The organism is Chryseobacterium sp. Marseille-Q8038 (genome assembly GCF_965111995.1).
In genome coordinates, this window is the sequence record NZ_CBCOPN010000002.1 from 631653 (window position 1) to 689323 (window position 57671).

The window sequence follows — 57671 nt, forward strand, 5'->3', positions numbered from 1 at the left end:
TCTCCGAATACTGTAGAGTGAATAACTTAACAGATGTATCAATCTTCGGACATAGTATGGGAGGCTATGTTGCCCTTTGCTACGCAATGGAAAATCCTGAAAATATAAATTCTATTATAACACTGGGGACAAAGTTCGACTGGACTGAGGAACAGTCTTTGAAAGAAAGTAAGATGCTTAATCCGGATGTTATTCTTGAAAAAATTCCGCAGTATGCCCAACTTTTAGAATCACAGCACGGAGCAAAATGGAAACAACTTCTTCCTGCTATTGCTGGTTTAATGATTGATTTAGGTAAAAATCCTCCTTTGGAAAACAATCTTGCTACGATTACTACTCCAACTCAAATTATGGTGGGAGATAAAGATAATATGGTCACTATTGAAGAGAGTATGAGAGTTTACAGAAGCCTTCCCAACGGAAAATTGGCCGTACTTCCGGACACAAAGCATCCTATGGATAAAGTACGACCTAATTTATTATTGAATTTAATAAAAGATTTCTGGAATCTTTCTTAAGTTATCTCTGAAGTTTTTCTCCGTAGCTCAAGTCTCCGGCATCTCCTAATCCTGGAGTGATATACCCTTTTGAAGTCAAGTGTTCATCAATGGCTCCTACCCAGATGTGCGCTTCAGGATATGCATTCTGAATGGTCTCTACCCCTTGTTTTGATGCAATTGCTGCAATAATATGAAGCTGGGTCGGATTTCCGTTGGTTAATAAGTCTTTGATTGCTTCAATTAAAGAGGCTCCTGTTGCCAACATGGGATCTGCCACAATCAGAGGTCTTCCCTCGATGCTCGGACAAGTCAGATAATCCTGTTTGATAGAGAAATAATCATTGGCATCGTGTTTTCTGTAGGCTGCTACAAAACCACAGTCTGCTCTGTCAAGATAGTTCAGGATTCCTTCGAATAATGGAACTCCGGCTCTCAAGATAGTTGTAATAACGGGTTGCACAGCAATTTCTCTGCTTTTTATTGTATCTAAAGGAGTTTGAATTTCAACTTCTCTGTACTCCAGTCCTTTACTGATTTCAAAAGCGGCAATCTCCCCGATTCTTTCCATATTTCTTCTGAATCTCATTCGGTCATGCTGGATGTCAACGTTTCTAAGTTCGTTGATCCATTCATTGACAAGAGAAAAGTGTTGCGATAAAATAGTAAGCATGAAAATTTATTTTTTTAATTTCAGTTAATTGATATTAATTGCTGCAAAATTACAACTAAAAAACGAATTGAAAGTTTGGGCTTGAGGAGAAAATCTGCTCTTATTCAATAAAAAACTCCGGCAAGCTTTGCTTGCCGGAGTTTCTGATGAACACTTGTTCTCATTATTTTTGTCTGAAATACACTTCAATAGGAACTCCGGTAAACCCGAATTGTTTTCTCAACTGGTTTTCAGTAAATCTTTTATAAGGTTCTTTCACATATTGTGGAAGGTTACAGAAGAATACAAACTGTGGTGACGGCGTAGGAAGCTGTACACAATATTTGATTTTAATGTATTTTCCTTTTAATGCCGGTGGTGGTGTCTGTTCGAAGATCGGAAGCATTACTTCATTTAGTTTTGAAGTTTTAATTTTCTTCTTACGGTCTTCGTAAACCTCCATGGCTAATTCTACCGCTTTTAAGATTCTCTGCTTCGTTAATGCTGAAACGAATAAGATTGGAATATCCTGGAACTGACCAATTTTATCTTTGATTGATCTTTCGAAATCACGCATCGTATTGGTCTGCTTGTCTTCGATCAAATCCCATTTATTCACAAGGATCACAATTCCTTTTCTGTTTTTCTGAGCTAAACCGAAGATATTCATATCCTGAGATTCCCATCCCTGGGTAGCATCTACCATAATGATTACCACGTCAGAATATTCAATAGAACGGATAGATCTCATTACAGAATAGAACTCAAGGTCTTCGTTTACCTTAGACTTTCTTCTCATCCCTGCAGTATCTACCAATACAAACTCATGTCCGAATTTATTATATAAAGTCTGGATACTGTCTCTGGTAGTTCCCGCAATATCAGTAACGATATTTCTTTCAACATCCAATAAAGCATTGGTCATTGTAGATTTCCCTACGTTTGGACGGCCTGCAATAGTGATTTTTGGAAGCCCTTCAAAAGGATCTTTATATTCTGTAGTGGGAAAATCTTTAATGATATCATCTAACAAATCTCCTGTCCCGGAACCTGTAGCTGAAGAAAGTGTGTAATATTTATCAATTCCTAACTGATAGAATTCAGTTGCAGGAAGCTCTTCTTTTGCAGAATCTACCTTGTTGATAACGATATAAATCGGCTTGTTGGATCTTCTAAGAAGTCTGTAGATTTCGTAGTCTGTATCAGTAAGTCCTTCTTCCACATTCATCATGAAGATGATAGAAGTTGCTTCATCCACTGCCAATTGTACCTGCTTACGGATTTCCTCTTCAAAGATATCATCTGTACCTACATCATAACCTCCGGTATCAATTACTGTAAAGTCTACTCCATTCCAGTCGGATTTTCCGTAATGACGGTCTCTGGTAACACCAGCTGTAGAATCTACAATAGCTTCTCTTCTTTCTAATAAACGATTAAAAAGCGTAGATTTTCCTACGTTGGGACGTCCAACGATTGCGACAATATTTGACATAAAAAATGTTTAATAATCCTTTTGCTTTGCTCAGGATATGTTATTAATGGGTTACTCCAACTTTTGGAGCCCAATTTTTTGCAAAGATAAGGTTTTATTATTTAACGTCACTTTAAGTATGGAAGCGGGAAGAAGGAGGCTGAGAGGCTCTATTCATCGGAGAATTCATAAGAGTCATTCACTTTAAAACTGAACAGAAAATATCTGGAATGCAGCTATTCTCCTTATAAAAGCAGATTATTTTTAAATTTTTATTGAAAAATAATTATTTGTATATCAATAAGTAAAGGGATTCGCCCTCTCATTATGTTAACTAATCTTTAATTTAGATTTTCATATTTCAAATAAATTCTATAATTTCGCAGCATAGAAACAGACCTATAGTGTAACGGTAGCACTCCGGTTTTTGGTACCGTCAGTCGGGGTTCGAATCCCTGTGGGTCTACAACCAAGCAAATGCAACTAACTAATTTTCAGCAAGTTGCATTTTTATTTTGGTCACTTTCGGTCACTTGGTCACGATTTTGGTCACTGTTTTTATAAAAAACGCATTGAGTGAACTTGATTAAACCTATTTGAATCTGATTGTATTTTAGCTACGGAAATAATGCCCGCTACTCTCAAAATAATCAAACATAAGATTTCTTGCAGTGGCTTCCCAATCAATATAAATATAGTTTGGCAGACTTTCAGGAATATCCATTTCTAATAAATATTGAGCAAATACTTCATTATCTGAAAACTCACCCATATAATAGCTTACTACACCGTCATAAATACTTGAAAAATCCATTTTCCCAATACAGTCTACATAAGCCTCGAAAATTTCAAGATTATAGCTAGAATCGTTTATTTGCTCTGCTATTTCAAATATTTCATTTGATAAATAACTTTCTCCGATTAATCCTAGTTTTTCAAATAGTTCACAGTGTTCGTAGTCCTGAAACATAAATTCAGGATCATGTTCGTCTTTATGCAGATCGTTCATTGTTTCAAGTAGTTCGTCATAATCGGAATAATCCGAAAGGTTTAACCATTTGCCATATAAGCTCCCGTTGTTGTACTTTGAATACGTTCCTACATAGATACTGCAAGAATCAAGACAATTTTGTAAATTTGTCATGTCGATAAGTTTTAGATGAGTTAAAATTTATTGATACAGCCTAGTTGTGTTCGTAGCACTTCTAGGCATTTTTTATATGTTTTTGTAAAAATCTATATAGAAAAAAGAACTTGAAACAGCTGTTTGATACATTAATAAAGTCAATATTCATGCCAATTGACAGAGATTTCAACTAAAAAATTAAAGTTTTTAAAATATTTTTAAACATAAACCGCCACCAACAAAAAACTGTCAGAAAAATATTAATAAAACACATAGTTTGAAGAGTATAAGCAGAAAAAATGTAAGTGGAAATAAAAACAGATCCACAAAAACCAAATAAAAGAAAACTTACTTTTGAGAAAAGGTATGACAGTTGGTGGGGGGAGGTAAAAAAGTTCATTTGACACCCGTCGTTCTATTCTTAGTCCCATTCATCCCTGCACTCAAAATATTTTTTTGGTGCTAAATTGCTGTAAATTCTACTATAAAGGATTGTTTGATTTTTTGAGAGAAATTCAGAGGGGGTGCTTTTGTGGGTGGGGATTTACCATTGTCTTTTTCCATGCAAATAATAATGCATTATAGCTTTCTGACAGTTGTTTTAGTGGAGAGTTTTGGTGGGGTGGGTGGAGTTTTAATATTATTTATTATAAATTTCTAATAGTTTATGAAATTCACTTACCCTACCTACCCTCAATTATAATAATTTGAGAATCTAAAAAAATCTGACAGTTTGTTTGAGTATCACAATGGGTAAAAAATCCCCCACCCACCGCAATAAAATAAAACTGTCAAAAAAATCACTGAAATATTATTTTAAAGAATTTGTAATAGAGATATTAATATTTAGAATAGCAGTCAAATTGTGAGTGTGGAAATTTTCAAAAATGAGTCATAGTTGGTGAATTTCATCGATAATAATATTAGTAGTGTCAATTTTACAAGCTTCTATACCTTGTTAGAAAGTCAAAACCCATCACAATTGCGATAGGTTCATTTTTATCTGATTAAAGGAAACCAACCTTATTTATAAACAACCCTTGCCATATTTGCAAGGGTTGTTATTTATCCTACCTTGGAAACCAGAGGGTAAGTTTATTTAATAAGCTCAATGTGTGGAGACTTTGCGCAGCGGGGGTTATTAGTTATTCTAATGTGACACAAGCGAAGAAGCTTGCACCAGTGGGGGGATTATTTTACAATTTTCTTATAACAATTTTCTCCTGTGTGATATCCAAAGCACATTATAATATCTTTATCTTTTTTTTCAAAGCTTGTAGTCATAGACATATCTATATCTTTAACGTCTTCAGGCATGTTAATCAAGTCTCTATCAAGATTTAAATAAAAATCATCAAATTTAATTAAATCCGATTTGTCTAATTGATATGTTGATTTATAATTTAATAATAATTTCTTATTCTTATCATACACCCTCCTTTCATACTCATTATTTTTGTAAATGACCAAAGTATCAAAATTATTTTTATAAGAAATTGGAACATATTTTCCATATATTTCATCTTTCCTTATGGTATTACAAGAAATAAATAGGAAAATTATTAGATATATAAATATTTTCATGAACTAAAATTTTGGTTGTATTATATCAATCGAATTTTCTCTCTGTTGTTGTAGCTTCTGGTTATTATTTTCTCGTCTTGTATTCAATTCTATTGTTTTACTCTTTATTTCACTAGTTGTTTCTGTCCAAATATAAGTTTGGTATGTATTGCCATGAGGATAACTACCATATCCTTCTCCTCTTTCATGACTATTTGCTACCCTATAGTATAAAGACTCATCAGATTTAGAATCTGTCATAAGAAAGAGAGTTGTATTCCCTAATTTATACCATGATATATTTGATCTCCCCCACATTTGTTCCCAACCATCAAGCCCTGCCGCTATTGGGTTAGCACCTCCATAATTCATTTTTACTCTCCCTCTAGAATTCTTTGAATTTAACACATCTTTTCTTGCTAATGATGAATATGCAGAACTCATTTTATCTAAAGATGCAAACGGACCATAATTAGAATTATTAAAATCACTAAACATACTATAGGTTGGACCATTACCTGATAAAAACTCAGTAGTTATACCAAAATACCATCCTATTTCTTTTGATCTTTGTTCATAATCTCTAATAATAGATTCTCCCCCTCTAATAGTATTTGAGGAACCATCTTGTCTATTAACAATTTTAGTATCCCCATTTTCTTGATGAAAGAAATCAATTTTATTACCTCCCAAACTACTAATCTTTCTTCCATTTTTATCAAACTCATCCATTGGAGCTCTTCCATCAGGATCAACAAATCTCATTGGATTATCAAATGCATAATTATATGGAGACCATCTTCTCATCTTTTCAGCTAACGGATCTACAACACCCCATCTACCCAAGTCACTAATATACATTCTGGCTCCAAAATCACTCCATCCTGTTTCCTGTAGTTCCTTTCCTCCGAATTTATAGTTATAATACCCTCCAAAGTTTGAACTAGAAGATCCTCCAATATGGTTTAATCCAAATGGATAATAATTATTGGTGTCTATAGTTTCCAGTACTCCAGCATTATTTTTAGCAAAAGTTATCCTTACATTTCCTAAATGATCCTTGTAGTTGTAAATATAGCGGTTTTCTACGAAACTGTAAAATCCTTCTGAGGTAGGTACAAATTCTAATTTCCACTGAGCTGTAGGAAGAATCGGTGGCTTTTTGGAGTAAGCCTGTACTTCAAATGCATTCTCTGTTTTACATGTCAAGCATATACCTCCGTTGTCTTCAAATGAGTAGTGGAAATCATCCAAATAGTCTGTCATACGATTAGTAGGAAGTCCCATATAAAACTGCTGTGAAACTGTTTTGCGAAGCTTTACTCCATCAGCTCGGTACAGATGTGATATTCCTGTATTGATAGGTCTGTCCATATAATCAAAACTCTGAATCGAAATAGCATTAGGCAGACTAAGGTGATTGTAAGCTATGGATTGAATCCCTTTATCTTTCATGTCAGTCATACTCCCATTAAGATCATAAGCAATGATGTTGTTTCCTCCCTCATATCCTGATGTATTAGAGGAATGTTCTATCACCTGGTTGAGACGGTTTCCTGTGTACTTGTATTCAAGATCATCTACCTGAGTGGCTGTAGTTCCCGATACAGGATAAGCATTCCTCTTCAATGTCATGATATTTCCATTCAAATCATAAGTCAGGTTTTCATTGAAATTATTATTATATGGGTTAGTAGCTCCAGGTTCTGTATAGATAGCATCCTTCAATCTGTTAAGAGGATCATAGGTATAAGAATATCTTTTCAAAGCACCCTCCGAAGCGTTTCTCCAATCTACTTCTGCAATATTTCCATTATACCTCCCTGATGCTAAATTAGTGTACCCAGGATTAGTATATTTAATCTCATATCCAAATAATTTACCATTCAAAGTTGCAGGATCATTGATCTTGGTAAGCCAGCCCCTGATATTATACTTATAATCTATAGACTGTAATGAATTCGCAAGATCCGTTCCTCCCACTTTCTTATTGGTAATCTGGGAAATTTCATTATATGTATTTTGGGTTAAAATCTCTATTGGGTTGCTGTCTATCTGATGTTTGTGTACTAATAACCTGTTCTGATTGTCATAATCAAAAGTTTCTGTAATGACTCTTTCAGTATCAGTAGTTAATCTTTTATGCTTGGTTACGGTCTGTTTCGTAACCCCTGCAAAATCAAGTTTCGATTCTTTGTGGGTGTATCCCCCCAAATGATTGATGGAATGACTTCCAATTACTCTTCCTTTCTTATCATAATAGCTATAATTTTTAGTCCAACTGTCATCCTCAATATTCTTCACTACACTGATCACAGGAAGTCCTTTAGTACTTCTCCCATCAGAGGTTAGCGTTTCAGAAAGGACAGGTTCTCCTTGAATAGCCGAAGGGAATGCAGGATTAAAGCTGTAGGCAGGATAAGAGTCGTAATAAGTTACAGATAATAAAGCCACCCATTTAGAGGCATGAGGATAGGTAACCCCAGGGTCATAATAAACATCCATTCCTTGTCTGTTAAAAACCACTGAACCAGTACGTGTCATATTACCTGAACCGTCGGCTAGTACCTGCTCTGTACTACGGTCTCCTCCCGTAGCAATTCCTGTAATAACAACCCTCCCAAACTGATCATACTGGGTATATAGCCATTGCCCTTTTGCACTTAATACGGCATCCTGAGATCCTACAAGCCTATCCTGTTTGTCATAGATCATAAATTCCCACCCTTTACCAGGTAGTTTCTTTCCCACCAATCTGCCTTTTGTATCATAACGATACTGATAAGCTAAAGCATCACGTTGTAGAGTTCCCCAACTTGCCAACCCAGATAAAAGTGGGGGGATAACAAATGCTAACTGATCATATTCGTTATAGACATAATACGTATCTGCATTTTCGGTAACACTGATTACCTTCCTTATCAATATAGTTTGCCCCTTACCATTTTTAAATTCAATGGTCTTGTTTTCGTCTTCATCAGTTACTATATTTTTATACAATTTGGTCCCATCATACATTCCACTATTACTAATTCCTGATTCTGTAGCATCATTTACCCAGGTGGAGGTAACGGTAAACTTTTTTACTTTGTCCTCTGTAGAATTTACTTCATACCCAAACTTTATGGATTTTCCATTCCAGTCATTACCCACTTGTTTTTGTTCCAGAATTCTGTCCAAAGGAGACTTTTCCAGCTCTTTTTCAGAATAAATCTTTTCATTGCCATAAGGGCTACTGGATAGATTACTTAAAGGGTTGAGAGTAATAGCTCCGTTTAAAGTCCCCCCTTGTGGAACAGGAAGATAGTCTTTTACCTGTCTTCCAAACGGATCATATTCAATAGGAGTAACCACATCTTTTCCTAATGGTGATGCTTTTACATTGACTATTTGCTTTGGTCTTCCCAGCCCATCAAAATACTGCACAGTTTCTGAGGATTTTGTAACTGAAGTGCCAGTATAGTCCAAATAAGTTTTGGTCTGAATATAATTTTCAGTATTAGGAAGCGTAGTAAGCTGTGCTTGCAGAGTACCTGTTATAAACAAAGCACTTATTGGTATTATTATTTTTTTCATCGTGTTTAGTTTTTATAGTTATACTTCATTTCCTTCACTGCCTGTCCATTTACATCTATTATTTTCTGAAGTCTGCCTGCCGAATCGTAGATGTAATTCTCTCTAAGTCCTGAAGGAGGGGTAATACTTGTTACTCCAATCAAGGGATCGTAAGTATAGGTAGTAATTGGATAACTCTTTAAAGAAGGATTATTTCTTATTGTATTTAATTCATCAACTAAACTCTGTTCAGAAGCTGTATCTACATCTGTATTAGATTTAGCCACAATACTAAGATTTAAATAATCAGTAGAAGACGTTGACTGCCCTAATGTTTGCATAAGCTGTCCATAAGTAAGACCTGTAATCTTTAAAATAGGCAGGCTTTGCTTATATCCGTAAATTGTTACTGTTGGAATACCTAATTTATCTGTTGTTTGAATATAATTACCTCTATTATCTATTACATCATAATTTATCTGATCTATAGTTTTGTCTAGGCTGATTTTATAGTTTGTAAAATCCAGATCAGCATTAAGTTTGGAACTCCTAATCTTTTTAGGTACAATTGGCCAGGTATGAAATAGATTTTCCTGAAGAGAATACTTGTTGTTCTCATTTTTTACAATTTCTATAACAGGAGTCCAGATATTGGAATTAATCATTGTCGAATAGCTGGCAAATTGCCCTCCTACAATGGTATTATCATCAGAACATCCTCTAGTACCTGAACATGAAGACTTCAATTCATATGGGTATATATATTTTTTGATGCTTGTTCCTGTGGATGTTGTAGATTGTACTTCTTCTGGGTAAGGATGCCAAAAAATATTAGACTCTTTATACTTTGTATCTGTTTCTACTGAAACCTGCTTACCATTAAGATAGTCAATTACTTTTTGTTTCTTCAGTAGATATGGAATAACAGGAGTATACATTGTATAACTTCTTGTAGGTGTACCATTCTGTACGTGGTTTTCATAAATTTCAGTATAAACATAATAATTTTGATCGGATATCTTACAAGTATTACAGTTAATCAATTCAAGATCTACCAACTCGTTTTCAGGTTTTAGAAAGCTTTGATATTCATATTGATACTCTTGGAGTGGTATGTTATTAGAATTATAAATCTTCTTTTTAAGTAATTTACCCCTTTCATATTCCCTGTTCCCCCCATAGTGCACATAATTAATTATATTATATCTTCTAACAGAGTTAACATCAGGATTGGTATTGAAGTCACTAAAAAAATAATCAGTATATCCATTGTTGCTAATTTTTTCAGTTACTTGGCTGAATTTTATTTTCCTTCCATACTCTATTCCAGAGCTTGCATTGTTGGCAAGTTTATATGTATAATTCGTGATATAAGTATTTTGCCCATCAAAATCAGATTTAGAAGCTATTCTACTTATAGTTGGATAAGCAGGATTAGGATTATAGTCAACTACTTGAGAATTAAATGGTGCTGTATCTGAAGTTCGATATTGCTTAGAATAATCACTGTTTTCATAATTAAAAATTGAATATCCCTTAGTAGGGTAGGTAATTTTTTTCAATAAGGTTGCATCAATATAATCTTTATTACTTCCAATTCCTGAATATTGAGTACCATTCCAAAATCCATAGCTATTGACTCCATTCCAATATTTACTAGGTAAGTTATCAGTTTTGTAATACTCAAAAGAGTATTTCTGGTCATTCTTTAACAACGATTCCATAAAATATCTGTAATTTGTTCCTCCTAACGGTAGTTGATTAAAGAAAATATTTTCTGTCTTTCCAAAATAATTAACATTTATATTGTTTAAGTGGATAAGATTGTTAGTGTCTTTTATATAGTTATAATTGATTTTAATTTCTTTTCCTGGAACTTCTACACTCTGAAGAATTGCCCTTTTGGTATAGTTCTGAATGTCTATTATTGTTTCTGTACTTCCCTGGATTAATTGTCTGGATTGAGTAACATCAATATTGGCTTGAGTTAGATCTGCCTGCGATGGAAAGGAAGTCGGAAAGGAATCACCAGGGTTTACTAATGTTTTCTGAAGAAACGGAGAAAGTATACTTGAATTTCCAGATTTATAATTAGCAACTATAGTTTCCCCATTAGCCAGCTTTACTTCCTTTAGATACCACGACACAATATAACCTGCTCTGGAAGATGTGCTGTACCCTCTAGCTCCTAAGGAAGAGTACCATGTACCAGTATTACGATATTGGGAATAATTAACATCTAAAGCATCAAATGTACCCCCAAAATAAAAAGTATTCCCTTTATCATCAATGATCCTTATTTGGTTAATATTTATATTGTCAAAAGGGATTGGACTTGTTACAGAGTAACATTTAGAAGCAAGAGAACCTGGCCCTAACACTTGTAATTTAGCATTCTCACAAAACACCATAGGGACACCTTTGTTATCAAATACAAAATATCCTTTATATCCGAAAAAGTCAAAATAAAATTTATCTGGTTTGAAATCAGCTTTAACATATGAGTTAGGATTTTCTAAAATTTGCTTTTTAGTAGGTGATCCACTAGTAAATTCCTGGCTTTGGATAATACAGTCTTGGGTTTCCCTATTTTTCAGTTCCTGACCTGCTATAATCCCTACAACTTCAGGATCATTCACAAAAAAGTTTGTTAAAAGAAAATCTTTATTTACCTCCCTTGTAATTTGTCCAAAGAGATTACCGTACCACCCCATTCCAAAAATACTTTCATCAGACTTGGGATCAAACCCTATAGGTGTGTTGGATATTTGACTGGATAATTCCAGATTTCCAATAGGCATTTTATAAAGGGGAATTCCAACAGTTAAGGTTCCATTATATAAATCATTATTTGTAGTTACTCCGTTTATTAAAGATAAACTTTCTGATGGTCTATCTTGTGCAATAACAGTTGTTCCCAAGCACACCCCTAGTAAAAGGATACTTAGCTTTATTTTTTTCATCGTGTTTATTTTTTTATAAGTTTTGCATTGGCAGTTTTACCCGTGTCTGTTTTGATGGTCACCAGATAAGCTCCCTGAATCAGTGCCTGGGTATTTAGCTTGGTGACTCTGTTTTTAGTCGTGATGTTTTGTAGCTGTCTTCCAGACATATCATACAGTAGAATAGTGGCTTCTTTGAATTCATAGCCGATTTCTACATAAGCATAATCAGATACTGGGTTCGGATAGATCTTAATATCCTGTCTTTCAATCAGATCATTAACCTGTTTATCTCCCAGCTTTACAATCTTCCAATTTTCTTTTCCAAGCTCTTCTGCGCTCGTTCCTGCCATCAGAATCGAACCGTCTTTGTCGAGCTTTAAGTCAGATAACCTTTCTTCTTTTTTTCTAGATTCTCCTTTTACATGTTTTCTCCATGATTCGTTCCCTTGCTGGTCAATGTATAATAGCCAAAATGTCTCGTCATCGGCTTGTATTCTGCCCTCAGCCTGCGTGTAGCCACCTAATAAAACGCCTTTTGTAGACTTATCATCCGAAGACTGAATCACGCTCATTCCCATCAGAATATCCCTGTTTCCAAAGCTGTAGGATTTTTGGAACTCTTCATTCCCGTTTTGATCTAAAGCAATAACCCATAAATCAGTGCCCTCCTGAATTCCAACAGTCTTATTTCCTGATCTTTCTGATCTGGATTCTCCTCCAATGATATAACCCGTTGCTGTTAAAGCCATTGTTCTTACATGATCATCGCCTTTTCCGCCAAAGTTTTTCTCCCATTCTACTTTTCCATCTTTTGAGAGCTTGACAATCCAATAATCACCTTCCCCATAGTTTTCTCTTTTCTTAGTACCACCGATACCGCTTCTGGAATATATTCCGAGTAATGCTCCACCATCCCGTGTTGGAATCATCTTCTCGACTTCGTCTAAACCTTTCGATCCAAAAACGAATTGGGAGAGTTCTTTTCCGTCTTTGTCTAACCTTATAACAATAACATCTTTAGAGCCGTAACCTTTAGAAGAATTTTGCACGTTGCCAGCTACAAAAAATCCCTGGTCTGTCGTTTGAATTACGGCTCTTGCTTCTTCATCAGAACTTGATCCAATAGTTTTCTGCCATAGCTCGTCTCCAAATTCATTAATTCTGATGAGCCAAATGTCTGATCCGCCTTTAGAATCCTCCTTTTTATCAAGACCTTTACCTGAATATGAGGTGCCAGAAATAAGGAACCCTCCGTCCTGAGTAGTGACTGTTGAAGATAGATAGTCGTGATTGCTTCCAGAGAAATATTTTTCAAAAACCTGCTCTCCCTGCTGATTCAGTTTTACAAGGTGAAAATCATAACCGTTGTTTTGTCTGCTGTTCTGTTGGAGTTTATCACTTTGAATAGAACTTCCTGTGACAAGATATTGTCCGTCAATTGTTGTTGTAATCTGGCTTAGAAAATCCTGCGAATTGGATTTAATATCTTTCTGCCAAAGTACCTCCTGGGCAAATATGCCCGTAATAGTGCATAGAGATAATGCACACATGTAGAGTTTTTTCATACTTGTGTTATTAATGTTAAGTAAATGTTGATGATTTGTTGTGTATATAGAAATACACAAATTATCGAGTCTAATTATTGTTTCATGGTTATGTTTTTTAATGCTTACAAAATTAAAACTTTTAAAATTTACCCCAAAGGAAATTTATTAACTTTCTTTAACAAAAGCAAAGATATACCTGCAAAGCGACAATACTTGTCGTATTATATTTTTATAAAAAACTTTAAAGTAATAATATCGAATTCGTAAACTTTTCATAAGTACTTTTCAATGATATTTCTTTAATTTTTTTTATCTCATTACAATCACGAAAGTAAAATAGTTTCAAATCAACTACAATTTTTTAATTGTGATTTTTTTTAAATCACTTAAACATCTTATTTACAATATTTAATACATTTAAATTATTCACAGATACGACAAATACCCTATAATATTTTTCTGTTAAATATTTTGTTCATCTTTTACTCTATCTCATTATGAATTGTTCAACAAGATATTTTGTAAAACAAAAAAGACAGCACTTCTGCTGTCTTTTTTTATTTTCATTTTTATTTATTAAACCAGATCAAACCTGTCCAGATTCATCACTTTTGTCCATGCTGCTACAAAGTCATTTACAAACTTTCCTTGTGCATCGGCACTTCCATATACTTCTGCGATTGCTCTCAATTCAGAATTGGAACCGAAAACAAGATCAGCACGGGTTGCTGTCCATTTTGGCTGTCCTGTTGAACGGTCTGTTCCCATATATAATTCTCTGTCATCCGACATTGCTTTCCACTGTGTTCCCATATCTAAAAGATTTACAAAGAAATCGTTGGTAAGAGCTCCCGGACGATTGGTAAACACGCCATGCTTTGAACCGTCAAAGTTAGTATCCAAAGCACGCATTCCTCCTATCAGTACTGTCAGTTCAGGGGCAGTAAGTGTTAACAACTGTGCTTTGTCAATCAATAAAGACTCTGTAGACACTGTAAATCTTCTTTTCAGATAGTTACGGAATCCGTCAGCAATGGGTTCAAGATAGCCCATAGATTCTACATCCGTCTGTTCCTGAGAAGCATCCATTCTTCCCGGAGCAAAAGGAACTTTTACGTCCTGACCAGCATTTCTGGCAGCAACTTCGACTGCGGCATTACCAGCCAGTACAATTAAATCGGCCAATGATATTTTTTTACCTCCGTTTTGAGAATCGTTGAATTCTTTTTGAATTCCTTCCAATACTCCTAGTACTTTATTTAATTGTGAAGGGTTATTCACTTCCCAGTTTCTTTGAGGCTCCAGTCTGATTCTTGATCCATTGGCACCACCACGCTTATCACTTCCTCTGAAAGTAGAAGCAGATGCCCATGCTGTAGATATCAGTTCAGCGTTGCTCAATCCTAAATTTAAAACTTCTGATTTTAATGCTTCCACATCATTTCCGTCCACCAATTCGTGGTTTACTTCAGGAATAGGATCCTGCCAGATCAGTTCTTCCTGTGGTACATCTGTTCCCAGATAACGGGCACGCGGTCCCATATCTCTGTGCGTAAGTTTAAACCATGCTCTTGCAAATGCATCGGCAAACGCATCAGGATTTTCATAAAAATGTCTTGAAATTTTTTCGTAAACAGGATCCAGTCTCAACGAAAGGTCTGTGGTAAGCATTGTTGGTTTATGCTTTTTGTCAGCATCAAATGCATCTGGGATAATATCTGCTCCATCCTTAGCTACCCATTGGTGAGCTCCGGCAGGGCTTTTTGTCAGTTCCCATTCATTTTCAAAAAGATTTTTAAAGAAATAATTACTCCATTGAGTCGGAGTTTCAGTCCATGTTACTTCAAGACCGCTGGAAATAGCATCTCTTCCGCTTCCTGATTTATAACTGCTAGACCATCCAAGCCCCTGTTGTTCAATTCCTGCTCCTTCTGGTTCTTTACCTACATGATCTGCAGGTCCGGCTCCATGGGTTTTACCGAAAGTATGTCCTCCGGCAATCAAAGCAACGGTTTCTTCATCATTCATCGCCATACGTCCGAAAGTATCACGGATATCTTTAGCGGCTGCAATCGGATCAGGATTTCCGTCCGGACCTTCAGGATTCACATAGATAAGCCCCATTTGTACGGCAGCCAATGGATTTTCAAGATTTCTTGAATGAATGTCTCCATCTGCATTATCATCGGTAGGAAGAACTGCTGAGTGACCTTCTACAACACCTTCCGAACCGTGGGCATAACGTAAATCGCCTCCCAGCCATGTTTTTTCTGATCCCCAATATACATCGGAATCCGGTTCCCAGACATCTGCACGTCCTCCCGCAAATCCGAATGTTTTAAAGCCCATGGATTCAAGAGCGATATTCCCTGTAAGGATCAAAAGGTCTGCCCATGATATATTTCTGCCGTATTTCTGTTTAATTGGCCACAGTAATCTTCTTGCTTTATCAAGACTCACGTTATCCGGCCAGCTGTTTAATGGGGCAAAACGTTGCTGCCCTGCTCCTGCTCCACCTCTTCCGTCACCTACACGATATGTTCCTGCACTGTGCCATGCCATACGGATAAACAAAGGACCATAATGACCGAAGTCTGCCGGCCACCAATCCTGGGAATCTGTCATTAATGCATGAAGGTCCTTTTTTACAGCCTCCAGATCAAGGTTTTCAAATGCTTTAGCATAATCGAAATCCTTATCCATAGGATCAGAAAGGGAAGAATGCTGGCGCAGAAGATCTACTCTAAGCTGATCAGGCCACCAATCAGAATTTTGGGTTCCACCACCTGCTACACTCTTCTTCATTGTTCCGTTATGAAACGGGCATTTACTGATGTCATTCAAATCTTTTTCCATTGTCGTTTATTTTATTTTTTATGTTGATTAATTTAAATTCTCTGTTGTAAGAACATGACAAACCTACAACGTTTGAGTGATATACACAATCTATTAATTTTTATTTCAACGATAGTTAAAAACTATAAATTAATATTTTCGACAGCTTTTGCGCTGAGACATAATTGTGGTATTAAGTTAGTCATTTTTCAGATTAACTTAAATAAAAACAGCGGGATACAAGCCAATTTAGAATTACTCAACGTAAGAAATTAAAGGGGAAAAGAAGCTGGATGCTGGAGGAAGGAAGTTCAATAACCTCATGAAAAAAAACACGCTACTTCAACAATTTCTAAAAGTACTTCCAGCTGCCATCGCCCAACTACCAGCTTTATCTCACTAAAAATAAATTATTTATCTTTATGTTACCAAACATGAACATCTGCTATGAAAAAAATAATTGTTGTCATTCTTGTTGCGTTTATTATTATTCAGTTTTTTCCCATTGATACAACAAATCCTCCACCTACCCCAGGCATGGATTTTTTGAAGATTAAAAATACTCCGGAGAAAATTGCGCGTACTCTCAGAACCTCTTGTTATGATTGTCATTCCAATGAAACAAAGTACCCTTGGTACAGCAAAATATCTCCCGTTTCATGGTGGGTAAAAAATCACATCAATGAAGGCAGAAAACATCTTAATTTTTCTACCTTTGCAGTATATGAACCTAAAAGACAACTTCATAAACTGGAAGAATGTATAGAAATGGTTGAGAAAAAGGAAATGCCGCTTGAATCCTATTATTTGGGACATCAAAGCGCTAAACTTTCGGATGAACAACGCACAGACCTTATTCAATATTTCAAAAAAGTAAAAGAAGACACTGAGAGAGGGATCATGTTTAATAAATAAAGTCATGGAAAATTGGGAAAATAAACATATTGTTTTTTTTGACGGAGATTGCGGAGTTTGTAATTTCTGGGTGCAATGGATTTTGGAGCGCGACAAGAGAGACCAATTCATGTTTGCTTCTCTTCAGTCTGATTTCGGACAGCAGTTTTTGTCTGAAAGAGGATTGGAAACCCGTATATTCAATACCATGTATCTGTGGAAACCTGGAAGGTATTATCAGATCAAATCAAGAGCTGTACTGGAAATCGCTAATTTGTTGGGAGGAGTTTATAAACTTTCCTTTGTCGGGAAAATTCTTCCTTCATCTTTAAGTGATAAAGTATATGATATCATTTCCCGAAACAGGATGAAACTGGCTAATCAGAAATGTTATCTGCCGGATCAGCATCAGAAGAAAAAATTTATTCAGGTATAATTTTCTTTGTCTGACAAAAAATTTCTTTCAACTTATTCTAAAATATCATTCCGTAAAAGTCTCCAACAGTATTAAATTAATGCATTGTAGAGATTCCTACGGAATGACAAATAAGACGCATAATTGCTTTTGTTTAATGTTTAATGTTTAATGTTTAATGTTTAATGGAAATTAAACTGAAAAACAGTCTTTTACCAGCTTAATCAATTATCAATTATCAATTATCATTCATTACTCATAAATTAAGCGACCACACAGAATAAGAATTTGGCGGGCACTGGATTTTCACCCACTTATCTCCTTGTGTTGTCGGATACCAGCTTGAACTTCCGGTGAAGTCTTTGATCTGCTGGCTGCTCCAGTTGGTTTCCACCCATCTTTCCTGCCAATTTGAGGAGGTGTTGAAATAAACAACAAGTCCTGGATTTCCATTATAACCGTTACGTCTCGCAATATATTCATCATTATCGGTATACAGGATAGAAGTAGTTCCGGTAGCTTTATTGTTATGGATCCAGATCAGGTTATTCAATCTTTCTTTATTTAACCATTCTTCATAGTCTCTGTAAAAAATAGTGGGATACCCTTCATGGGTTAAGATATAGGCATATGCCGGCATTTTATTGTAAATGATGTCTGTATCATGATTGGCTACAAAAGTAACTGCTTTGTAGGGATTTCTTTTCCACATCATATCATCATTCAGAACGTTTAAATTTCCGTTATCAAAAGCTTCATCCATTTTATAATACGCAGCAAAATCAAATACAGAGCTGTTGGCATTATTGGCCCACCACTCCAGTGTATTTACATTGGAATCCCATAGTTCTCCAACAGAAAATCCTCCTACATTGGAATTCCAGGTATTCACTACCCAAGGGCCGAATCCTTTAACGTAATCAAACCTCCAGCCATCGAACTTCATCACATTTTTATAATATTTACCTACAGAATCATCTCTTCCCCAAAGCCAGTCCTGTACATGGGGATTGGCGTGACATAAATCCGGAAAACCTCCAAAGGCTCCTTCATCATTATTTCCATAGGCATTTTTATAAAAATCATTATAATTTCTCTGAAATTTCCCTGATGCAACGCCTGAAAAATTAGTCCAGGTGTTAGTCCCTGTAAAAGGGTTGGCTTCAGATTGCCCGCCACTGTTGTGATTGATGACAATATCTGCATACACCTGCATATTTTCAGCATGTGCTTTGGTAATCAATGCTTCCAGTTCGGTTCTTGATCCGAAGCGGGTTTCTGTGCTTCCATTCTGGTTAAAATTTCCGAAATCATAATAATCTGTAGGATCATATCCCATAGAATAGGCTCCGTTCTGTGCTTTTGATGCAGGAGGTAACCATACAGCACCAATTCCGGCATCGGACCATGCCGTTAATTTATCTTTAACAGTATTCCACCAATTGCCTCCTTCCGGAACATCCCAGTAGAAGCCCTGCATCAGAACTCCACCGCCGGGACTTGCTACAAATTTACCCTGCATAGACCCGGACTCATTTCCAGTACTGAAAGGCCGACCGTCATGATTCGTTACATGTACTGTTTTGTCATGAACCTCTTGCTGCCTGGCTGGTTCCGTAATCATTTCATCTCTGTTCTGGCAAGAGCTCAATAGCGCTAAAGCTAGCAGAGAAAGGAAAAAGTTTGTTTTTTTCATCGTAATAATTAATTATCAATCTATTAAACAAGATACAATTTTATTAAAAACAAATTCAAATGAATGGGAAATATTTTCATTTTATATAATAAATCAAGAAGAAAGGCCATTTAATTTTTCATTAAAAAATCATAAATTTTTAAGATTCTGGAAACAATTTTTCTTTTAATCCATATATTTGCATACTATGGAATACAATACCCAAAAAACTCAGCTTCATATGCCAGAATATGGCAGAATTATACAACAGTTGGTTGAGCGCTGCAAAGAACTTCCTACCAAAGAGGAAAGGAACGAAATGGCTATGGCAATCATCGATTTTATGGGTCAGAGAAACCCACAACTTCGCGACGAGGAAAATTATAAACATAAACTTTGGGACCATCTTTTTATTCTTGCTAATCATGATCTGGATGTAGATTCTCCTTATCCGTTCCCAACGATGGAACAGCTAGCAGAAAAACCTAAAAGAATGGAATATCCAAAACTTCAAGGTGACTTTAAGTTCTACGGAAAAAGTATTCTTCAATTGATAGAAAAAGCAATCGAACTGGAAACGGGTGATGAAAAAGAAGCCCTTATCGAAGTGATTGCCAACAATATGAAGAAGTCTTATAATGTCTATAATAAAGAACATGTGACGGATGATGTTATTTTCCGCCACCTGAAAGAGCTGTCTGAAAACAGGTTGGATCTTACCGGAATAGATTCTCTTGAGAAAAGTAAGATTTATTATACCAATAATAATAACAACAACCGAAATAACAACAATAACAACAGGAATAACAGCAATAATAAAAATAATAACCAGCCTAACAAGAGAAGGCATAATAACAATCATAAAAACAGAAAATAATGAGTGGAACATTTCAGATAAGAGGAGGAAAAAGACTGCAGGGTGAAATAACTCCACAAGGAGCCAAAAATGAGGCTTTACAAATTTTATGTGCGGTTCTCCTAACGGACGAAGAAGTAAGAATCAAAAATATTCCTGATATCCATGATGTCAACAGACTGATTGAAATTCTTGGAGATTTTGGGGTAAAAATTACTAAAAACGGACAGGGAGATTATACTTTCAAAGCTGATCAGGTTAATTTTGATTATATTAAATCTAACGAGTTCAAAAAAGACGGAGCAAAATTACGTGGTTCCATTATGTTGATGGGTCCAATGCTTGCGCGTTATGGAGAGGCTTATATGCCGACTCCGGGAGGAGACAAAATCGGAAGGAGAAGATTAGACACTCACTTTCAAGGACTTGTAGAATTAGGTGCTGAATTCAATTATGATGAAGAGGAATATTTCTATTCTTTAAAAGCTAAAGAACTGAAAGGAAAATTCATCTTACTGGAAGAAGCTTCTGTAACCGGAACAGCTAATATTGTAATGGCAGCGGCTCTGGCAAAAGGAAAAACAAGAATCTATAACGCTGCGTGTGAACCTTACCTTCAGCAATTATGCAAAATGCTGAACAGAATGGGTGCTAATATCTCAGGAATCGGATCAAACCTTTTGACGATTGAAGGGGTTGAATACCTTAGAGGAACTGAGCACACGATGCTTCCGGATATGGTAGAAATTGGTTCCTGGATTGGTCTTGCAGCCATGACAAAATCTGAAATTACCATTAAAAATGTAAACTGGAACCAGCTTGGTGTTATCCCGAATACATTCAGAAAATTAGGAATCGAACTTGAGCAAAGTGGTGATGACATCTACATTCCAGCTCAGGAACATTATAAAATTCAGAAATTTATTGACGGATCTATCCTTACGATTTCGGATGCGCCATGGCCTGGATTTACGCCGGATTTATTATCTATTATTTTAGTGGTAGCTACACAGGCAAAAGGAAGTATCCTGGTTCATCAGAAAATGTTTGAATCCAGATTATTCTTTGTGGATAAGTTAATTGATATGGGTGCTCAGATCATTTTATGTGATCCGCACAGAGCTACGGTAATCGGATTAAATCAGGAAGCTCCGTTAAGAGGAACAACAATGGTTTCCCCGGATATCAGAGCTGGAAATGCACTTCTTATTGCAGCCCTTTCAGCAGAAGGAAAATCTATTATCCACAACATCGAACAAATCGACAGAGGATATGAAAATATTGATGGAAGACTAAGAGCCATTGGTGCTGACATCGAAAGAATTTAAAATTATTTTATTTGATAATACGAAAGCGTTCAGGGTATTCTGGGCGCTTTTTTTGTTTTACCACCCCGTCAAAAATTCTTTGAATTTTTGCCACCCCTCCGGAGGAGGGGAATTTTGTCCCGGTTAACGATTGATCTTTTTAATGTGTTTATCATCTGCTTTTGTAAAAAAAATAAAAAGTGCCCGGTAAAAAACCAGACACTTTGAGTAATTAAAACTATATGAATCTCACTTAAAAATAGGTTCTGCAGGTATATTCTACCGTCGTATTGATAAGTTTATTTTTATTCAGATAGAATTCAAGCTGCTGAAAATCTTCTGAATTGACATTAATATATAACTGTACGGAACCAAAACTATATCCGTTCACGTATTCTACATTAGCAGACAACACTCTATGGCAAATGCCTAATTGATTATAGATGGTATTCATTAAATGTTCAAATTTCATTTTCCCATTCAACTCTATTTCCAATAACAATTCTTTTTTAGGCAGGTTTATTTTATTTTGTAAAACCTGCAGGCCTGGATTAGGTGTAATCATCGCTAAACATTTTTTGGTTAAACACTCTTAGATCATATCGCGCTCTGCATTTAAATCTGTGACAAAAATATAAAAAAATATTAGTCCACCAAATTAGTAGACTAATATTTTTAAAAATTTAACATAAAAAAAAGAAGCCTTATAAGCTTCTCTCTCTATTTTACAGTGTATTTATCCTTTCTAATTTCTCTGAACCCGCAAGGCCATTAGGATTACAACCAGCCTCTCCTTCAGGGACTTTCAGATTTTTTTTGGTGTAAAATTCTTCCCAGAATACATTTGTTTTTCCGGTCTTAGGATCAATAAATGTCATGGGTTCCAGTTTAAAAATATGTTCTTCCCGAAAAGCTCTTTCCACAAAATCTGAACAGTAATATGAATTTTCATCCAGAATATAATTGAAATTGTAAGGCTTTCCAAGCATGGAATGTGCCTTTTTAATAGCTTCAGGAATTGCTTTCTGGTATTCGGGCTTTAGACGATAGACAATCACCTCCTGTCCTTCTTCTTTCTGATCTTTTATAAAATCATTGAAATCCTGTTTCTGAGAACCTCCTTTAGGCGCAGCATGCAGAACAAACATTCTGTTCCCTTCTTTTTCAAGAATTCCTATATGATCAAATGAAGCTGTTTTTTGTTTTTGAGTCACATTATTAATCGCCCCGGAAAGTCCGGATTCTTTTGCTGTGACAAAAAGAAGATCTCCATTTCTAAGCTGTACATTGCCAGTATGAGTATTTTTACACTGAACCAACAGGATCATTAAGCAGCACAAAAGTCCTGCAACCATAAGTTCTTTAATTTTTGGGCTAAAAAATTTTCTAAATTCAGACATGCTATTATACTTTCGCTGCCAAAATTACAAAATAGAATTCATTACATTTGTGGGAATATTGATCTATTCTTCACACCAAACATTTCCAAAAATCTTATGCCACATATTTTATTAGTTGAAGACGATGACAGGCTTTCAAAATTGATTGCAAAAGGATTTCAGGAAGCTGAATTTGAGGTAACAGTGGCTTACGACGGAGTTACAGGTCTGAAACTGGCAATGCAGACCCATTTTGATCTGGTGGTTACCGATATTGTATTACCCAAAAAAGATGGTCTTGAATTTTGCCATGAAATCAAAACATTAAAACCTCATCTTCCGGTCATTATGCTTACTGCATTGGGAACTACCGATGACAAGCTGGAAGGATTTGATGCCGGAGCAGATGATTATCTGACCAAACCTTTTGAAATGAGAGAACTGGTAGCAAGAATTAAAGTTCTCCTGAAACGTTTTTCGCAACAGCTTCAGCAAAAAGTTTTTATTCTTACATATGAAGGTATTGAAATGAATCTGGAGCAGAAAACAGTGAGCCGTGATCACACCCCGATAAAATTAACACCGAAAGAATTTAACCTCTTAAAATTCATGCTGGAAAATTCAGAAAGAGTTCTTTCCCGAAGTGAAATTGCAGAGAAAGTATGGGAAACCCATTTTGATACAGGAACCAATTTTATTGATGTATATATTAATTATCTCCGAAAGAAAATTGATAAAGATTTTGAGGCCAAACTTATCCACACCAAAGCCGGTATGGGATTTATTCTGAAAAAAGACTACGAGTCAGGCATTGTACAATAATCATGAAGATGAACTAAAAATATCCGGATGAAAATAAGAACCAGACTTACGCTGCTTTTCACCTTAATTACGGCAATGCTTTTAGGGATATACAGCTTTTCGATTTATTATTCATCCAAAGAAGCCAGGGAGAAATCTTTTTACAGCGAACTTCAGAATGAAGCCATTGCCAAGGCTGATTTATTTTTCAGAAGCTCACTTCCTGAACAGGAAATGCACAAGCTTTATAAGAACAATACCAGAACGCTTAATGAGGTTCAGGTAGCCATTTATGATATCAATAAGCAACTGATCTATCATGATGATGCCAAAGTAGACTATGTGAAAGAAACCCCGCAAATGCTTTCCCAGATATTCCAGAAAAAAAGAATCACTTTCTTTTTAGACAATTTGCAGGTAATCGGGATGGTGTATCATTATGAAGGAAAATCGTATGCTGTAACTGCTGCTGCTTATGATCAATACGGATATGAATATTTGACTCATCTTCTTACCATCAGTATTATTTCATTCTTCAGTATTTTGATTCTGATTTATCTGGCAGGAATATTTCTTTCCAAAAAAGCATTGAGCCCACTCAGTGAAATGGTCATTCAGATTAAAAAAATTACTGCAGGAAAGCTAGAGCTGCGCCTGAAAACAACAAAAGAAAAAGACGAACTCAATGAGCTTGCCCAAAACTTCAACGGAATGCTGGAAAGGCTTGAAAATTCTTTTGATTCCCAAAAACATTTTGTCTCCAATATTTCACACGAACTGAGAACACCTTTATCAGCCATTATTACTGAACTGGAACTGGCCTCCGAAAAAGATAAATCCAAAGAAGAATATCAGGAAACCATTCAATATGCACTGGAAGATGCCCGCAATATGGTAAAACTTTCCAATAGCTTAATGGATCTTGCAAAAGCCAGCTATGATCCCAACGAGATCAGCTTTTCAGAAATCCGCCTTGATGAAATTCTTCTGGAATCTTACACCAAAATAATAAAAGAAAATCCCGGCTATAAAGTTTCATTAAACATCGAAGATTCATTAGAAGAACATCAGCTTATCATTCAGGGAAATGAATATCTTCTGCAGGTTGCTTTTAATAATCTCATCGACAATGCGTGTAAATATTCACCGGAACATACTTGTTCAATAGATGTCAGAACCCATTCAGAAGTTCTTAAAATCCGCTTTACCAATACGGGAAATAGTATTCCTCAGGAAGATTTACCCCATATCTTTAAACCTTTTTACAGAAGTGAGATTCCAAGACAGGAAAAAGGCCACGGAATAGGACTTTTCCTTACTGAGAAAATTATTTTGCTCCACCATGCAAAAATTACGGTACTATCAAATCATCATGAAACTATTTTTACCGTGGAGTTTATGATCAGTTAATGAATCAAAAACTTCTTTCAAATTTATTTGAATCTTAACTTCCCTTAAAATCTTAATTAGCTTAATGGTTTAAAAGCTTCATACCTCTACTCGTGAGAAAGAGATTTCTTATTGAAAACTGTAGTTCCTATACTAGCTGCAATGACGCATGCAATAGAAATCCATTGTAAAAAAGATAATTCTTCAGCCAGGAAAACCAATCCGGAAAGTGCCGCAAATGCAGGTTCAAGGCTCATCAGAATACTAAAAGTTTTTGCAGGAAGCCTTTTCAATGCCATAATCTCCAGCGAAAAAGGTAAGGCACTCGAAAGGATGGCCACACCAAGCCCTTTTACAAAAATATTCGGAGTAAGATTGAAAACAGCGCCATCCCATATTGTAAATGGAATAATTACGAGGCTGGCGAATATCATTCCTGTCGTAACCGCGTCTTTTCCATCCATTATTTTGGAAACCTTCCCGCCCATTATGATATAAACTGCCCAGAACATTCCCGCAAGAAAAGCAAGCCCAAGTCCTATTAAATCTACATGATCATTCTGCCATGGAACAATCAGTAAAATCCCGACACATGCCAGCAACGCCCACACAACATCCAGCAGTTTTCGGGACAAGGCTAAAGCAAGAAATAACGGACCAGCAAATTCCACCGTGACAGCCAATCCTAGTGGAATTCTTTGAATGGCCATATAGAAGATAAGATTCATCGCAGCCAAACCTATTCCGTATATCGCACAGTATTTCCATTTCTGTCTGTCAAACTGTAAAAATTTCGGACGATTAATCAAAGTAAGCAATACAGCAGAAAGTACAATTCTTAAGGTAACCGTACCAATAGCTCCGATAGCAGGAAAAAGCTGTTTCGCGATGGAAGCTCCACCCTGTACACATATAATGGCTAACAATGTAGCAGGTATTGCTATGTTTGATTTTTTCATTTCTAATTCAAAGGTTTTGGAGGGAAATCTCAGGGATTAAACAAGCTTTTATTTTGTATGACCAATGGTGAAATTCATCATACAAAAACCAGCCTCCAAATGTATTGAAATTTTATCTCTTACCATGGGTACAGTTTACACATATTAATAGGATATAATAAATAATTATTCCTTGTAGAATCATCAAAAAAATACAAAGTAATTTTCTTCTAATGATTTTCTAATAACATTCTAAAGCTTTTCTAACGGTAAAAAAAAGCAGTCGTTTCTACTTTTGCACAGTAAAAAATAAAGCATATGGACCCAGATCCTTACCCTAATTATCAATCTTAAAAGCTTTAGTTGTATTCACTTTTCTATACAGCTGAAAAGCTTTGTAAAAACAGGAAAAGTTATGAATACATTTGAATTTACCCTTCGTTTACTAACCGCATTCACCCTGGGAGCAGGAATAGGCTTCGAAAGACAGTGGCGCAAAAAAAATGCGGGCCTCCGAACCAACACTTTGGTTTGCATTGGCTCAGCAGTATTCGTATTGATTGCCATCAGAATTGGTGGGGATGCAGCCGGAAGAATCACCTCTTATATCGTTAGCGGAATTGGCTTCCTTGGCGGTGGAGTGATCATGAAAGACGGCCTTACCGTGAGAGGATTAAATACGGCGGCCACTTTATGGTGCTCAGCAGCCATAGGCGCATTGTGTGCTCTCGGATACCCTATAGAAGCACTCATTACTGTAATCTTCATTGTCTCTACAAATATATTTCTGAGACCCTCATTATCCTCACAAAAGGAAGCCCGGACCAAAAAACTGGTCAGTACCAAGAAAAAGAACGAAACAAAAGCAACAATCAGCAATAGCACTCAATTTTATTAAGGTCATGAAAAAAGTAATCTTATTTCTTATCAGTCTCTTTGTAGTCTCCTGTAAAGACAATACACCTCAACAAAACAAAGAATCTGAAATAATAACCCGTGGCGAGCAGGTTATCATCCCGGAAAACAATCCTGTTTTCAAAAAAATCAAAACACAGGTTGTTACCGAACAGGAACACAGCGATGGTGTAGTCTCAGCCGGAACAATCCAGGCGATCCCTAATCATTACGCAGAAATTGCAAGTCCGTTTTCCGGAAGAATAACCCAATCATTTATTCGGCTGGGACAAAATGTTTCTGCCGGAAGCCCGCTCTTTGAAATTCTTTCTTCCGATTATTTTTCGGTTCAAAAGGATTATACAGATGCATTGAATGATGTACAGCTTGCAGAAAAAAATTACCGACGCCAGCAGGACCTTGTGAAACACGGCGTAGGTATTCAGAAAGAACTGGATGAAGCAGACACGGATTTTAAAAATAAAAAAACATCTCTTTCCAATGCCTCTTCTGCTTTGAAGGTCTATAACAGCAAAGGCGGAGGAATAGGAAGTCCTCTTATTGTAAGAGCGCCCATCAAAGGAGAAATCATTTCCAATAAAATTGTAAACGGCCAGTATCTGAAAGGAGATGCAGATCCTGTAATGATTATCGCAGAATTATCAAAAGTCTGGATTTCCGGTGATGTCAAGGAAAAAGACATCCGTTTTGTGAATACTGGAGATCAGGTTTCTGTAAAAGTAAGTGCCTATCCCGACAGAAATATTACAGGAAAAGTATATCACGTCAATGAAATTGTAGATGAAGATACCCGAAGCATAAAAGTCCTTATTGAATGTGATAATCCGGACAGAAAACTCAAACCGGGAATGTACGCTACCGTTAATTTTTCCACAACGCCTGAAAAAGCTGTGATGATTCCCGTAACCGCTTTAATGCAACAGGACAATTCCCAATATGTATGGGTAAAAACAGGAAAGCATCAATATGCGAAACGTTCAGTGACAACAGGAGAAACCGACCAGAAAACAGTAAGAATCATTTCAGGATTAAAACCCGGAGAAACCATCATGACGGAAGGAGGAATTTATATGCTTGATGCGAAATAATGTAAAATGATGCGAAATCAGAAACTATGAAAAAATTACTTACAATCTCTATACAGAAGAGATGGCTCATGCTTGCCCTCTTCCTTTTACTGGGGTTCTTTGGATATTATTCCTGGACCAGATTATCCATAGAAGCCTATCCTGATATTGCCGACGTAACTTCCCAGGTGGTAACACAGGTCCCTGGACTGGCCGCTGAAGAAGTAGAGCAGCAAATCACCATTCCCTTAGAAAGATCACTGAACGGTCTTCCGGGAATGCATGTAATGCGCAGCAAAAGTACCTTCGGACTTTCCATTATCACTATAGTTTTTGATGATGGCATAGATGATTACTGGGCACGCCAGCGTATTCAGGAAAGACTGACAGATGTGGATCTTCCTTATGGTGCACAACCGGGATTAGATCCCCTCACCTCTCCTATTGGCGAAGTATATCGTTATATTATCGAAAGTAACAACCACAGCCTTCGGGAATTGACGGATTTGCAAAAATTTGTCATCATTCCCAGGATCAAACAGGTTTCAGGAATTGCTGATGTAACGAATTTCGGGGGAATTACCACCCAGTTTCAGATTGAGCTGGATCCACATAAGCTTGAACAGTATAATCTTTCCCTGTCAGAAGTAACAGAAACGATTTCCAAAAACAATGTAAGTGCCGGAGGAAGTATGCTTCCCCGTGGAAATCTAGCCTATGTCATCCGTGGAATAGGATTGGTAAAAGATTTAAATGATCTTGGAAAAATTGTGGTAAAAACACAAAACGGGGTTCCTGTTTTTCTGAATGATGTGGGAACTCTGAAATACGGAAACCTGGAAAGAAAAGGAATTCTTGGCTACACAGACCGGAAACGTAATTATTCTGAAAGCGTGGAAGGAATTGTTCTTTTACTGAGAGGGCAAAACCCTTCACAAGTATTGGAAGGAGTGCATGAAGCAATCGAAGAACTGAATAACGAAACACTGCCTCCCGGTGTAAAGATCCATCCTTTCCTGGACAGAACAGACCTTGTCAAAACAACGCTTACAACAGTTTCCCATACGCTTACTGAAGGAATTGTATTGGTTATTATTGTACTGATTGTATTTCTCGGGAGCTGGCGCGGAGCATTGCTGGTAGCCATTACCATTCCGCTTTCTTTATTATTTGCTTTTATATTAATGCATTTCACCAATATTCCGGCCAACCTGCTTTCACTGGGAGCTATTGATTTTGGAATCATTGTAGACGGAGCTATTGTCATGCTGGAAACCATACTGAAGAAAAGGGAAGAAAATTCTGAAGAAACACTGGAAGAAAAAACGATAACCCAAAGAGTGATTGAAGTGGCAAAACCTATTTTCTTTTCAACCATTATTATCATTACAGCATACCTTCCATTATTCGCTTTTGAAAGAGTAGAAAAAAAATTATTTACCCCCATGGCCTTTACTGTAGGATATGCCCTATTGGGAGCACTCGCCGTAGCATTACTTCTGATTCCGGGATTAGCGTATGTAATCTATCGAAAACCCCAGAAAATCTATCACAATAAATGGCTGGAGAAAATAAGTACCGCCTATGGAAAGCGCATTGAAAAAATAATGCAGGCTCCCAAAAGAGTCATGATTCCTATTACAATAGTCTTAGTATCTGCCGGAATTCTGTCCTACAATGTCGGAAAAGACTTCCTTCCGGAGCTGGATGAAGGTTCTATCTGGCTTCAGGTACAGCTGCCACCCGGAATTTCTTTAGCTAAATCAAAAGAAATGAGTGATACCTTACGTGCCCGCACTTTAAAACATCCTGAAATTACTTATATGATGGTTCAGGCTGGTCGAAATGATGACGGTACCGACCCATGGACAGCTTCCCATTTTGAAGTTTCAGTCGGGATAAAACCTTACAGCGAATGGCCTGCAGGAAAAACAAAAGCAGACCTCATCAAAGAACTCGCAGCAGATTATAAAGATATGCCTGGATTCACCGTAGGATTTTCACAGCCTATGATTGACGGAGTAATGGACAAAATCTCAGGAGCTCACAGTGAACTGGTGGTAAAAGTATATGGAGAAGATTTTAAAGAAACCAGACGTATTGCCGAAAATGTGTTGTCTACTTTAAACCAAATTCCGGGTTCGGCAGACCTTGCCATAGATCAGGAACCTCCATTACCTCAGCTGCAGATTATCGCCAACAGAGACAAAATTGCTCAATATGGCTTGAATGTAGCTGATGTTGCCGACCTTATTGAAGTGGCATTGGGAGGAAAAGCCATTTCCCAGATTTTTATTGGCAATAAAGTCTATGATATTTCATGCCGTTATACGGAAGACAGCCGTGATACTCCGGATAAAATCGGAAATCTGATGCTTACCTCAGCTTCCGGAGCTAAAATTCCTTTATCTCAGGTATCAGAAGTGAAATTGAGTACTGGTGAAAGTACCATTACCCGGGAAATGAATAAACGACACCTTACCGTTAAGCTGAATTTAAGAGGAACGGATCTTTCTTCATTTTTGAAAAAAGCACAGGATAAAATTGAAAAAGACATCCAATATGACCATGAGAAATACCAGATCAAATGGGGCGGACAGTTTGAAAATCAAAACAGAGCTTATTCCAGATTGGCGTTTATTGTTCCGCTGGCATTGGCAATTATGTTCCTGTTATTGTATGGTGCATTTGGAGATTTCAGACAGGCTTTGGTGCTGATGTCTATTGTTCCACTGGCATTATTTGGCGGAATGCTGGCACTCAACATACGGGGAATGTCCCTGAATGTATCTTCGGCAGTAGGATTTATCGCATTGTTCGGGGTTGCCATTCAGAATGGAGTTATTATGATTTCTCATATCAACGATCTGCGCAAGAAAGGATATGAACTGAAACAGGCTGCCATCAAGGGAGCAAAAGACCGTTTCAGACCTGTATTGATGACCGCAACGGTAGCTGTAATTGGATTATTCCCGGCATCACTGGCTACAGGCATCGGTTCGGATGTACAGCGTCCACTGGCAACGGTAATTGTCTACGGGTTAATGTTCTCTACTATTTTAACACTTTTCGTGCTGCCGGCTATTTATTTTATGGCTGAACGCCGCCACGAAAAACAAAATTTGAAATCAGATGAAAATTAAAATTCATGTTATCATATTATCTGTAGTATGGTTTAGTATTACAGAGATAAAGGCACAGGAAAAAGAGCTTTTGCAATTTGAAGAATACCTGAGTCTTGTGGGAAATAAAAATCTTGGATATGCTTCTCAAAAATACAATGTAAGTATGGCTGAGGCTGCCATTCAGACCGCTAATATGTTTCCTGATCCCCAATTGGAAATGGAAACCACCAATAATGGAGTGAATCAAAATATGGGCTATGTCTATGGTACATCAATCGGCTGGACGCTTGAATTGGGTGGTAAAAGAAAAGCCCGGGTAAATCTGGCCAGAAACCAATCTGAACTGAGCAAAATACAACTGCAGGATTTCTTCAGGAATCTTCGTGCAGATGCCAGTTTAGGATACATTGATGCTTTAAAATCAAAAGCTTTGCTTGAAGTACAGCAGGATTCTTATAAAAATATGCAGCAGCTGGCAAAATCCGACAGTATCCGGTATCGTTTGGGAACCATATCATTAGTGACTTCCAAACAGAGTAAACTGGAAGCGGCTTCTTTACTCAATGAAGTATATCAGGCTGAGAGTGCAGAACAACAGGCTCTCACCAGTTTATCAGTATTTCTTGGCGACAGCAAAATAACAGGCAGAGAGGTTGCCGGAGATTTCAATACTTTCAACAGGGATTTCAGTATTGACGATCTAACCTTACAGGCTTTGAATGAAAGAGCCGATTTATTGGCAGCAAGACAAAATACAGAAGTAGCTAAAAGCCAGATCAATCTTGAAAAAGCCAACCGTATTATCGACTTAGGCATCAGTGCAGGAGCAGAACGCCATACAGAAGCAACCAACGAAATTGCCCCTTCTCCTACCGTAAATGCTGTAAAAATGGGTATCAGTATTCCTTTGAAATTTTCCAACAGAAGAAATGCAGGATTGAAGATTGCAGAAATGGCGCATTCTCAGGCAGAAGTTGAATACAAACAAATCGAACAAAGCATAAAAGCAGAAGTGATGCAGGCCTACCAGCAATATACAGCAACTCAGAAACAGCTCAGACAGTTCCAAAACGGAATGCTTTCAGAAGCACAAAGCATCTTAGAAGGAATTACCTACAGCTACAAAAGAGGAGAAAGCTCTATTCTGGAAGTGCTGAATGCCCAAAGAACTTACAATAATGTCCGGAAAGATTATTATCAGGCTCTTGCAGATAATGCCGCGGCTTTGATTGAGCTGGAACGGAAAGCAGGAATCTGGGATATTCATTTTTAGAAAGGGAGAGGGAAGCTGGAGGATGGAAGTTTCTGAAAGCCGATGAATAAATACATACCATTTAATTAACTTTTTAATGCAAAAAAAATATACCATCAAACGATAATCAATGATTTTAAAATACAAATACTACCTCCAGCTTCAGACTTCCAGCTTCCAGCATAAAAAAAGCTCTGAAATCAAGTAGATTTCAGAGCTTTTTTTATTTCTTATACTGAGATTCATAAATTTTGATCCAATCATCAGCAGTCATTTTTTTACTGAGTTCAGCAATCAGCTCAAAAGGAATATCATCTACTTTTTTAAAACGTATGCATGATTTACCCATATCCAGCTTTTTTTTGGAGTGTTTAGGATATTCTGCCACAAACCAGTCGAGAAGTTCCGGTGTGGAATACAGTCCCATATGATACAGCGCTATAAAATTCTTCTGAGAAGCAAGATTGATGAATGGCAGCGGTGTCCCGGGCGCACAGTGATATCCGGCAGGAAATGTTGCCAAAGGAACGACCCAACCAATCATCCCGTAATTTGTGGCTTCTTCGAAACCTTTAGGAAGGTTGTCATTCACGGTATCATAAAGCTTTTTGAAGGCTTCCTGTCTTTCTTCAGGAATTTTTGAGATATAATCCTCTATGGAAACTGACTGAATCTGCATATGGTAATTTTTTCTAAAATACGAATATTTTTAGATTATTATTCAAACAAATCATAAAAAAAGGCAGCCACACGAATGCAACTGCCTACAGAAATTATTAACTCAAAAAATTTTATTTCTTAATGGCTTTTACTGTTGATTTTGAGCCATCTTTAAAGTTCATTGTTACTAAATATAAACCAGCATTCAATTCAGCTAATTGAAGTTCTGTAGTTGGGTTATCAATAGTTTTCACTACTCTTCCCGCTACATCTGTAACAGTTACAGATTTAACATCTTTGATATCTGCAATATGAAGAACATCTTTGAAAGGATTAGGATATACATTCACTTCTTTTTTCTTCAGATGGGTTTCTGAAGTTGATAATGAAGTAGCTACTTCAAAGGTAAAATCAATGAATTCTCCTCTTGAGATCGCTGAACAAGGGTTTGATGGTGCTGTACTGTTATAATCAGTTACTACTCTCATTCTATAACTTCCAAGAGGTGTTCCCGCAGGTACCGTAATAGTTCCGGAAGCATTTGTTATATAAGTGTTAGTAACAAACATTCTTTCTGAAGCTTCAAAAGTCAGATTATTATTCCAGTCTACCCAAACTGCTATTCCACATGTAGGGCCTCCTGCAGTGAAAGACACTGAAGTGTCAGATCCCGGAGCATTGATGATCTTGTTATTGCTTGCTATTAAGTTTTGATATCCACCTGCAACACTTGAACCGGATGAATACGTCATATTTACCAATCCTCCGGTAGAACTGAAGTCAGACAGCCATGAGTTCTGTGAAGTTGATGAAGGCAGACAGTAACCTGTTCTGAATGCTGTAACATCACTCCAGATACTTTTGTCACTGGCACTACATGCAGATCTTACCCATGCATAGTAATTCGTATCAGTAGATAGAGAGCTCAGCGGTGCTGAAGTCGTAGCAGAAGTTGCAGAGTTGGAAGCGTTCAAAACAGTAGATGCATCAGGTGCAGTATTCGTTGTACTGTAATATACTTCATATCCGTTGGCAGGAGCAGAAGCTGGTGCCGTCCAACCGATCGTTGCTGTATTCATTGTCACGTTTGATGATGTAACAGCAGTTGGCTCAAGACAAGAAGGAATATCCTGAACCGTAATATTATCAATATAAATAGAACGTGAAGAACCTCCCAATCCATGTTTAAATGCCAGTTGCAAATCAGAACCTGCAGGAATATTAACGGTATATTGTGTATGAGTAGTAGTTAAGGTCATAGGTGCTCCAATCTGTGTAAAAGAAGCAGGATCTGTAGGATTCGAAAGTGTTCCCACTAATAATGTATAATTACTTCCCCCCGCTTTTGCATAAAATCTTACGCGCTTCGTACCATCTGAAAGATTTATAGTAGGAGGAGCCACTAACATTTGGCTGCCTGTAGTCCCACTTGAATTATTCATATAATAAGAATTAGGAGCTGAATAGCTATTGGATGCTGCTACATATCCATATCCTGCAAATGAGGCACTCTCCAGATATGCCCAACAGCTTGGAGCATTCGTATTTGAAGTGGAACCTGTACTTGTTGTATCAAAGTTTTCAGTATATGGAACAGTGAAAGTAGAACAAGCTGTTTTAAATGTTCCCGCAAAAGACCATACACTTTGGCTGGTAGCAGTATTACAGTTGGATCTCACCCAATAATAATAGGTTGTATTGGAATTAAGACCTCCAATAGTTGTACTTGCACCTGTTACCCCCGGATAAGTAGGCGTTACTGAGCTTACCGGTATTGTACTGGAAGTACTGTGGTATACATCATAGCTGGCAGCACTGCCTGTCCATGAAACTAAAGCTGAGTTTGCTGTGATTCCGGAAACTGCCTGCAATACAGGAGGTGCACAATCAGAATAAGCATCTGCTGAAAAAGCAAAAATATTCGGTATCCCTGAACCACTAACTTTAGTTACGGTTACACTTTGTACTAGTTTTGCCTGATTTGCTGCATCTATTGCCAATTCAGCCTGATATAATCTCGGATTGGTTCCCCCTTCAGGAGAAGGCACATCATCACCACTGGCTGGAGTAGCCCCCGGCTTTTTAATCCTTCCTATTCCCTGTATCGCAAAATTAGATCCATTATACCAGTCTGAAAGACTTATACTTGAAAATGTCTGCGAACTGCCGTCGGTAAAATTAACCACTACACTTACCGTAGAAGTACCACTTCCACTTACAGCAAGCATATAGAGTTTGATCGCTGCCTTTGGTGTTGTAAATGCCAAAGTTCCGTTATCACTGGTTGCAGCCAATCTTAGAGAATTATTTGCATTTAAACTTGCCAGTTGAAAGCTTAATCCGGGAGTTGTTCCCACTACAGAATTAATGAGCCCATCTACAGGAATACCATACGTAATCGCTGCACTTGTAGAAGTCAGCTGAAAATCTTTCGCTACAAAAGCGTATGAAACTCCATCTACGTCATTATTTGTAGAAATTGTTGAAGAACCGATACCGTTTGCAATTACATCAGCGGTTAAGCCTGAAGCAATCGGCATGGTCTGATAATTTTGAGCCATAAGTACACTGGCTGAAAACAGAGCGACAGCAGGTACCACTCTAGAAAATAAATTTATTGCCATTTTAATCACATTTGTGGCGAAATTTAGTAAAAATAACAATACAAAAAAGTTTTTTTTGATTAAAAAATAAAATAATTTCGAAAAAGATCAAATATTAATATTTAACATACACAAAAATTAGCAGAAGTAAAAAAAAATTAAAGAACATTCTCCTATTTCTTAATTGACTCTTAATTTTATTATTGAGAAATTAAATCCTATTTTTGTCATACAAATTTTTTGAACAATGCCGAATATTTCAAACAGAGCACTGCATATGCCGCCATCGCCGGTAAGAAAACTGGTTCCCTTTGCGTTACAAGCAAAACAGAAAGGAATAAAAGTATATCACCTTAATATCGGACAGCCTGATATTGAAACTCCGGAAACAGCATTAAATGCTTTAAAAAACATCGATTTAAAAGTATTGGAATATGCGCTTTCTGAAGGAAATATTGAATACAGAAAAGCCCTTACAGAATACTACCATTCATTAGGTTTCTCAGATCTTACCCCTGACAACTTTATTGTTACCAATGGAGGTTCTGAAGCCCTGAACTTTGCTATCTCTACTCTATGTGATGAAGGGGATGAAGTGATTATTCCTGAGCCTTACTATGCCAACTACAATGGTTTCACCAGTACATTTGATGTGAATGTAGTAGCAGTACCTTCTACAATTGACACAGGTTTTGCTTTGCCTCCTGTTGAGGAATTTGAGAAAAAAATTACAGAAAAAACAAGAGCAATCATTATCTGTAACCCTGGAAACCCTACCGGATATCTTTATACGCGTGAGGAGCTTCAGAAACTTGCAGAAATTGCTCTGAAATACGATATTGTAATCATCTCTGATGAAGTATACAGAGAATATGTATATGACGGAAAGCAGCAGATCTCCATGCTTGATTTCCCTGAATTAGCGGAAAACTGTATCATCATTGATTCAGAATCCAAGCGTTACTCTATGTGTGGAGTAAGAATCGGATGTATGGTGACCCGCTCTAACAAAATCCGTAATGCAGCCATGCTTTTTGCACAGGCAAGATTAAGCCCGGTTCTTTTGGGACAGATTGCAGCCACAGCAGCACACCAGAACGATGGTCCTTATATCAGAGCAGTAAGAGAAGAATATACCCACAGAAGAAATGTATTGGTAGATCTTTTAAATGCTATTCCTGGAGTTATCTGCCCTAAACCAAGAGGTGCTTTCTACTGTGTTGCAGAGCTTCCGGTAGATGATACTGAAAAGTTTGCTCAGTGGCTGCTTGAAAAATATGCTCTTAATAACGAAACTATCATGGTTGCTCCTGCAGGAGGGTTCTACAGCAATCCTGAATTAGGTAAGAAACAGGTGAGAATTGCCTATGTTCTGAAAGAAGAAGATTTAAAAAGAAGTGCTGAAATTCTTAAAGAAGCTTTAAAGAAGTACAGAGAAGAATTCAGTCTGTAAAATATATCCTATGCCGACAACAAAAAAACTCCATCTGAAAATTCTGTTTTCGATTCTTTTGCTGTCGGCATTTTTTTCATGTGATTCCAAAAAGACTGACCAGTCGGCACCCCATAGAAATCCACACGAAATTACATTTATCAGTGTATCTGATATTGGGGGAAGCCTTGGAAATTACAGAATTATCAAAGTCACAAAAGATTCTGTTTTTGCAGAAAAAGGGATAACGGCCCAACAAAGCCATCAGGCATGGGCATCTGCTATCAATCCCGAAGTCTGGAAAAAGCTTGTATCATCAGTCCATATTGTAGATCTTGATCATATAAAAAGTTCTCCCAGCCAACAGTCTGTAGACGGAATAGATGAAACATTCCAGATCCGGACTCCGAAAAAATCCCATATTTATGTAAATGCCTACGCAGATACTTTACATTACAAACAGCTACAGCAACTTAAAGAACAACTAGACAAGATTCTTCCCAAAGAATACAAATAAAACATGCAGGAAAATTTTTCATTAAAACCTTATAACACATTCGGTGTTGAAGCCAAAGCCCATTATTTTACTGAAGTCAGTACTATTGATGAATTAAAAGAGGCACTCATTTTCTCGAAGACGAATTCCCTTCAGCTTCTCTTTTTGGGAGGCGGGAGCAATATTCTTCTTACCAAAGATTTTGACGGTCTTGCTATCCAACTGAATTTAAAAGGAATTTCCGAAGAACACATCAGTGAAAATGAAGTATTAGTAACTGCAAAAGCAGGTGAAAACTGGCATGAATTTGTGATGTACTGCCTGCAAAAAAATTATGGAGGACTTGAAAACCTGTCTTTAATTCCTGGAAATGTGGGAACTTCTCCTATGCAGAATATCGGGGCTTACGGAACAGAGATCAAAGACGTTTTTGTAAGCTGTGAGGCATTGGATCTGGAAAATCTTGAACTGAGAACCTTCAGTCTTGAACAATGCAGATTCGGATACAGGGATTCTATTTTCAAACAGGAAGAAAAAGGCAGATATGTTATTCTTGGAGTCACTTTTAAGCTTACCCAAAAAGAACATCGTATCAAAACCGAATATGGAGCCATCCAATCCGAACTGGAAAATCTTGGCATTAAAAATCCTACGATTCAGGATGTTTCCAAAGCGGTAATCCATATCAGACAAAGCAAACTGCCGGATCCTAAGAAAATCGGAAATGCCGGAAGTTTTTTCAAGAACCCGACAATTCCTCTGGCTCAGTTTGAAGCATTAAAACAGCAATTTGAAAATATTCAGGGTTATCCCAATGGAAACATGGTAAAAGTACCCGCAGGATGGTTAATTGAGCAATGTGGATGGAAAGGAAAGCAGATCGGAAATGCAGCTTCCCACCAACTTCAATCATTGGTGATCATCAACGCTACAGGAAAGGCTACCGGAAAGGAAATTTTTGATTTTTCTACAGAGATCATCAATTCTGTGAAAGAAAAGTTCGGAATAGAACTTGAACGGGAAGTGAATATTATTTAATCTAAAAAATATAAAGGCTGATTCATATGAATTCAGTCTTTTTTTATTTCTTATTATCTTTAAGTATTGGATAAACGCAAAGTCGCAAGGATCTTTTATTTTCTTTGTTATTATTTTAAGGCGCAAGGATTTAATCTTCGATAAAATTTAATACTATTCGATCTTTGGGCTACAAAAGGATTAACCTTATCTTATTTCATTCTCACCCTTGTTGAAAATCTCCGATTTCTCGCGTCTTAAAACAGCATATTATTCAAAATCTTTACGCCTTTGCGCTTACCCAACAAAAATTAATTCAGAACCAATTCATATCCAGTCTCCGGAAAATCATTATTTTAGCTTAAAAATTACAATTTGTGATGAAAATAGCTATTCTTGGAGCCGGAAATATGGGACTTTCTTTTTCAAAATCTTTTTTGAAATACGAACTGATCAAACCTGAACATCTTCATCTTATTATCAGAAGTCAGGAAAAAATCTCCAAAATAGCTGAAGAATTTCCCCAATCTAAAATTTCTACATTTGAAGAAATTCAGGAACTCGATGCTGATTTAATCATTATTGCCGTAAAGCCTCAGGATTTTCATGCCGTTGCTCAAAATATTCAATTTACCTTCAAAGAAAACCAGATGGTTCTCTCCATCATGGCAGGGATTAATATTGAAAAAATTCAGAAATCGCTGAATCATCCATTAGTGGTAAGAGCAATGCCGAACTCTCCTACCCTTTTGGGAATGGGAATTACAGGCTATACTGCGGCCAACGGAATCTCTTTCAGTCAATTAATCAGTATAGAAAGATTATTGAACAGTACCGGAAGATCGGTTTACCTTGAGGATGAGGAACTTCTGGATGGTGTTACAGCTCTTTCAGGAAGTGGTCCTGCCTATTTTTATTATATCATCGATGCCATGATTAAAGCAGGGGTTGAAATGGGAATTGAAGAAAACCTTTCCAAACTTTTTGTAAAACAAACCATGCTGGGAGCGTATCACCTGATTAATAATTCTGACAAAAATCTTGAAGAACTGATTAAAGACGTTGCTTCTAAAGGCGGAACTACTGAAGCTGCTTTAAAAACGTTTGAAGAAAACAGTTTCAAAGAAATTCTGAAACAGGGAATTCTGAATGCCGAAAAACGTGCGAAGGAACTTAATAATTAAACCTTATCAATAGCGCTGCACAATATCCATCCCAGATACACTCCAAAAGTATTCAGGATAATATCATCTACTTCAAATATTCCCATTCTTGTAAAGTACTGAAGAGCTTCTACAATTAAGATACATGAGATAAAACCAAACATCAATGGCTTTAATTTTTTCAGCTCGGGAATCATCCAGCCCAGAAATCCAAAAGGAATAAACATAATAATATTGCCCAAAACAATCGTCACAATATCTACCGTCTTGTGTGGACCCTGAATAAATTTTATCGTAGAAAAAACAGGTTCTACCGTGATAAGATTTTCCTCGTACTGAAATCTGCCCATTCCTAAAAACATCAGATAGAGCAAAAGCAGACTATAGGGAACAATAATGATTTTATATATTTTCTTTAACATTGAACTGCTAATATATTCATTTCAAAAACATTAAATTTGTGTATTAAAATAATTTAATGAAATACGTTCTACTTACACTTATTTCAGCAATGCTGCTGTCGGTTTCATGGCCAACTTATGGAGTTCCGTTTTTTATATTTTTTGCCCTTGTTCCTCTTCTGATGATGGAACATGGAATTTCAAAATTCTCAGATTACAAAAGGAAAAGCTGGGTCGTCTTCGGATTATCTTACTTATGCTTTGTGATCTGGAATGTAGTCACTACAGGATGGCTGTATGGCTCAAAAAACCCTGACGGAAGCCACTCTATGATGGCTGTATTATTCCCGGTACTGGTAAATTCTTTTTTATATTCTTTGGTATTCCAATGTTATCACTGGTACAAAAATGCTCAGGGAACCTATTGGGGATTAGGATTTTTAATTGCCATCTGGATGAGCTTTGAGAAGTTTCATTTGGGATGGGAACTGACATGGCCATGGCTGAACCTGGGGAATGTATTTTCAGACTACCCAAAGCTGATCCAATGGTATGACACATTAGGTGCTACAGGGGGAAGCTTCTGGATTCTTTTGGTTAATGTTTTAATATTCTATACGGTAAGAACCTGGGAAGCCGGAAGAAAAAGAAAAGATCTGATTAAAAACTCTGCTATCGTAGGGGCTTTAATTATCTTACCGATGATTATTTCAGTGATCAAATACAATAGTTTTGATGAAAAGCCTGTCGGGCAGGTAAGCGTTCTGATGCTCCAGCCGGATCTGGATCCTTATGCTGAAAAATATTCGAAAGACAGTCTGACGATAGAACAGGATTTATTGGCTCTTGCTGAAAAAAACTCAACAGGTAAGATTGATTACTATATTGCTCCCGAAACAGCGCTTCCTGGCAGAGGATCTATTTCTGAAACAGCGTTTGAAAAGAGTTTACTTTTAAATAATATAAAAGGATTTTTATCCAATCATCCGGGATCTGTTTTTGCTACAGGAATTTCTTCCCACCGTTTTTTTTATAATCCGGTTGATTTACCTAAAGAAGCCTATCAGATCAATAGCGGTGTTTGGGTAAGCAGCTATAATACGGCGATTCAACTGGTTCCTAACCAAAAAGTTCAGGTTTATCACAAGGGAAAACTGGTGCCGGGTGTAGAAATATTCCCTTATATGAATGTTTTAAAACCATTGCTGGGAGATGCCATGCTGAACCTTGGCGGTACCGTAGCCTCTTTGGGAACAGATAAAGAAAGAGTTGCCTTTTCAAACCCTTACAATAAAGGAAAACTGGCACCGATTATCTGCTATGAAAGTATTTACGGGGAGTTTGTAACAGACTATGTAAAAAAAGGAGCTAATTTCTTAGGAATTATGACCAACGATTCCTGGTGGGGCGTTACAGAGGGACACAAACAACTTCTATCTTACGCGAAATTAAGAGCTATTGAAACCAGAAGAGAAATTGCCCGTGCGGCCAACAGTGGGATTTCAGCACACATCAATGCTAAAGGAGAGATTACTGCTGATACTTTCTATGGTGACCAAACAGCCTTATTCGCAAAGGTAAATCTTTATGATACCATGACATTCTATACCAGAGCCGGAGATATTCTTTCAAGATTTTCCCTATTTGCATTAGGATTTTTATTGTTCTATTACCTGATTGAATGGTTCAAAAAGAAAACAAAGAAAGCGTAGTCTTTAAACACGAATTGCGCAAATCTTTCCACAAATAACACAAGATCTGTGTGATCTGCACGATGAGCGGGAAAATAGAATACTCGCAAATTCTGCAGATTTTTTACATAAAAAAAAAGAAAAGCCAGCTGGACGCCTGGCTTTTCTCATTGATAGAAGATAGAATTGATTCAATTACTTAATCGTAAGTTTTCTGGTGGTTATTTCGTTTTTTATCTTCAGTTTTAATAAATATACTCCTTTAGGTAAATGAGAAACATCAATAGACTGATCTCCGTTTACCTTAATATTCAGTTTTCTTCCGTCCATCGAATACATTTCAGCTTCTGAAACTTTTTCGCCTTTGATATACACTTTATCTGATACCGGATTAGGATAGATAACAAGTTGCTTTTCAGGTTTGATATCCGCTGTTCCCAGCACACTTTGAGCAGAAGCATCAGAATACACTTTTGAAGCATCAATAGATTTTACACTCCAGTATATATTCTGAATGGACGGATCAAGATCCAGAAACCATGATGGTGTGGTTACTACATACTTAGCAATATCATGAGCTCCCTGTGTAGATCCTACGGTAATTTCATAACGTAAGGCATTCACCGGAGTTTTATCATCCGATGCACCACTCCAGGCAAAATTGAACCTGTTTCCATTTTTCGTCATATTCAGCTGAGTAGGTGCAGCAGGTTTTGCATTGGCCGCTGTAGCATTATTTTTAAATACTTTCGTTAGTGAAGGCAGATCAGAAGCAGCCCAGTCGAATCCACCCAGTAATATATCCAGATGATGATCGTTATTAAAATCAAAAAGCTGAACCATCCCCGGACCTCCAAGTTCATGGATGCCCGTTACAATTCCTTCATTAAATGTATTATTGGATGCATTATAGATATACGTTTTCACAACGGCATTATAGTTTTCATTCCCGGAAATGATAAAGTCGTAATACCCATCATTATTAAGATCACCAACACTTAATGCCACATCTGAAATATCCCCTACCGTAATGGTCTGAGCATTCAGTGTACCAGTACCATCATTCATTAAAACGGCAAAATACCCATCATCATTGGCATCCCTTCCAATCACCACAATATCCTGGAAACCATCTGCATTAAAGTCTGCAAAATCTATTTTCCCTACTGCTACGGGAGCAAGATCCTGGGTATGGGTCAGAACCCCTGCCTGATTCATATATACTTTGGATACAGGATCCCCGTTGATATCCGATCCGATAATCACAAGATCCAGAAGATGATCATTATTAAGGTCTACCACTTTAAAACTTCCGCTCTGAGTTCCATCCACCCAGTTTTCCGTCAGAACAAAATCAGTCCCTGTATTTTTATAATAATCTAAACTATTTCCGAAACCTCCTCCATGGGCATATTGAGTTCCATTAATGGCATAATCAGGTTTCCCGTCATGATTAAAATCAAAAACTTCCAGAGAACCATATATTTTACCAGGTAACTCTGCTTCTTTTACAAATCCTGTTCCGGTATTTTTGAATCGGTATTGTTTATAATTAACAACATCCCAATAGCTGAGTCCTGTAGAAACAATATCCATCAGCCCGTCATTATTATAATCAATGAACTTAATATCTCCCAGATGCGTCACATCTGCTCCTAATCCTGCAAACGGTAATAAAGTAGTCCCGTTATTCTGATATACTTCATTGTAGGTACTGTCTACATTTCCATCACCGTCAGAATCAATCGCACCATTGAGTACAATATCCAGTGTACCATTGTTGTCTATATCAGCAATATCAGCTGCTGAATAATAAAAATTATTCATGTTGGTCTGCACCTCAGTAAAGTTCTGGGCCATCAGACTGACAGGCAACATAGACCATAAAATATAAATCCTCCTCATAGTTGTTTTTATTTAGATTAATTAAAAACAAAGATAGAATATTAAATTCTTTGCTTAAAAAAAAGCCTGTATGAAATATATCAGCACTGATTAACTGCTGTATCCCAAGGATTCTACTATTTTAAAAATTCATGATTATTAATCAGTCACTTATTTGCAAATATTTTCTAAAAGATTTGTCTATCTAAAAAATTCTTCGTTATTTTGCACTCTCAAATATTATACAAATAAGAACATCGAGATATGTCAAGAATTTGCCAAATAACAGGAAAGCGTGCAATGGTTGGTAACAACGTTTCTCACGCTAATAACAAAACGAAGCGTCGTTTTGAAATTAACTTATTAGAGAAGAAGTTTTACCTTCCGGAGCAAGATAAGCACGTTACACTGAAAGTATCAGCTCATGGATTGAGAGTGATTAACAAGATTGGAATCGAGGAAGCTATTGAAAGAGCTACTAGAAACGGATTGATTAAAAAGAATTAATAAATCATGGCAAAAAAAGGAAATAGAGTTCAAGTAATCCTTGAATGTACAGAGCACAAAGAAAGTGGTATGCCAGGAATGTCTAGATACATTTCTACAAAAAATAAAAAGAACACTACAGAGAGATTGGAATTGAAAAAATACAATCCTGTTCTTAAGAGATCTACCCTTCACAAAGAAATTAAGTAATTTATAAATAATAACTTACCATGGCAAAGAAAGTAGTAGCAACCCTACAAACTGGGTCTAAAAAAATGACTAAAGTGGTGAAAATGGTTAAGTCTTCTAAATCAGGAGCTTACGTTTTCGAAGAAAAAGTAATGAATGCTGACGAAGTAGATGGTTATTTAAAGAAATAATCTGTACTTTGTTTACAATATAAAAAACTACTCATATTTTGTGAGTAGTTTTTTTGTTATTTTTATGCTTAAAAACATACAAATGAAATCGTTGTTTACGCTGCTTTTGGGCACCATTATTTTCTGTCCCATTTGGGCTCAAAGTATTAAAACAAATACAAATAAAGGGGTCGTCTTAACGGTCCTTGGAAATGTACAGGATGCAGGTTCACCACAGGCAGGCTGTAAGAAAAGCTGTTGTGCTGATCTTTGGAAACATCCCAGACAAGATCGGAAAATTATATCAATGGGAGTCATTGATTACGATCTGCAAAAAAATTATATTTTCGATAGCAGTCCTGATTTCACTTCACAACTTCAATTATTACAGGAAAAATCCGGGACATTGGAAAAAACAGCTCCGGATGGAATTTTTATCACGCATGCCCACATCGGCCATTATACAGGTTTGATGTTTTTGGGAAGAGAAGGTATGAATTCTAAAAATATTCCGGTGTACGCTATGCCGATACTTAAGAAATATTTTGAGAATAACGGACCCTGGTCACAATTGGTTCATTTAAAAAACATTGAGATCCGGGAAATGAAGAATGAAGTGCCATTACAAATAAATCCTCATCTTCAGATCACTCCTATTTTAGTGCCTCATCGGGATGAATACTCCGAAACAGTAGGATACTTAATTCAGGGACCTCATAAGAAGGCTTTATTTATACCCGATATTGATAAGTGGAATACATGGAAGCACAGCATTACAGATTTCATCAAAAAGGTTGATTATGCATTTTTAGACGCCACGTTTTATGACGCTGAAGAAGTAGGCTTCAGAGATATCTCAGAAATTCCCCATCCATTTGTAACGGAAAGTATGGAGCTTTTTAAAAACCTGCCGGTTCAGGAAAAAAAGAAAATCTACTTTATTCACTTCAATCACACCAACAAACTTTTAATTCCGGATAGCCAACAGAGCAAAACGGTTCTGGCCAATGGATTTAATATTGCAAGACTTGGAGATACGGTAGAACTATAATTTTAAATAAGAAAAAGATACACAATATAACGGGCTTAACGTGGTGAGATAGTCTATATTTTATAGATAATGTAAAAAAAACACTCATTTTTTGGGTAGTTTTTTTGCTATCTTTGCTCACCAGATTATTAATCAGCAAAATATGAAAAAGATTCTTGTTCTGTTATGTACAGCAACTTTTCTATTTTCATTCAGTCAGAAAACAATGAACCCTGTAGAATATAAAAGTTCGCCGAAAGTTTTCAACATAAAAGGATTATCTCAGTCAGTAAGTATTGACTGTGGCAGTTCTAAAATGGTTTTATTATCCGGACAGGTGCCTCTGGATCTGGAAGGTAACCTAGTGGGAAATACTATTGAAGATCAGGCACAGCAGGTTTTCAAAAATATTGAAAACATCCTGAAAGAATATGGAGGCACAGGAAAAGATATTATCAAACTGGTAATCTACACCACAGATATCAAAAAAACAGCTGATTTCAGAAAAGTGAGGGATTTGTATGTCAATCTTCAAAATCCTCCTGTAAGCAGCCTTGTGGAAGTGAGCAGGCTTTTCAGAGATGATGTGCTTATAGAAGTAGAAGCCACAGCAGTGATTAAAAATAAATAAGAATAAACTAAAACTATGAGTTGGTTTAAAAATATTTTCAAAAAAGAAGAAAAAGAAACTTTAGACAAAGGGTTGGAAAAATCCAGTCAGGGATTCTTTGAAAAAATGACGAAAGCCGTAGTCGGCAAAAGTAAAGTAGATGATGAGGTACTTGATGATCTTGAAGAAGTACTGATTGCTTCCGATGTAGGCGCCTCTACTACCATCAAAATCATAGGAAGAATTGAAGAACGTGTTGCCAGAGACAAATATGTAAGCGTTAACGAGCTTGATAAAATTCTTCGTGATGAGATTTCAGGATTATTGCTTGAAAATCCTCATGCCGGTACAGGAAATATCGACACTTCCAAAAAACCTTATGTCATCATGGTTGTAGGAGTGAACGGAGTGGGCAAAACAACAACTATAGGAAAACTGGCTCATCAGTTCAAATCAGAAGGTAAAAAGGTGGTTCTTGGTGCTGCTGATACCTTCAGAGCGGCTGCTGTAGACCAGCTTGTCATCTGGAGCGAAAGAGTGGGTGTTCCTATTGTAAAACAGGAAATGGGCTCTGATCCTGCTTCCGTAGCATTTGACACTGTACAAAGTGCGGTTGCACAGAATGCGGATGTAGTAATCATCGATACAGCAGGAAGACTTCACAATAAAATCAACCTGATGAACGAACTTTCCAAGATCAAAAGAGTAATGCAGAAAGTAATTCCTGATGCCCCTCATGAGATCCTGCTGGTACTTGATGGTTCTACAGGACAGAATGCTTTCGAACAGGCAAAACAGTTTACCGCTGCTACAGAAGTAAATGCATTAGCAGTAACCAAACTGGACGGAACAGCCAAAGGAGGTGTTGTAATTGGTATCTCCGATCAATTCCAAATTCCGGTTAAATATATTGGTGTAGGCGAAAAAATGCAGGATTTACAGCTTTTTAATGGTACGGAATTTGTAGACTCATTCTTCAAGAAAAGATGATTTATATCATGTTTTCCCTTATATTAGTAAACAAATCATTTTTAAATATTAACAATAAAAAAATTTGCAACTATGGGAATATTAACATGGATCTTATTTGGTCTTATTGCAGGTGCTATCGCTAAAATGATCATGCCGGGAACTCAGGGAGGAGGATGGCTTATCACTATTATCCTGGGAATTCTGGGAGCGTTTATAGGAGGAGCTATAGGAGTTTACATTCTACACTGGGGAGATGTCACTTCATTCTGGAATCCTAGAAGCTGGATTCTCTCAATTGGAGGCGCTTTAATTATCCTCTGGATTTACGGAATGGCAACAAAGAAAAGCTGATATTAACGCTGATAAAAAATAAAATCCCGGATCTGAAATTTCAGGTCCGGGATTTTTGTATACAATATAAAATTTAGTTTAGTTGTTGATTCTAATCTGATAAGGCATTTCCATTTTCACCTCAGACTGTAGTTTTTTATCTGTGATCTGCTGCAATATTTCATAGTTGGACTTCCCTATTTTATTTTTAATGATTCTTGCAGAAACATCTTCCTCGTTCAGATCTTTGAAGATTTGCTCAAACGGTGACATTCTCTTAGGAAAAGCCTCTACATGGTAAGATTTTAATCCTGCTTTCTGCGCAGCAAACTTCACAGCATCTGTCAAAGTACCCAATTCGTCTACTAATCCTATTTCTTTAGCACGAACACCACTCCATACTCTACCGCCACCTACATTATCAATCTGTTCAAAAGTTTTCTTTCTGTTCTGAGTCACAAAATGTACAAATCTCTTATAGGTACCTTCTACGCTTCTTGTCATCATATTGACTCCGTAAGGGGTTACTCCGTTTAATCCTGAATAATACATAGAGTTGGCATTGGTAGAAACAATATCTGCACGGATTCCGTTTTTCGCCGCAATATCTTTATAATAAGGCATCACCCCGAACACTCCGATAGAACCGGTAAGTGTATTAGGCTCTGAATAAATTTTATCCGCTGCCATGGCTACATAATATCCTCCTGATGCTGCATAGTCACCAAAAGAAACAATCAGTGGCTTTTTCTTTTTCAGCTGCTGCAATTCAAATAAGATTTCGTCTGAAGCATTAGCACTTCCTCCCGGAGAGTTGATTCTGAAAACAACCGCTTTCACTTTATCATCTTCCTGAAGTTTTTTGATATACTTTACATATTTTTCAGAATGAATATCATTGTATTCATCACCATTATTGATAGATCCGGAAGCATAAAGCACAGCTATTTTTTCACCTGATTGATCATCATCTGCATAAGAACTGATATAGCTTGCCAAAGAAACTTTATTAAGCTTTTCTTTATCTTTTACATTTAACTTCGTTTTAAGAAGATCTTCATATTCTGATTTCTGGATAAGTTTATCCGCAAGTTTATATTTTACGCCTTGTTCAGGAATCATTCCGTATAAGCTATCTGTAATCGTTCTGAACTGAGCCGTATCAATCTTTCTTGAAGCAGCCATTTTATTGGAAGTATTTTTCCAAAGATCATTCAAAAGAGTGCTTAGCTGTTCTTTATTTTCAGGAGAAATATCATTTCTTAAAAAAGGTTCTACTGCAGACTTAAATTTACCGTGACGGATCACTTCAATTCCTATTCCATATTTGTCAGCAAAATCTTTGAAGAAAGTAACCTCCGTAGAAAGACCTTTTAATTCTATCATTCCTGCCGGGTGCAGATAATATTTATCAGCAACAGATCCTAAATAATAGGCCGACTGTGATACTCCGTTTCCATAAGCATATACAAACTTTCCGCTTTTCTTGAAATCTTCAATAGCATTTCTCAAATCATCAATTTGAGTAAGACCCGCAGATAAATAATCAGTTTCTATACTGATTCCTTTAATATTATCATCAGTTTTTGCTTTATTAATGGCCTCCAATGCATCATATATAAGGATACTTTTATTTTGGGCGCCTAATCCGAACAACCCCATCTCTTCTTCAGTGGGACTATCGATTATATTTGTTTTTAAATTAATCGTAAGAACCGAATTCTTTTTCACCGCCACCGACTTATCATTTCCCATCGAACTGAACACAATCATCATAATGAAAAAGATGAAAAATAGAGAGCAAAGTATGATAATTGCTACTATATTTGCCAAAACATTTTTGAAGAAACTTCTCATAAATCAATCAATTTTACAATATGTCGCAGCATAAGGTCGTTTTGTTACTAGGAAGTAACTTAGGAGAGCAAAAAAAAAATGTAGAGCTTGCATTAAAGAAGATAAATGATGCCGGAAATAACATTTCACAAATCAGCGAATATTTAATGTCTGACCCCGTAGAGTTTGCCAGTTCCAATATTTTTTGTAATATTGCAGCAATAATATTCACGCATCTTTCACCAATCCAACTGCTTGATTGTATTAAGAATATAGAAGTTGAGATGGGAAGAATTAATGATTCAAAAGTCTTCGGAGGGTATACTGACAGGATAATAGACATTGATATCATTAAGTATAATGAGTTAAATTTTAAATCAGAAAGGTTAGAAATCCCTCATAAAAAACATCTTTTTGAAAGGGATTTTTCCAGAATATTATTGAAAGATTTTATTTAAAACATAAAACATATTGTATGAAATTAGGTTTATTATTATTGGCTACATCATTGCCAATTGCAGCTTTCGCACAGAACAGCGGCACTACAGTAAACTCTTCCACAGAGTATCCTAATACATTCTCCTCAGGTTCCGCCAATGTACAAACTTTCGACAACAAAGCCAGACGTTTCAGAGACTGGTCTATTTCAGTCGGAGGAGGTCCTGCATTCATGGTACACTCTGATTTAAAATCTATCCGCAAGGATAAGACCAATTGGGGGTATAATGCTTATGTAAGCGTGGACAAACAAATCACCCATGCATTCGCATTAAGCGTTATGTATATGAGAGGAGAAACGAAACAGACAGCCCAACTTCCCGGTGCTGCAGGTGTAAAATCAGGAGTAGCTACTGCAACAACACAATTTGACAACATCTCTTTATTAGGAGATATCAACTTCTCAAATTTATTCAGAAGAGTAGACAATCATTCTCCATACAGATGGGCTTTCCACGGATATATGGGTATTGGAGTTCAGGGATTCAGAACATCATTACATGACAATGATGAATTCAGATGGAGTACTACCCCAAGAAGAACCCCTTTATTCATTAAGCAAGACATTGATATCAACTCTATCTTCTATCAGGGAGGTCTGGGAATAAAATACAATGTTTCGAAACTTATTGATGTTGAAGCAAGAACCATGTACATTATCAGTGGTGATGATGAATTCGATGGTGGCGGATGGGCTGATCCTAATGATTATGATCCTTCCACTCCGGGTTCAAAATATAATATGCTAAATTCCAGAAGATCTGATAATGCCTGGACGGTAAGTTTAGGATTATCTTTCAAATTAGGAAAGCAAGAATCTCACCTGGCATGGCATGATCCGCTTCAGGAAGCTTATTACAGAACCAGCGTTCTTGAAAATGCAAGTACCGACCTTGTTGTTTGCGAAAAAGGAGATGCAGACAATGATGGAGTATGTGATGATTGGGACAGACAGCTTGATACTCCTGCAGGAGCAAGAGTAGATGGTGCCGGAGTTGCTTTAGATATGGATCTGGATGGAGTTATCGACCTTTACGATAAGTGCGTGACGGTACCAGGACCTGTTGAAAATAACGGATGCCCAATTAAATAATTAAAAAAACTTAAACTTCTTTTTTCTAAAAGAAATCAAATAATAATACACGATGAAATTAAGTTTAGCAATTGTTGCATTAGCTTTGGCAATTCCCTCTGCTACTTATGCACAAGACTCAACTGTAGATTCAAGCGGAAAATATCCAAATACATTTTCTTCAGGATCTGCCAATGTTACCCCATTTACCAGCCAATCCAAGAGATTTAATGATTGGTCTATCTCAGTAGGAGCAGGGGTCCCGCTTCTTCAATCAGCGGATTTGACCTCTATCAAAAATGGTAATGGTAAAAACCTTTTTGGATATTCAGCTTATGTAAGTATTGATAAAGCGATTACCCATGCTTTTGGGATCAATTTACAGTATGACAGAGGTGAAACCAGACAAGGATGGTTCAATACTAAAAATGCAGCACCAGATGCATCAGCAGTAGGAGCAAGAACTCAGTATGATGCAATCTCTATTTTAGGAGACATTAATTTTTCTAACCTATTAAGAAGAGTTGATAACCACTCTACTTACAGATGGGCACTTCATGGATATGCAGGTATTGGTACTATTGCCTACAGAGCATACCAAAAAGATGGGAATAACAAACAGAGATTGATGACTGAAATTAAGCCTTTCGAATTAGGTTCTATGTTCTTCCAGGCTGGTACAGGTCTGAAGTTCAAAGTGAACAGAAGAATCGATATTGAAGGCAGATTAATGTATGTTGTAACCGGTGATGATGAATTTGATGGTGGTGGTGATGCATACAGCGCTATCAACAAGCGTTCTGAGCAGGTTTCTGACAACTTCTTCAATGCTACTTTAGGTCTTTCCTTCAAATTAGGTAAGCATGAATCCCATGTAATGTGGCATGACCCACTTCAGGAAATCTATTATAAACTTGATGTACTGGCTAATAAAAATCAGGATATCGAAGTTTGTAAAAAAGGAGATGCTGATAACGATGGGGTATGTGACGATTGGGACAGACAGCTTGATACTCCTGCAGGGGCAAGAGTGGATGGTGCCGGAGTTGCACTTGATACTGACCTAGACGGGGTTATTGACCTTTACGATAAGTGTGTAACTGTTCCTGGACCTGTTGAAAACAACGGATGTCCTATCGTTAAAGACAATAAACAAACTGCTGTAGAAGTAGAGAAAACCCTTAAGGATATTTATTTCAACTTTAATAAAGCAACGATCAGACCTGAATCTAACGAAAAATTGGATCTGGCTGCTTCCATTATTAAAGAAAACGGAGGTAACTATCTGTTAACAGGACATACAGATATCAAAGGAAGTGCAGCGTACAACCTAAGACTCTCTAAAGAAAGAGCAGCTGCTGTAGTAGGAGCTCTGGAAAACAGAGGCATTAATGAAAATGTCCTGAAATCAAGAGGAGTAGGCTCTGCTGAAGCAACAATTCCTGCATCAGCTTCAGATGCTGAAAGAATGGCAGACAGAAAAGTTACTGTAAGATTTATAGAAAGTTCAGAATGGGATTCTATTAAAAAGAAAGACTATGAAGATGCTCCTGTAAAAAAAGCAGTAAAAAAAGTTCCTGCTAAGAAAAAGAAGAAATAAATTTTCAAATACTTTATAAACCGAAAAGAATTACTCTTTTCGGTTTATTTTTTTTCTACTACGAATTTTTTTACATACCTTTAACATTATTTTCAGGACAACTGTATGAAACATATTAGAAATCAACGAGTTTCTCCTGAAAAAAATTAACGCAATATCACTTTTTAGCGTAAAAAATCATTTAAAATAACTTAACTTAAAAAAATAACACTATGAAATTAAGTTTAGCAATTGTTGCATTAGCTTTGGCAATTCCTTCTGCCACGTATGCACAAGACTCAACGGCAGTTTCAAAAGGAGAGTATCCTAATACATTTTCTTCGGGATCTGCTAATGTTTCCCCATTCACCAATCAATCTAAAAGATTTAACGATTGGTCCATTTCTGCCGGGGTGGGTGTTCCACTTCTTCAGTCAGCGGATTTGACCTCTATCAAAAATGGTAACGGTAAAAACCTTTTTGGATATTCAGCTTATGTAAGTATTGATAAAGCGATTACCCATGCTTTTGGGATCAATTTACAATATGACAAAGGTGAAACCAGACAAGGATGGTTCAATACTAAAAATGCAGCACCAGATGCATCAGCAGTAGGAGCTAGAACTCAGTATGACGCAATCTCTATTTTAGGAGACATTAATTTTTCTAACCTATTAAGAAGAGTTGATAACCACTCTCCTTACAGATGGGCGCTTCATGGATATGCAGGTATTGGTACTATTGCCTACAGAGCATACCAGAAAGACGGGAATAACAAACAGAGATTGATGACTGAGATTAAGCCTTTCCAATTAGGATCTTTATTCATGCAGGCTGGTACAGGTCTGAAGTTCAAAGTGAACAGAAGAATCGATATTGAAGGGAGATTAATGTATGTTGTAACCGGTGATGATGAGTTTGATGGTGGTGGTGATGCGTACAGCGCTATCAACAAGCGTTCTGAGCAGGTTTCTGACAACTTCTTTAATGCTACTTTAGGTCTTTCTGTAAAACTTGGAAAACACGAATCTCACTTAATGTGGCATGACCCACTTCAGGAAATCTATTATAAACTTGATGTACTGGCTAATAAAAACCAGGATATCGAAGTTTGTAAAAAAGGAGATGCTGATAACGATGGGGTATGTGACGATTGGGACAGACAGCTTGATACTCCTGCAGGAGCAAGAGTGGATGGTGCCGGAGTTGCCCTTGATACTGACTTAGACGGAGTTATTGACCTTTACGATAAGTGTGTAACGGTTCCTGGACCTGTTGAAAACAACGGATGTCCGGTAGCAACAACAGGACCTGTAGTAGAAACAGAAACTAAATTGGAAGGAATTGAATTTGACTTAAATTCTGACAGAATTTTACCATCAAATACTCCAATTTTAAATAATGCGGTAAACTATATTAATTCTTCAACTGGTTCTTACAATGTAATCGGAGCTACGGATACAAGAGGTACTGACGCTTACAACCAAAAACTATCTGAAAGAAGAGCAAACAACGTTAAGAACTATCTGATCAAAAACGGTGTTCAAAATGGTAAACTACAGGCAGTAGGAAAAGGTGAAAAAGACCTTAAATACCCTGAATGTGAACCAGCAACGAAGTGCCCTGAATGGAAAAACAGAGCCAATAGAAGAGTATACTTCGAAGCTAAATAATAAACATATTGATATATCATATGAAAGTCACGCCCTGCGTGACTTTTTTTGTCTAATTCTTTCCTTATTTTTACACCATGATTTCTCCGCAGGATTTTCAAAAGCTAAAATATGATACTCTTAAGTATTTCTGGGGCTATACAGACTTCAGAGATTCTCAGGAAGAAATTATCAATGCTGTCATCAACGAAAAGGACACGCTGGTTCTGTTGCCTACAGGAGCAGGGAAATCTTTATGTTATCAATTGCCCGCCCTATTAAAAGAAGGAACATGCCTCGTAATTTCTCCTTTGCTGGCATTGATGAAAGATCAGGTCAATCAGCTCAAATCCCGTGGTATAGAAGCAGAATACCTTTCATCTGAACTGGATGAATATGATGCTGAAACTATTTATGACCGCTGCAAAGAAGGTCTTACAAAACTACTCTATGTTTCTCCTGAAAGACTTACCAACACTCAGTTTATTCAAAACATGGGGGAAATTCAGTTATCCTTTATTGCCGTTGATGAAGCGCACTGTATTTCAGAATGGGGGCAGGATTTCAGACCCAGCTATCAGAATATAAAAGGATTCAGAAGTAATAACCCTGAGATTCCCTGTCTTGCTCTGACTGCAACTGCTACTCCCAAAGTACTGGAAGAAATTAAAAATAAACTGGAACTTAAAAAGCCTTTTGTTTTTCAAAAAAGTTTCAAAAGAGAGAATATCAAAATCTTTACAGATGAAGTATCTGATAAATTTCAGCGTGTTTTTGATATTTTAAAATACAGCAACGACTCCGGAATTGTCTATGTAAGAACCAGAAAAGAAGCTGAATTACTGGCAGAATTTCTGAAGAAAAATCAGCTGAAAAATGTGGATTATTTCCATGCAGGCTTAACTACTAAAGAAAAAAATGCAAGGCAGAATCTCTGGAACACCAGCGACAACCATGTCCTTATTTCTACCAATGCCTTTGGAATGGGTATTGACAAGGATAATGTACGATTTGTCATACACTACTCTCCTGCTGCCTCCATTGAAAATTATTATCAGGAAATCGGAAGGGCCGGAAGAGATGGAAAAGACAGTTTTGCCTTCATGCTCTGGAACAAACAGGAGCTCCTGAATTTTGATCAGGTTTTAAAAAATCAAACCCCCAACAAAGCTGAGTTTTTGAAGATTGTTAGTTACCTCTACTCTATTTTTCAGGTAGCAGAGTTTGAACTTCCCGAAAAAACTTTTCAGTTGAATAGCCTTAGTATACAGAATTTTACCAGGCTTTCGAAAGCGAAAATCAATAATGTACTCAACTTTTTGCACAATCAGGAAATTGTTTACTACAATGATAATAAAAGTCTGTCTTCGCTTGAGCTTTTTATCAAAGCCGACGAAATAGATCAGTTACCACAAAAAGATGCTCACTTTATAGAGCTTCTTTTCCGCACCATATCCGGAATTACGACCCATAAAGTAATGTTCAGTGAGCAACAGGTAAGCAATAAAATTAATGTCAGCGTCCCTTTGATCAAAGAACGATTGAAGGAAATGCAGCAAAAGAATTATCTTGAATATATCGATGGAGCGCTATCCAGTATCAAATTCCTGAAACCTCGCGATGAAAGAGCGGTAAACAGTGGTTACTGGAAGTTATTTGAGCATATTCAGAGAAACAAAATCCAGAAATGGGAAGAGATGAAATTTTACGTAGAAAACAACGACTACTGTAAAATAAAACTAATTTTAGCCTATTTTGGTGAAAAGAACTCAAAAAACTGTGGCCAGTGCTCTGTCTGTGAAAAGAACAAACAATCCATTTTTGGAAAAAATATTTCCCAGCAGATTATCAATGTATTGGCCAAAAAATCGGCAACCATTGAAGAACTTTCTATACAGCTGAGTTATCACTCTAAAGAAAATATATTAGAAAATCTGATTTTTCTTTTAGATTCCGGAAAGGTAAGAATGCTGAATTTCAGAACGTATGCGCTTAATCATGAGTAATGAGTAATGAGTAATGGTTAATGGGCAATGAATGGTAAATGTATTGTGGTAAAATCATGATGAACTCACTCTATCCCTGAAACTCTCCTACCCTCGAACTTAAACACTTTCCGACTCTCAGATCAAAAACTTATCTTTGCATTATGAAATCATTGAAAGTCGTTTTTTTAGGGACTCCTGAGTTTGCAAAAACTTCTTTGGAGGCAATCCATCAATCTCACCATCAGGTGGTAGGTGTAGTCACTGTAGCTGATAAAGCAAGTGGACGTGGGCAAAAAATTCACCAATCACCGGTAAAAATCTATGCAGAAGAAAATAATATTCCTGTTTTCCAGCCGGAAAAGTTAAGAAATCCGGAATTTTTAGAAGAACTTAGAAAACTGGATGCCGATGTTTTTGTAGTCGTTGCCTTCAGAATGATGCCTAAAGTACTTTTTGAAATGCCTAAAATGGGAACATTCAATCTTCATGCTTCACTACTTCCGGATTACAGAGGTGCTGCCCCTATCAATTATGCCGTTATCAATGGAGAGGAAAAATCCGGAGCTACGACTTTCTTTATCAATGAAAAAATTGACGAAGGTAATATTCTGCTTCAGCAGGAAATGGAAATTTTGCCTGATGAAAATGCAGGAAGCCTTCACGACAGACTGATGGAGATGGGCGCAGGACTTGTTGTAAAAACGCTGGATGCCCTTGCTGAAAATACGATTGAAGAAAAACCTCAGCCTCAGGTGGAACATCCTAAAAATGCTTATAAAATTTTCAAGGAAGATACCCGAATCAATTGGGTACAGCCTTCAAAAACTATTCATCAGTTTATTCTGGGAATGTCACCTTATCCTGCGGCTTTCACCACGTTGAAGATTGAAAACGAAGAAAAAGGATTAAAAATATTCGGAGGAAAGTTTGAACTTTCTGATCACGGAAAACCAGCAGGAACTCTTGATATTTCAAAAAATGAATTTAAAATCTATACCCAGGACGGAATCTACTATCCTCTGGAACTTCAGCTGGAAGGTAAAAAAAGAATGATGGTTAAAGATTTTCTGAACGGTTTCCGAAATTTTGATGGAATCACATTAATCTAAAGATTTATATCTTATCAAATATAAAGTCCCAAAAGTTTGTCTGTTGATACTTTTGGGACTTTTTCGATTTTTAACCATCAGCTTTTACTGACAATTTTCTGGCGTATTCTGCTTATAAACTCCGGGGTTACCCCCAGATAAGCTGCAATCTGAATATTGGTAAGACGATGTGCTGTTTTCGGGTAATCCCTTAAAAATTCTACGTACCTTTCCTCTGAAGGCTTGCTTAGATTATCAATAATTCTTCGTTGCAATGCTATAATTGACTGCTGAAATTTAAGCCTCATCAATCTTTCAATTTCCGGCATTTCAGCATACAGTTTTTCTTTATCTTTTTTCGGAATAAGAAGAATCTCACTATCCTCGAGTGCCTGAATATTAAGTTTTGAGGGAATGCGGTTGATAAAACTGTCAATATCAGAAACCCACCAGTTTTCAATTCCAAAATATAATATCTGTTCGGCAGCATTATGATGGGTATGAAAAACTTTAAAGCATCCACTCAGTATAAATCCTTCAAATTCGCAGATCTCCCCTTCTTTTAAAAGGAATTCTTTCTTCTTTATTTTCCGAAGGTTAAAAGCACTGCAGTATTT

General features: G+C 36.8%; 47 protein-coding genes and 1 tRNA gene (2 of these 48 cut by a window edge). 30 read left to right on the forward strand and 18 right to left on the reverse strand.

Translation table 11 applies throughout. From position 1 onward, the window contains the following. Window positions 1-518 carry the 3' portion of an alpha/beta fold hydrolase gene (locus ACWPWS_RS16840; RefSeq protein WP_454047294.1) on the forward strand. It extends 169 nt beyond the left edge of the window, so 518 of the gene's 687 nt are visible here — the last part of the coding sequence; its start codon lies beyond the left edge, outside the window; its stop codon occupies window positions 516-518. A gap of 1 nt (window position 519) precedes the next feature. On the opposite strand, the gene upp is transcribed toward ACWPWS_RS16840, so the two are convergent. Both upp and der read right to left on the reverse strand, forming a co-directional pair. Beyond that, a complete protein-coding gene (upp, locus tag ACWPWS_RS16845) occupies window positions 520-1170 on the reverse strand; it encodes a uracil phosphoribosyltransferase (protein ID WP_454047295.1) in 651 nt (216 codons plus the stop codon). Window positions 1171-1333: 163 nt separating this feature from the next. Beyond that, window positions 1334-2644, reverse strand: a complete 1311-nt coding sequence (gene der / locus ACWPWS_RS16850; protein ID WP_209787447.1) for a ribosome biogenesis GTPase Der — start codon at window positions 2642-2644, stop codon at window positions 1334-1336. A gap of 374 nt (window positions 2645-3018) precedes the next feature. On the opposite strand from der, the gene ACWPWS_RS16855 reads away from it, so the two are divergent. Continuing rightward, a tRNA-Gln gene (locus ACWPWS_RS16855) sits at window positions 3019-3089 on the forward strand. 147 nt (window positions 3090-3236) lie between these two features. On the opposite strand, the gene ACWPWS_RS16860 is transcribed toward ACWPWS_RS16855, so the two are convergent. The 6 genes from ACWPWS_RS16860 to katG form a co-directional block, all read right to left on the reverse strand. Beyond that, window positions 3237-3767: an antirestriction protein ArdA gene (locus ACWPWS_RS16860; protein ID WP_454047296.1), complete on the reverse strand. Its 531-nt coding sequence runs from the start codon at window positions 3765-3767 to the stop codon at window positions 3237-3239. Between the two features lie 1173 nt (window positions 3768-4940). Then, window positions 4941-5333 carry a hypothetical protein gene (locus tag ACWPWS_RS16865; RefSeq protein WP_454047297.1) on the reverse strand — a complete coding sequence of 131 codons (393 nt, stop codon included), beginning with the start codon at window positions 5331-5333 and terminating at the stop codon, window positions 4941-4943. A gap of 3 nt (window positions 5334-5336) precedes the next feature. Further along, complete coding sequence (locus ACWPWS_RS16870) at window positions 5337-8888, reverse strand: DUF6443 domain-containing protein (RefSeq protein ID WP_454047298.1); 3552 nt, start codon at window positions 8886-8888, stop codon at window positions 5337-5339. Window positions 8889-8893: 5 nt separating this feature from the next. Next, window positions 8894-11830 carry a hypothetical protein gene (locus ACWPWS_RS16875; protein WP_454047299.1) on the reverse strand — a complete coding sequence of 979 codons (2937 nt, stop codon included), beginning with the start codon at window positions 11828-11830 and terminating at the stop codon, window positions 8894-8896. Window positions 11831-11835: 5 nt separating this feature from the next. Next, window positions 11836-13377 (reverse strand): T9SS type A sorting domain-containing protein, encoded by a 1542-nt coding sequence (locus ACWPWS_RS16880; RefSeq protein ID WP_454047300.1) that lies wholly within the window; start codon window positions 13375-13377, stop codon window positions 11836-11838. A gap of 558 nt (window positions 13378-13935) precedes the next feature. After that, entirely contained in the window at window positions 13936-16215 is a 2280-nt protein-coding gene (katG, locus tag ACWPWS_RS16885; protein WP_454047301.1) for a catalase/peroxidase HPI, read from the reverse strand. Window positions 16216-16641: 426 nt separating this feature from the next. Between katG and ACWPWS_RS16890 the strand changes: the two genes are divergently transcribed. Then, window positions 16642-17109 carry a heme-binding domain-containing protein gene (locus ACWPWS_RS16890; protein ID WP_454047302.1) on the forward strand — a complete coding sequence of 156 codons (468 nt, stop codon included), beginning with the start codon at window positions 16642-16644 and terminating at the stop codon, window positions 17107-17109. Between the two features lie 4 nt (window positions 17110-17113). Beyond that, window positions 17114-17524 carry a thiol-disulfide oxidoreductase DCC family protein gene (locus ACWPWS_RS16895; protein WP_105681370.1) on the forward strand — a complete coding sequence of 137 codons (411 nt, stop codon included), beginning with the start codon at window positions 17114-17116 and terminating at the stop codon, window positions 17522-17524. Between the two features lie 235 nt (window positions 17525-17759). On the opposite strand, the gene ACWPWS_RS16900 is transcribed toward ACWPWS_RS16895, so the two are convergent. Further along, window positions 17760-19199, reverse strand: a complete 1440-nt coding sequence (locus tag ACWPWS_RS16900) for an alpha-amylase (protein WP_454047303.1) — start codon at window positions 19197-19199, stop codon at window positions 17760-17762. A 187-nt stretch (window positions 19200-19386) separates the two neighbouring features. On the opposite strand from ACWPWS_RS16900, the gene ACWPWS_RS16905 reads away from it, so the two are divergent. After that, window positions 19387-20055 (forward strand): DUF4290 domain-containing protein, encoded by a 669-nt coding sequence (locus tag ACWPWS_RS16905; protein ID WP_209787427.1) that lies wholly within the window; start codon window positions 19387-19389, stop codon window positions 20053-20055. Further along, window positions 20055-21362: a UDP-N-acetylglucosamine 1-carboxyvinyltransferase gene (gene murA / locus ACWPWS_RS16910; RefSeq protein ID WP_105681373.1), complete on the forward strand. Its 1308-nt coding sequence runs from the start codon at window positions 20055-20057 to the stop codon at window positions 21360-21362. Before ACWPWS_RS16905 ends, murA begins: the two co-directional genes overlap by 1 nt. Window positions 21363-21594: 232 nt before the next feature. On the opposite strand, the gene ACWPWS_RS16915 is transcribed toward murA, so the two are convergent. Further along, the gene (locus ACWPWS_RS16915) at window positions 21595-21906 is read right to left on the reverse strand and encodes an NIL domain-containing protein (RefSeq protein WP_105681374.1); all 312 of its coding nucleotides are present in this window, start codon (window positions 21904-21906) and stop codon (window positions 21595-21597) included. A gap of 160 nt (window positions 21907-22066) precedes the next feature. Then, the gene (locus ACWPWS_RS16920; protein ID WP_454047304.1) at window positions 22067-22696 is read right to left on the reverse strand and encodes a YiiX/YebB-like N1pC/P60 family cysteine hydrolase; all 630 of its coding nucleotides are present in this window, start codon (window positions 22694-22696) and stop codon (window positions 22067-22069) included. Between the two features lie 141 nt (window positions 22697-22837). On the opposite strand from ACWPWS_RS16920, the gene ACWPWS_RS16925 reads away from it, so the two are divergent. Both ACWPWS_RS16925 and ACWPWS_RS16930 read left to right on the forward strand, forming a co-directional pair. After that, on the forward strand, window positions 22838-23542 hold the full coding sequence (locus ACWPWS_RS16925) for a response regulator transcription factor (protein WP_209787425.1): 705 nt from the start codon (window positions 22838-22840) through the stop codon (window positions 23540-23542). A 27-nt stretch (window positions 23543-23569) separates the two neighbouring features. Further along, complete coding sequence (locus tag ACWPWS_RS16930; RefSeq protein WP_454047305.1) at window positions 23570-24931, forward strand: ATP-binding protein; 1362 nt, start codon at window positions 23570-23572, stop codon at window positions 24929-24931. Window positions 24932-25017: 86 nt separating this feature from the next. On the opposite strand, the gene ACWPWS_RS16935 is transcribed toward ACWPWS_RS16930, so the two are convergent. Then, window positions 25018-25869 (reverse strand): EamA family transporter, encoded by an 852-nt coding sequence (locus ACWPWS_RS16935; protein WP_209787421.1) that lies wholly within the window; start codon window positions 25867-25869, stop codon window positions 25018-25020. Between the two features lie 394 nt (window positions 25870-26263). Here ACWPWS_RS16935 and ACWPWS_RS16940 point away from each other — a divergent pair, with 394 nt between their 5' ends. The 4 genes from ACWPWS_RS16940 to ACWPWS_RS16955 are packed head-to-tail and all read left to right on the forward strand — an operon-like array spanning window position 26264 to window position 32228. Next, window positions 26264-26746 carry an MgtC/SapB family protein gene (locus ACWPWS_RS16940; RefSeq protein WP_454047306.1) on the forward strand — a complete coding sequence of 161 codons (483 nt, stop codon included), beginning with the start codon at window positions 26264-26266 and terminating at the stop codon, window positions 26744-26746. A 4-nt stretch (window positions 26747-26750) separates the two neighbouring features. Then, window positions 26751-27851 carry an efflux RND transporter periplasmic adaptor subunit gene (locus tag ACWPWS_RS16945; RefSeq protein WP_454047307.1) on the forward strand — a complete coding sequence of 367 codons (1101 nt, stop codon included), beginning with the start codon at window positions 26751-26753 and terminating at the stop codon, window positions 27849-27851. Window positions 27852-27877: 26 nt separating this feature from the next. Next, window positions 27878-30973 (forward strand): efflux RND transporter permease subunit, encoded by a 3096-nt coding sequence (locus ACWPWS_RS16950; RefSeq protein WP_454047308.1) that lies wholly within the window; start codon window positions 27878-27880, stop codon window positions 30971-30973. Further along, on the forward strand, window positions 30963-32228 hold the full coding sequence (locus ACWPWS_RS16955) for a TolC family protein (protein ID WP_454047309.1): 1266 nt from the start codon (window positions 30963-30965) through the stop codon (window positions 32226-32228). The genes ACWPWS_RS16950 and ACWPWS_RS16955 overlap by 11 nt, the downstream gene beginning before the upstream one ends. A gap of 202 nt (window positions 32229-32430) precedes the next feature. On the opposite strand, the gene ACWPWS_RS16960 is transcribed toward ACWPWS_RS16955, so the two are convergent. Next, entirely contained in the window at window positions 32431-32886 is a 456-nt protein-coding gene (locus ACWPWS_RS16960; RefSeq protein ID WP_454047310.1) for a DUF1801 domain-containing protein, read from the reverse strand. 112 nt (window positions 32887-32998) lie between these two features. Next, window positions 32999-35491: a GEVED domain-containing protein gene (locus ACWPWS_RS16965; RefSeq protein ID WP_454047311.1), complete on the reverse strand. Its 2493-nt coding sequence runs from the start codon at window positions 35489-35491 to the stop codon at window positions 32999-33001. 226 nt (window positions 35492-35717) lie between these two features. Between ACWPWS_RS16965 and ACWPWS_RS16970 the strand changes: the two genes are divergently transcribed. The 4 genes from ACWPWS_RS16970 to proC all read left to right on the forward strand — a co-directional run bounded on the left by ACWPWS_RS16970 (window position 35718) and on the right by proC (window position 39599). Continuing rightward, a complete protein-coding gene (locus ACWPWS_RS16970; RefSeq protein WP_105701883.1) occupies window positions 35718-36923 on the forward strand; it encodes a pyridoxal phosphate-dependent aminotransferase in 1206 nt (401 codons plus the stop codon). A 10-nt stretch (window positions 36924-36933) separates the two neighbouring features. Beyond that, a complete protein-coding gene (locus ACWPWS_RS16975) occupies window positions 36934-37419 on the forward strand; it encodes a hypothetical protein (RefSeq protein WP_454047312.1) in 486 nt (161 codons plus the stop codon). Window positions 37420-37422: 3 nt separating this feature from the next. Beyond that, on the forward strand, window positions 37423-38436 hold the full coding sequence (gene murB / locus ACWPWS_RS16980) for a UDP-N-acetylmuramate dehydrogenase (protein WP_454047313.1): 1014 nt from the start codon (window positions 37423-37425) through the stop codon (window positions 38434-38436). A 359-nt stretch (window positions 38437-38795) separates the two neighbouring features. Continuing rightward, complete coding sequence (gene proC / locus ACWPWS_RS16985) at window positions 38796-39599, forward strand: pyrroline-5-carboxylate reductase (protein ID WP_454048200.1); 804 nt, start codon at window positions 38796-38798, stop codon at window positions 39597-39599. Here proC and ACWPWS_RS16990 read toward each other — a convergent pair. Continuing rightward, complete coding sequence (locus ACWPWS_RS16990; protein WP_454047314.1) at window positions 39596-40000, reverse strand: VanZ family protein; 405 nt, start codon at window positions 39998-40000, stop codon at window positions 39596-39598. The genes proC and ACWPWS_RS16990 overlap by 4 nt on opposite strands. A 56-nt stretch (window positions 40001-40056) precedes the next feature. Between ACWPWS_RS16990 and lnt the strand changes: the two genes are divergently transcribed. Further along, complete coding sequence (lnt, locus tag ACWPWS_RS16995) at window positions 40057-41691, forward strand: apolipoprotein N-acyltransferase (protein WP_454047315.1); 1635 nt, start codon at window positions 40057-40059, stop codon at window positions 41689-41691. 174 nt (window positions 41692-41865) lie between these two features. Here the strand turns inward: lnt and ACWPWS_RS17000 are convergent, their stop codons facing one another. Continuing rightward, a complete protein-coding gene (locus ACWPWS_RS17000; protein ID WP_454047316.1) occupies window positions 41866-43575 on the reverse strand; it encodes a T9SS type A sorting domain-containing protein in 1710 nt (569 codons plus the stop codon). A gap of 243 nt (window positions 43576-43818) precedes the next feature. Here ACWPWS_RS17000 and rpmB point away from each other — a divergent pair, with 243 nt between their 5' ends. The 7 genes from rpmB to ACWPWS_RS17035 all read left to right on the forward strand — a co-directional run bounded on the left by rpmB (window position 43819) and on the right by ACWPWS_RS17035 (window position 47362). Next, a complete protein-coding gene (rpmB, locus tag ACWPWS_RS17005) occupies window positions 43819-44061 on the forward strand; it encodes a 50S ribosomal protein L28 (RefSeq protein WP_002976757.1) in 243 nt (80 codons plus the stop codon). Window positions 44062-44067: 6 nt separating this feature from the next. Further along, entirely contained in the window at window positions 44068-44250 is a 183-nt protein-coding gene (gene rpmG, locus ACWPWS_RS17010) for a 50S ribosomal protein L33 (RefSeq protein WP_027373683.1), read from the forward strand. 20 nt (window positions 44251-44270) lie between these two features. Further along, window positions 44271-44420 carry a DUF4295 family protein gene (locus ACWPWS_RS17015; RefSeq protein ID WP_065722020.1) on the forward strand — a complete coding sequence of 50 codons (150 nt, stop codon included), beginning with the start codon at window positions 44271-44273 and terminating at the stop codon, window positions 44418-44420. A gap of 82 nt (window positions 44421-44502) precedes the next feature. Continuing rightward, a complete protein-coding gene (locus ACWPWS_RS17020) occupies window positions 44503-45450 on the forward strand; it encodes an MBL fold metallo-hydrolase (protein ID WP_454047317.1) in 948 nt (315 codons plus the stop codon). A 142-nt stretch (window positions 45451-45592) separates the two neighbouring features. Beyond that, the gene (locus tag ACWPWS_RS17025) at window positions 45593-46060 is read left to right on the forward strand and encodes a RidA family protein (protein WP_454047318.1); all 468 of its coding nucleotides are present in this window, start codon (window positions 45593-45595) and stop codon (window positions 46058-46060) included. Between the two features lie 15 nt (window positions 46061-46075). Further along, the gene (gene ftsY / locus ACWPWS_RS17030; protein WP_047425904.1) at window positions 46076-47029 is read left to right on the forward strand and encodes a signal recognition particle-docking protein FtsY; all 954 of its coding nucleotides are present in this window, start codon (window positions 46076-46078) and stop codon (window positions 47027-47029) included. Window positions 47030-47101: 72 nt separating this feature from the next. After that, window positions 47102-47362, forward strand: coding sequence for a GlsB/YeaQ/YmgE family stress response membrane protein (locus ACWPWS_RS17035; protein WP_050019846.1), 261 nt, complete (start codon window positions 47102-47104; stop codon window positions 47360-47362). Between the two features lie 78 nt (window positions 47363-47440). Here the strand turns inward: ACWPWS_RS17035 and sppA are convergent, their stop codons facing one another. Beyond that, the gene (sppA, locus tag ACWPWS_RS17040) at window positions 47441-49198 is read right to left on the reverse strand and encodes a signal peptide peptidase SppA (RefSeq protein ID WP_209787394.1); all 1758 of its coding nucleotides are present in this window, start codon (window positions 49196-49198) and stop codon (window positions 47441-47443) included. A gap of 20 nt (window positions 49199-49218) precedes the next feature. On the opposite strand from sppA, the gene folK reads away from it, so the two are divergent. From folK to fmt, 6 genes are all read left to right on the forward strand, one after another. Beyond that, window positions 49219-49635 carry a 2-amino-4-hydroxy-6-hydroxymethyldihydropteridine diphosphokinase gene (gene folK / locus ACWPWS_RS17045; RefSeq protein ID WP_454047319.1) on the forward strand — a complete coding sequence of 139 codons (417 nt, stop codon included), beginning with the start codon at window positions 49219-49221 and terminating at the stop codon, window positions 49633-49635. A gap of 17 nt (window positions 49636-49652) precedes the next feature. Further along, the gene (locus tag ACWPWS_RS17050; protein ID WP_454047320.1) at window positions 49653-50768 is read left to right on the forward strand and encodes an OmpA family protein; all 1116 of its coding nucleotides are present in this window, start codon (window positions 49653-49655) and stop codon (window positions 50766-50768) included. Window positions 50769-50820: 52 nt separating this feature from the next. Continuing rightward, window positions 50821-52347 (forward strand): OmpA family protein, encoded by a 1527-nt coding sequence (locus tag ACWPWS_RS17055; protein ID WP_454047321.1) that lies wholly within the window; start codon window positions 50821-50823, stop codon window positions 52345-52347. Window positions 52348-52559: 212 nt separating this feature from the next. After that, window positions 52560-53999 carry an OmpA family protein gene (locus ACWPWS_RS17060; RefSeq protein WP_209787387.1) on the forward strand — a complete coding sequence of 480 codons (1440 nt, stop codon included), beginning with the start codon at window positions 52560-52562 and terminating at the stop codon, window positions 53997-53999. A gap of 77 nt (window positions 54000-54076) precedes the next feature. Beyond that, on the forward strand, window positions 54077-55984 hold the full coding sequence (locus ACWPWS_RS17065) for a RecQ family ATP-dependent DNA helicase (protein WP_454047322.1): 1908 nt from the start codon (window positions 54077-54079) through the stop codon (window positions 55982-55984). 143 nt (window positions 55985-56127) lie between these two features. After that, window positions 56128-57075 (forward strand): methionyl-tRNA formyltransferase, encoded by a 948-nt coding sequence (gene fmt, locus ACWPWS_RS17070; protein ID WP_454047323.1) that lies wholly within the window; start codon window positions 56128-56130, stop codon window positions 57073-57075. A 77-nt stretch (window positions 57076-57152) separates the two neighbouring features. Here fmt and ACWPWS_RS17075 read toward each other — a convergent pair whose 3' ends face one another. Further along, window positions 57153-57671, reverse strand: the 3' portion of a protein-coding gene (locus ACWPWS_RS17075) for a Crp/Fnr family transcriptional regulator (RefSeq protein WP_454047324.1). 63 nt of this gene lie beyond the right edge of the window; 519 of the gene's 582 nt are visible here — the last part of the coding sequence; the start codon falls outside the window, past its right edge — the gene reads right to left on this strand; its stop codon occupies window positions 57153-57155.

Coding starts and splice junctions, on each gene's coding strand:
- upp (WP_454047295.1), bottom strand. CDS start 1,170: ATGCTTACTATTTTATCGCAACACTTTTCTCTTGTCAATGAATGGATC.
- der (WP_209787447.1), bottom strand. CDS start 2,644: ATGTCAAATATTGTCGCAATCGTTGGACGTCCCAACGTAGGAAAATCT.
- ACWPWS_RS16860 (WP_454047296.1), bottom strand. CDS start 3,767: ATGACAAATTTACAAAATTGTCTTGATTCTTGCAGTATCTATGTAGGA.
- ACWPWS_RS16865 (WP_454047297.1), bottom strand. CDS start 5,333: ATGAAAATATTTATATATCTAATAATTTTCCTATTTATTTCTTGTAAT.
- ACWPWS_RS16870 (WP_454047298.1), bottom strand. CDS start 8,888: ATGAAAAAAATAATAATACCAATAAGTGCTTTGTTTATAACAGGTACT.
- ACWPWS_RS16875 (WP_454047299.1), bottom strand. CDS start 11,830: ATGAAAAAAATAAAGCTAAGTATCCTTTTACTAGGGGTGTGCTTGGGA.
- ACWPWS_RS16880 (WP_454047300.1), bottom strand. CDS start 13,377: ATGAAAAAACTCTACATGTGTGCATTATCTCTATGCACTATTACGGGC.
- katG (WP_454047301.1), bottom strand. CDS start 16,215: ATGGAAAAAGATTTGAATGACATCAGTAAATGCCCGTTTCATAACGGA.
- ACWPWS_RS16890 (WP_454047302.1), top strand. CDS start 16,642: ATGAAAAAAATAATTGTTGTCATTCTTGTTGCGTTTATTATTATTCAG.
- ACWPWS_RS16895 (WP_105681370.1), top strand. CDS start 17,114: ATGGAAAATTGGGAAAATAAACATATTGTTTTTTTTGACGGAGATTGC.
- ACWPWS_RS16900 (WP_454047303.1), bottom strand. CDS start 19,199: ATGAAAAAAACAAACTTTTTCCTTTCTCTGCTAGCTTTAGCGCTATTG.
- ACWPWS_RS16905 (WP_209787427.1), top strand. CDS start 19,387: ATGGAATACAATACCCAAAAAACTCAGCTTCATATGCCAGAATATGGC.
- murA (WP_105681373.1), top strand. CDS start 20,055: ATGAGTGGAACATTTCAGATAAGAGGAGGAAAAAGACTGCAGGGTGAA.
- ACWPWS_RS16915 (WP_105681374.1), bottom strand. CDS start 21,906: ATGATTACACCTAATCCAGGCCTGCAGGTTTTACAAAATAAAATAAAC.
- ACWPWS_RS16920 (WP_454047304.1), bottom strand. CDS start 22,696: ATGGTTGCAGGACTTTTGTGCTGCTTAATGATCCTGTTGGTTCAGTGT.
- ACWPWS_RS16925 (WP_209787425.1), top strand. CDS start 22,838: ATGCCACATATTTTATTAGTTGAAGACGATGACAGGCTTTCAAAATTG.
- ACWPWS_RS16930 (WP_454047305.1), top strand. CDS start 23,570: ATGAAAATAAGAACCAGACTTACGCTGCTTTTCACCTTAATTACGGCA.
- ACWPWS_RS16935 (WP_209787421.1), bottom strand. CDS start 25,869: ATGAAAAAATCAAACATAGCAATACCTGCTACATTGTTAGCCATTATA.
- ACWPWS_RS16940 (WP_454047306.1), top strand. CDS start 26,264: ATGAATACATTTGAATTTACCCTTCGTTTACTAACCGCATTCACCCTG.
- ACWPWS_RS16945 (WP_454047307.1), top strand. CDS start 26,751: ATGAAAAAAGTAATCTTATTTCTTATCAGTCTCTTTGTAGTCTCCTGT.
- ACWPWS_RS16950 (WP_454047308.1), top strand. CDS start 27,878: ATGAAAAAATTACTTACAATCTCTATACAGAAGAGATGGCTCATGCTT.
- ACWPWS_RS16955 (WP_454047309.1), top strand. CDS start 30,963: ATGAAAATTAAAATTCATGTTATCATATTATCTGTAGTATGGTTTAGT.
- ACWPWS_RS16960 (WP_454047310.1), bottom strand. CDS start 32,886: ATGCAGATTCAGTCAGTTTCCATAGAGGATTATATCTCAAAAATTCCT.
- ACWPWS_RS16965 (WP_454047311.1), bottom strand. CDS start 35,491: ATGGCAATAAATTTATTTTCTAGAGTGGTACCTGCTGTCGCTCTGTTT.
- ACWPWS_RS16970 (WP_105701883.1), top strand. CDS start 35,718: ATGCCGAATATTTCAAACAGAGCACTGCATATGCCGCCATCGCCGGTA.
- ACWPWS_RS16975 (WP_454047312.1), top strand. CDS start 36,934: ATGCCGACAACAAAAAAACTCCATCTGAAAATTCTGTTTTCGATTCTT.
- murB (WP_454047313.1), top strand. CDS start 37,423: ATGCAGGAAAATTTTTCATTAAAACCTTATAACACATTCGGTGTTGAA.
- proC (WP_454048200.1), top strand. CDS start 38,796: ATGAAAATAGCTATTCTTGGAGCCGGAAATATGGGACTTTCTTTTTCA.
- ACWPWS_RS16990 (WP_454047314.1), bottom strand. CDS start 40,000: ATGTTAAAGAAAATATATAAAATCATTATTGTTCCCTATAGTCTGCTT.
- lnt (WP_454047315.1), top strand. CDS start 40,057: ATGAAATACGTTCTACTTACACTTATTTCAGCAATGCTGCTGTCGGTT.
- ACWPWS_RS17000 (WP_454047316.1), bottom strand. CDS start 43,575: ATGAGGAGGATTTATATTTTATGGTCTATGTTGCCTGTCAGTCTGATG.
- rpmB (WP_002976757.1), top strand. CDS start 43,819: ATGTCAAGAATTTGCCAAATAACAGGAAAGCGTGCAATGGTTGGTAAC.
- rpmG (WP_027373683.1), top strand. CDS start 44,068: ATGGCAAAAAAAGGAAATAGAGTTCAAGTAATCCTTGAATGTACAGAG.
- ACWPWS_RS17015 (WP_065722020.1), top strand. CDS start 44,271: ATGGCAAAGAAAGTAGTAGCAACCCTACAAACTGGGTCTAAAAAAATG.
- ACWPWS_RS17020 (WP_454047317.1), top strand. CDS start 44,503: ATGAAATCGTTGTTTACGCTGCTTTTGGGCACCATTATTTTCTGTCCC.
- ACWPWS_RS17025 (WP_454047318.1), top strand. CDS start 45,593: ATGAAAAAGATTCTTGTTCTGTTATGTACAGCAACTTTTCTATTTTCA.
- ftsY (WP_047425904.1), top strand. CDS start 46,076: ATGAGTTGGTTTAAAAATATTTTCAAAAAAGAAGAAAAAGAAACTTTA.
- ACWPWS_RS17035 (WP_050019846.1), top strand. CDS start 47,102: ATGGGAATATTAACATGGATCTTATTTGGTCTTATTGCAGGTGCTATC.
- sppA (WP_209787394.1), bottom strand. CDS start 49,198: ATGAGAAGTTTCTTCAAAAATGTTTTGGCAAATATAGTAGCAATTATC.
- folK (WP_454047319.1), top strand. CDS start 49,219: ATGTCGCAGCATAAGGTCGTTTTGTTACTAGGAAGTAACTTAGGAGAG.
- ACWPWS_RS17050 (WP_454047320.1), top strand. CDS start 49,653: ATGAAATTAGGTTTATTATTATTGGCTACATCATTGCCAATTGCAGCT.
- ACWPWS_RS17055 (WP_454047321.1), top strand. CDS start 50,821: ATGAAATTAAGTTTAGCAATTGTTGCATTAGCTTTGGCAATTCCCTCT.
- ACWPWS_RS17060 (WP_209787387.1), top strand. CDS start 52,560: ATGAAATTAAGTTTAGCAATTGTTGCATTAGCTTTGGCAATTCCTTCT.
- ACWPWS_RS17065 (WP_454047322.1), top strand. CDS start 54,077: ATGATTTCTCCGCAGGATTTTCAAAAGCTAAAATATGATACTCTTAAG.
- fmt (WP_454047323.1), top strand. CDS start 56,128: ATGAAATCATTGAAAGTCGTTTTTTTAGGGACTCCTGAGTTTGCAAAA.